We start from the raw sequence: 48,290 nt of genomic DNA, 5'->3' as shown, positions 1-48,290 counted from the left end.
GACATACAACGGGAAGAGTATCTCTATCTTATATTTAATTAAGTTGACCTACTTAGTAGATTCTTCAGGTTTCTGACCATAACTACTTAGAATCAGCACTGTAAATAACGTCAGTATCATGCTCCTTCTGACGATCGCAAAGCGATGGCTATGGTGGACTAAATAATCAGGTATTCAATCCACCATTGTTGAGTTTAGTTACAAATGAGAGCCGACGCAGTTAAACCTTGACTCGTCGTCGGAGTCAGCTTTACTCCTGCTCAACTTTTTCGATATCATCAGGTGTACCAGTGGCAGAAATTTTTGATGTGCCAGATTTACCTGCACCTGAGTTGCCGCCAGAAGCGCCAGCACCCCCTGAGTGTTTAGGATCGGTGTTGCCTTGTTCTTCTTGAAGCTGTTCAAGGCGGTTTTTTTCTTGAGCTTTATCTTTTTGGTCAGCCATATCTTATCTACACTTTTCACGTAGCGATCGCTCTTAACTCTATCATTTTCCTTATTCAAGCGACACCAGAGGCAAATGCTTTTTATTGAGGCTTCTGGACTGCGTTGCTGGCAATAGCTCACTCCCTTTAAGACTAGCTTGTTGATTTTTGGGTTATAATTACCCAAATGCCTTTGCACACATCGTAGTGCCTGAAAATTTACGTGCTGGCAGACGTGATTTTAACAAAATGAGTGGGGCGATGAGCAACAGCGAAAGCTGGCTTGAAATAAGGAAGTTTATTTAAGCCTAATCTAACTCCCGTCGTCCTTCCAATGCCCTTGCCAGGGTTACTTCGTCGGCGTACTCCAAATCACCACCTACAGGCAAACCAAAGGCAATCCGCGTCACCTTGGTAAATGGTTTCAGTAGCTGACCGATATATAGTGTTGTTGTCTCCCCTTCTACACTCGGACTAATTGCCAGAATAACTTCTTGAGGTTTTTGCTGATTCACCCGGCGCTGCAAAGCCACTATAGTCAACTGTTCTGGCCCAATTCCATCAATTGGCGAAATCACCCCACCCAAAACGTGATATTTACCTTTGTACTCGCGCGTTTTTTCCAGCGCAATCACATCGCGGGGATCTGCTACAACACAGATAGTGCTGTTGTCACGGTTGGAATTGCGACAGATTTCACAAACTGGTTCAGCAGATAAGTGAAAGCAAACAGAACACAAGCCGATCTGTTTTTTTGCCTCAATTAAAGCCTGTGCTAAAGCCTCTACTTCAGCTTCTGGGCGCTTCAAAATATGCAAAGCCAGTCGCTGGGCAGATTTAGGGCCAACTCCCGGCAAGCGTTGCAATTGTTCAATTAACCGTGCTAAGGGACGTGCGTAAACCGTTGTCTTGTCTCCAGTGCGTTCTTACCATAACTATGATGACATTCTTACAGTATTTTGGATTGGTCATTTCATTTAGCAAAGGTAAAACGGACTACGTATACCTGAAGCATAATGATTAAACCAATTCGCAATTCGCAATTACGTTTTGTGACGGGGATTTTAATTAGGCGTTCAATTCCTGCTGCCACAAGAGGCAGGGGAATTAAACTGAACATACTTTGTTAAGTCAAAGGTGATTTTTTTTAGTGATGAATTGCGTCTAGAGATACAATTCATCGGGTTTTATCAACCAGGGGGCCAGTTCAACTGCCGTCCTCCCAAAATATGCACATGTAAGTGATGGACTGTTTGACCACCGTCATCACCAGTGTTGATGACAACTCGATAACCATTTTTCAGTCCCGCTTCTTCTGCAAGACGTTTGGCGGTTAACAAAAGATGCCCCAATAGAGCGTGATCCTCAGATTCAGCATCAGCTAGTGTAGGAATGGTTTTTTTGGGAATGAGGAGGATATGAACGGGCGCTTGGGGGTGGATGTCTTTGAATGCCAAGACCAAATTATCCTCATAAATAATATCAGCCGGAATTTCCCGACGAATGATTTTGCTGAAAATCGTTTCTGTAGTTTCACTCATGCCAATATACCTACTCATCTGCTACGAGAATCGTAAATTGTTTTGAAAAAATATAAGCAGTCTTGTAGGGTGTGTTAGACGAGAGTACAGCATCATTCCAAGATTTTAGTACGTTTGCGATCGCTAACACAACGCCCTTCGGCTTCACCAGTCGCCTACAGAAGGAAACCTTCTTGCAGCGCTGGTTCACCAGTTGCTGCAACGTAGGGAACCAAAGCAACGTACTGGCTCCCCTACGTGGATTTCAAGAATCAAATCGGAGTCCTATAGAGATTTTAAAGGTTTATTGTAGTAACTTGATCATCCACGCAACAAAATACTCCTTCCTGTGATAAAGTTTTCCATAGATAAGATTCCTCCCACCTCAGCATAGAAATAATAATTACAATCTTTCACTCAACGAGAGGTGGAATTTTCATGCTGAGAAAGTTGTATATCTTGTGTACCAGTGCTTTGGAGATTTAGATGAAACAGTCAAAATACTATTTTGTTGTTTTTATTATTATCATAATTAGCATCTTTCTGCGTTTCTGTTTGTTGCAAAATCAAAGTCTTTGGTTTGATGAAGGCTGGAGTCTAGCCTTATCTGATGCTACAACCGTTCAAGAAAATCTCTTCAAAATTATAAATCGAGAAGCTGGTGACAAATACCAACCGCTTTATTATTTGGTGTTGTTCTATTGGCGTTCGGTTTTTGGAGATAGTGAATTTGCCATTAGATCGCTCTCAGCTTTGCTAGGAGTCGGCTCAGTAATTGCCATATTCTTTACTAGCCTAGGTGTTTATGGAAAAAAACATGCTTTATGGTCGTCCATGATCGTAGCAGTTAGTTCTTTTTGCGTGTTCTATAGCCAAGATGCCAGACCTTACTCATTATTAATATTTATAGCTTCATTTCAGATATACTTCTTTAGTCATTCAATGAATGAAAATAAGAGTAATAAGATTATTTCACAAGTGCTTTTTGGGATATTTACTGCGATCGGAAGTTTTGGCAGTATTTTGACAATAATGTTTAGTTCAGCCCTTTGTTTCTCTCATGCTATCGTTTATAGAAACTTCAAAGAATGGCTCAAATGGTGGATACCGCCGGTAATTTTTTCTTCTCCAATGATTTGGTTTTACTTGTCTTCACCTGCGGCATCTGATCCAACAGCTACTACAGTGACTCGTAGTGGATTACCCATAATTCAAAACATTATGTTTGTAATCTACGGTATATTAGTCGGGACATCCTATGGGCCACCACTGGAACAATTACGTGATGATAAAAAGATAAAAATCTTACTTAGTTACTGGCCCCATTTCCTAATACTTATTACTGTCATTACTGTAATTGTTATCGCTTTATTAAGAAGTTTATTGAAACAGCAAAAGAGAAAAAGATATCAACGGGCTGATTACTTATTTACATCTCTTTTGGTAACATCATTTTTACTAAACTTTCTGTTTGCCCTGGCGACAAAAATTAATTGGCTACCGCGCCACTCTTTTTATCTATGTATACCAGTTGCCATTCTGATTCCATCAGCGTTTTTACATAATTACCAGCGTCAGAATAAACTTGATATAGTGGCTCAAGTTGCCAAGTTAGCGACTGTTTTTTTGGTAATTATGAATGTTTATTCAAATTTTCAATACTATTCAAATCCAGCCTATGCAAAAGATGACTACCGCTCAGCTGTTCACTACATTTTACAACATCGAGATAAATCGGCAAAATCTGTATTGCTCTTTGGACAGCCTAGATTATTCCAATATTACGGAGATTCATCGACTATATATGCACCAGAATATGTTCTCGAAACAGTGAATGGTAAAAATAAGGCAGAAAAAGTTAGTACAATAACTAAAAATGCAGATACAGTTTTTGTGATAGTTAATCGCGAATTTCTTTGGAAACTCAAAGATGTTTTTAAAACAGAAATGAGTAATTTATATAACTTGGAAGATGAGACTAATTGGTCTTATATGAAAATATATCGATTTACCAGGAAGAAATAGAAGAAAACACGATGATTTTAAAAGGTATTTATGATCTAATACAAAAATAACAAATAGCGTTCCCAATTAGGAACGCTATATTTTGGTAAATTCTGTTAAGATAATATGAATTTAAATTGAAAATTGCTAGTTGCTAAAATCAGGCATGGAGATTTGCTTGTTCCTGCAACCAAGAATCTACAGGTTGTCCATCTTTGCGGCGTAATTCAATTTCCACCACCATTACTTCTTTTGAACCAGGAGGCGCGGGTTTTTTATGGAAAATAATGTCATAATCCTCTGGATTGTGTTTGCGTTCTTTCAACCATTCCTGTACCTTGGTTGTAGCAAAAAATGATTGCCCTTGCTCAAACATTCGGGTAATCTGCAATTGCAGTGTATAAGGATTTAAGCGACCCATTTTCTACCGCCTTTGTGAAGTTAATTTTAGGACAAGTAATCTACTTACCCTAGATAATCTAATGTTAGTGCGAAGTACCCACACCTGACACTTCGCGTATAGGTGCAAATTCCAGTTTCAACGCCCTGCTATTTGTAGGAACAAAGTCTGAACTTAGTTCGGCGGATGGTGTAAACGGATATTTGAAAAGTATTGTTGGTAACAGCAAAATCTCCCAAACCTAAGCACCCTACTTCTCATGAGGGAAGCAGGGTGGTTTCAAAGCCTCTCGGACTGTGGGGGAGCCAGTGCGTTGCGTATTTTCCCACGCCACTCCCCACAACGGAGGGAACCTCCGCAAGGGGGTGGCTAAGAGTTCTAGCAACTGGCGTGAGAGGAATGAAAGCGGGGTTTCGCATTCCACCACTGAAGTTTTACGCAGACTAAGGGACAATACAACCGATTAGTTAAGAATTCTTCGGCATTTCTGACTGCCTATACAACATTTGACTACTTAATTCTGTTATAGATTGGAGAGAGGCACGCCGCTTCAAAAACTGACCAACAGACTGAGATGGTTGTTATGAAGAGCAAAAATCAAGCTGTTTTCGCTTTAATTGTAAAAAGTGCTATTGTCTTTTTACCCTTACTGTTATCCGTTGGAATTGCCAGTGGACAATCTGCACCATCACCCTCCCCAGCACTAACTCCTGCTCCAGTCTTATCGAATCAGGAACGGGAAGAATTAGCACGACTACGAGCCGAAAAGCGAATTCAACAGCAAGTCCAATCTGATTTTAATAGCGCTTTTAGCCGTACAACTATCTTACTCAATGTCTGGCTAGTTATATTAAGTCTATTTCCAGTCGCGATCATTGCTTTATTTTGGCTCCTGCGACGGTTAGTAATTCGTGAAATTGTTGATAAAGCAATGCAACAACTACAGGGACTGGAAAAATTACAAAATCAGCTAACCACCGTTAGGCAAGAGGCTGAAAATGTTATTCAAGAGGCTAAAAAAATCAATTATGAATTAGAACAGGAAACGACTGCTTTACAACAAAAAATTAAAAATGAACAAGAAAATGTCTCTATCCTTACATCTGAGCTATATTTAGCTAAAACACAGGTATTAAGTAGATTAGAAACTGAACTCAAAAAATCTCAAGTAAACATAAAAACTTTAGAGTCAAAATTTGCTTCGGGGCTATCTAAGTTAGAGTTTGATGCTCAACAACAAAAAGATATAGCGCTAGAAAATCTAGAAAAATTAGCATCTGTGATGGCAGAGGAACTGTCTAATTTAAAGCTAGGTATCCAACAACAAGAAGAACTAGCCGTTGCTAATTTAGAAGTATCAAGGTCTGAGTTTATATCCCAACTTTCTGGATGGCAATCTGATGCCCAAAAGCAAAAAAATATAGCTGTTGAAAGTTTCACAAATTTGCAGTCAGAATTTGCTGATCAATTATCAGAATTACAGGTAGATGCTCAGGAGCAAAAAAATAAAATTGTTGAAAGTTTAACAGCATTGCAGTTAGAGTTTGGTGAAAAATTATCGGAATTCCAAGTAGATGCTAAAAACTCCAAAGAGTTAATCATTGAGAATTTAGAAAAATCGGGTTCTGAGTTTACTTCGCAGTTCTCAGAATTACAATGGAATGCTCAACAACAAAAGATGATCATTTTGCAGAACTTAGAAAGATTAGAAACGGAGTTTGTTTCTCAACTCTCTGAGTTACAATTGGATGCTCAAGAAAGAAAGGATCTCATCCTTCAAGAACTAACTGAAATTACACCTGAATCCATCCCAAAGGTGGTTAATTCTGATGTTGAGGAAGAAATACAGCAAGAGCTACAACAACCGGAATTCACTGCTGATGAGTATGTAAAACAGGGAGATGGGCTGTTTTCTGAAAGGCGTTATGAAGATGCGATCGCAGCTTACAACCAAGCGGTAAAAATTCAACCTGATGAACCTGTGGCTTGGTTAAAACGAGGTCTAACTCTCGGAAGGTTGAAACGCTACAAAGATGCGATCGCATCCTATGACAGAGCGATTGTGATTCAACCAGATTATCATCAAGCTTGGTGCGATCGCGGCGTTGCTTTTGGTAACTTACAACAGCATCAGCAAGCCTTTGCCTCATTTGACAAAGCTACACAAATCAAGCCTGATGATGCAGTTGCTTGGTTGAATTGCGGTCTTTCCCTAGTAGCATTGGAACAATACGAACAAGCAATGGCAGCCTTGGAAAAAGCGCGGGAATTCCAACCCAATTCTCCCAAAATCTGGGATAAACACGGTTATACTTTGGTAAGATTGGGACGCGATGATGAAGCGATCGCTAGTTTTAACAAAGCGTTAGAAATTAATTCAGATTATGCCAGTGCCTATTACAACAAAGCAGCCTGTTACGCACTGCAAAAACAAGTTGAACTATCTTTGCTAACTCTACAACAAGCAATCGAACTTAATCCCAGGTATAAAGAAGACGCAGCATCTGACCTAGATTTTGATGAGATTGCCGATGATCAACGTTTTAAGGAGTTAGTTGCAGAGTAAAAACCTAAAAACATTAATTTCTCCCCCATTCGCCACGGGAGCATCCTAAATTTTGAAATTTGCTATTATCCTGCCTGAAGATAGGAATAAGAGAATGAGGAAACGAACCGCATTCGCGCAGCGTCTGGCAGAGAAGAACGCAAAGAGCGCGAAGGTAAGAGAGTGGTAAAGGGTTTTTGCATCAGTCCCGTAAATTTTTGAAAAATTGGGATGTTTCCCTCCCTACTCCCCAGTACAGACGCGATTAATCGCGTCTGTCCCACTCCCCACTCCCCACACTTGGATTCTGTTCACCAGACATCGCCTTGAGTTTACATGTAAAAGACTCAGAGCGATCGCTTTTTTCTGGAGTAAATTGCCCGATTGGGGCATGAATAGCAGCAGGTGGAAGCAGTTTTGCCCGTTTATGATGCAATGGTGATGGAGAGGGGGGTAGACTTTCTTGTGAAGTTTGCCTTTGGCTGACAGCAGATGGCTGAAGGGTTGCCGAAGAGGCAAATTTCCCAGAAAGCGGAGACTTGAAGACCGTTTGATGATCTCTATCTTCCTGCTTCCCCTCTTCCTCACTCAAAGATGTCTTTGGTTCGGAACTTTTCAATTGTAGAGTTGCAGTATTGCTTTGTTGATAGCCGTTGTGAATCTTAGCTGGTGGTAATTGAGGACTCGTCACTTTCTCTACAGTTGGGTTTTTCTGGGCTGGCGGTAGGGCTGGTGCAGCCAATGAGGTTAACCTTTGGGGAAATTTACTACAAATCATCCGTTCAAATTCCATGTTGAAATGATATGCAGCCTGATCCCGGCGCTGCCAAAATACTAAGATTTGCTGCACGGAAATCGCTTTATAACGACCTTGATATAGTGCCTCAATCACTGCCAGGTGTAGCCAATTAAGAGGATATTGCGTTTGCCAACGCTCAACTAGCTCATTGGCACTATACCCACTGAGATCGAAACTATAGTTAATTAATAAGGCGATCGCTAAGTTGGCAGAGGTGTCTGGAAGTGTTGTTAACATGGGGCTATTAGCTCTAGGCAATAGGTCTAAAATTTGTCACCCATCGCATATTAGCCTAGCGTGCTTTTAACTACATGGTTTTTTTGCACGAGTTATCAAGCCGATAGGCAGTGTTCCCTATTTTACTTGTCAACTTCTAGAATGCAACCCTACATAGACTGATTTAATCGCACATGTTCGTCCAATGGCAACTAATACCTGATAAACCATCGCTGCAACTTCGACGCGTGTTGCCGAACGTGAAGGTGCAAGCACTTTCTTCTCTGGATAGTTTGACAACTATTTTAACTAATTTGCCTTATATCCCGCCGCTATAGTCACTACTGCGATTTAGCGACGGGAGATGTCACACATTCTCATCCAGGATTGTTCCTTCTATATTGGCTCCCTCCAAATTTGCTCCGCTCAAATTTGTCTGGTTCAAATCTGCTTGAGTGAGATTTGCCTGGGATAAGTCGGCTACAGTTAAGTCTGCACCACTCAAATCGGCTCCATCTAGATTCGCCGCTATCAAGCTTGCTTCCTGCAAATCCGCCTCACTCAAGTTAGTGTCAATCAGTTTAGCAACCGTCAAATCAGCCTGACTCAAATTAGCTCCTTCCATTGCTGCTCCATCCAAGATGGCTCCATCCAAAATAGCTCGGCTTAAGTTGCTACCACTGAGATTAGCATTGCTCAAATCTGCTCCATTTAAGTCTGCCTCAATCAAACTGGCGTGGGCTAAATTAGCATGACTTAGATTAGCTCCATCTAAAATTGCTCTATCTAAAATTGCGCCACTGAGATTGGCTTCTCTTAAGTTTGCCTCGCTCAAGTTGACACCAGTAAAGTCTCTGACACCTGCGGCATAGTTTTTCAGGAGTTGATCTGCTTTCATATCTGTCGCTGCGTTAAGGAACGTTTAATTTCAGGCTATCCAGACAGGCAGTAAATCCCCAGCACGCGCCACGGAGGATTGCTGTGGTGAATGAAAACTAGAGTGAATATCGAATTACGTTTATCTAGGTTAGCTGTTCTCAACTACTGGCGCTACTACCTAGAGTTGTGAATTACTTTCATCCTTGAGAGGGATGTTGAGGGAATTAAAAACTTCAGCATTAGTGCAAAGCGATCGCTATACTCAATTGTGGTGTTCGTCTGGTAGAGGTTATGGCAAAACCAATTCGTATTCTTTTGCAGACTACAATTCCTACGACTGAAAATGACTGGAGCATTTTTCGTTTCTCGATGTTACAAGATTACTTAGCATCGATTCAAGACGAAGCCGGAAACTCCTTATTTGAAGTTACGGGACGCGATTACGAATCAGATGCAGTCGGTAGTGACCCAGTTTTAAGTAGTCTCGACAAATCAGATTTTGATGAACTTTGGCTATTTGGCTTAGAAGTGGATAAGGGTTTAACCGAAAAAGACATTGCCGGAATTAATGCTTTTCGGCAACGCGGCGGCGGTATTTTGACAACACGCGATCATCAGGATATGGGCTGTTCGATGTCTGGTTTAATTGACATTGGTGATGTCCACTATTTCAATACCAAAAATCCCGATCCCGATGAATCTCGCTGGAGCCGAGATGACTCATACACAACTTATATCTCCTGGCCCAACTATCATTCTGGAGCTAACGGCGATTATCAAAAAATTACGATTGTTGAACCGATTCACGAGCTTTTAAAAAATCCCAATTCCCCTTCGGGAAGTATCGAATTTTTCCCAACGCATCCCCACGAAGGCGGTATTGGCGTGCCTTTGGGCAATACAAACGCGCGGGTAATTGCCCTTGGTAAAAGTTTAGTTACAGGTCGTAACTTCAATTTGCTTGTAGCGATCGAGCATCATCAAGATAAACAGGGGAATATACTAGGACGAGCAGTAGCTAACTCCAGCTTTCATCATTTAGTCGATTACAACTGGGATATTAACAAAGGCTGTCCCACTTTTGTAGATGAATCACCAGGAGATGGCATGAAAAAACAGCCACGCGCCTTAGAAGATATCAAAACCTATGTGCGTAACGTCGCTTTCTGGCTAGCAAATTGATTTTTTTTTACTAATTGCAACTCGCAGATCCCCGACTTCGTAAAAGTTGTCGGGGATCTTGTTTCTCAAGAATGATTCAGGATTGCTATAGCGGCGGGTAGTTTACATTTCCCCACCAACTACTACATCTCGAATTCGCAGACTAGGGCCACCACAACCCACTGACAAGCCGTTTTGCCCCCCCTTACCACAACCGCCCGATTCATCCCAGTAAAAATCATCACCAAGTGCCTCAATATCCGCTAAAGTTTGGAATACATTTCCCGAAAGCGTTACATCCCGCACAGGTTCAGCAATTTTGCCGTTCCTAATCATCCACGCTTCCCCAGCACTGAAGGTGAACATTTCCCCATTCGTCATCCCACCCAACCAATTACGGGCATAAACGCCTTCTTTGATATCGGTGAATAAGTCTTTGACTGGTGTTTTACCCCGTTCAATCCAAGTATTTGTCATCCGCACAATTGGAGTAAAGTGATAGTTGAGACAGCGTGCGTTCCCCGTAGGCGATTCCTCCAATTTGCCAGCAGTTTCACGAGAATGTAAACGTCCAACTAAAACTCCATCTTTAATTAGTTGAGTAGTAGTAGCAGGCGTCCCTTCGTCGTCGTAAAAATAGCTGCCGCGATGTCCCTCTGGGGCGGCACCATCAAAAATTTGGAGTTCTTCTGGGCCAAACCGCCGTCCAATGGTCATGACTTCCAGCAGATCGGGGTTTTCGTAAGCCATATCGGCCTCAGAAAGATGTCCGAAGGCTTCGTGAACAAATAAACCCGTGAGAATAGGATCAATGACTACGGTGTAGATATTGCCTTTCGCCGATGGGAGAGATAAAGCTGCGATCGCTCTTTGGGCTGCACTTTTGACCTGTTCATCCAAATCAGTTAAATCTTCGTAACCTTTGCGAGAGCCAGTAGTTTCCCGTCCGGTTTGTACAGTTTCGCCATTTCTGGCGGTGGCGGCAAAGCGCATTTCCATATCTACCCAAGATTGCTCGATCAAAGTGCCTTCTGAGGTAGCGATGATCACTTTTTGGGCGCTGTCACCATAACGCACCGAGGTAGTAGTAATCCGACGATCAACACTTTTGAGCAATTCAGTATAGCGATCGCACAATTGTTTTTTCTTCCAGAGGGGGATTTTTCGGGGGTCAGTGCCTTTTAGGGGGAGAATGCACACTGCTTGCACCGGGTCAATGGGTGCAAGTAAAGTTTCTTCATCACCAACCATCCGCGCAGCAGCAATCGCTTCTTCAATCCGATCCTTAATTGTCGCCAGCTGGTTAAAGCAGCTCAACCCCCATCCACCTTTATAACAAGCGCGAATATGTCCACCAATGGAGATGCCTTCACTGAGGGTTTCTACCTTGTCGCCACGCAACAAGATATCAGTCCCTTCTGCCTCTTCAAGGCGAATCATCAGATAATCTACACGCTTTGAATAGCGGGCGATCAGGTCAGAAAGTAAATTTTGGGCGTCAGCAAATGTAGTCGGCATTTCCAGGTAATAACAATGACGAACTGCATTTATTTTGCAATTATTTGGGGAATTTATGCTACTTAATGACGGAGTTGCCCATGAATCGCTGATTTAGAAGATGGGGAGTAAGAATTTTAGATTTTAGATTTTAGATTTTAGATTTTAGATTTTGGATTAAAGAATTAAATTTAATCCAAAAGACGCTTTCTACGAGACGCGCAAGGGAGGCGGACTCGCTCTTTGTGGCGCTATCGTCAATCCCTTCTCCCAACGCGAGACGCTACGCGAACGGCTTGGTGCAGTCGCTCATGGGGCAATACGCTTGGGTTAAGGCTAAAACTCTTTGTCAAAGTCAATTTTTTTAACGAACCGCAAAGGAGAGGCAGCGCGGTCTTGGGGGTCTCCCCCATGAGCGACTGCCGTCGCAAAGGAAGAGAAGGAAGAGAAGCAAGAAATGCTTAACTGAACTGTATTGGCTCATGGGGAGCCACTGCGTTGCGGGGTTCCGCCGACTTGAAGCACTGGCTCCCCTGTTCCCGCGCTGCTTCACCAAAATCTAAAATTGAATTGCCCAATGCCCAATGCCCAATGCCCAATGCCCAATGCCCAATGCCCAATGCCCAATACCCAATACCCAATATTGCGCGTAGCGCTCTGACTGTTAGTACTTGCTTTTTTACGGTGGGTAAGAACTGCAATGATGTGCTAAGGTAGTTAGGTGAGAATAAAATTCGGTTACAGTGTTTGTTTTTAGTATTGACAGGCTTTTTCCTTTTGGTCTTAACAAGCTTGTCTCCGAAATCTAAATCTCTACACACCTATGATTTTGGAGATAATGCATGTCAATTTATGTAGGTAATCTATCCTACGAGGTCACACAAGAAGACCTCACTTCTGTTTTTGCCGAACATGGTTCTGTAAAACGGGTTCAGTTACCTACTGACCGTGAAACAGGACGTCCACGCGGCTTTGCTTTTGTAGAGATGGGTACAGAAGCCGAAGAAACAGCTGCCATTGAAGCTCTTGATGGTGCTGAGTGGATGGGACGTGATCTCAAAGTCAATAAGGCTAAACCGAAGGAAGATAGAGGTGGTTCCTTTGGTGGAGGAGACCGTCGCGGCAACAGTGGTGGTGGTGGTGGATACTCTCGAGGACGCTACTAAGCTTTAAGATAAAAAATTCAGTTTTAACGTCTTAAGGGCAGAATCATTATCTGCCCTTTTTGCACTTCGGTATACTGGATGGCCTAAAATTGCCCAGTGCCAATTAAGTAGGAGATGAAAATGACCCAAGTATTTGTGGGCGAAAATGAAGGAATTGAGTCAGCCTTACGTCGGTTTAAGAGGGAAGTTTCCAAAGCAGGTATTTTTCCAGACATGAGAAAGCATCGTCACTTTGAAACGCCTTTGGAAAAACACAAGCGCAAAGAAGTAGCAAGGCACAAGCAACGCAAGAGGAATTTCCGTCGCAATTGAGAACAAGCGATACCTACGGTAAGCGACGCGATCGCACTCTCTCATTAGATTCTTAGCCGTAAAAGAGGCGATCGCTCTACTCCAAAAGAGAATCTAAAGGGTAGGTTTTGGCAAAGGCATTACTAATTATGGGATGGGCAATGTAAATAACGGTGTGTCCCCCCAACTAACAAAAAATTTGTTATCGTTACTTCCAGGGTGGCGATCGCTATACGCCCTCGAAAAAATTACGTGTGCAAAGTCGAAATAAATACTTTTGCTTTCACTAGGAAACTTGGTATTGAATTATCAAGGTTCTGTTATTAATCGGCGCAAGCATAACATATTACTGTTGACTTTTCAAGTTGGCACTAATTTACTAGGACGCAACTTCGACCACTTACCGGTTTCCCGCTTAAAGCTTAGACAGCCAACAACATCTCATTCCATTTCAATTACATCCTCTTTAGTCCGAATGTTGACATTGATCGAAGGTTCATTCGGATCAAAATTTGGAAATTTAGCTCACCAACTTCTTTAATAAGTCGGTGAGTTCGACATAGGATTGCCTGCCATACGTTGAGTTTACCAATTTGACAAGACTCTAATTTTGTTAACTTGACACCAATGGGAACATGCCCACCCCACAAGAGATACTACGATCATTCTCTTTCCCGGAACCCTGGATATTCATGCTGATCTTTAATCTTCTGGGGTACGAAGCCTGGGATATCAGTAGTGTCAATTGCGAAGACAAAGAACTTGTTTGGGTTGTCGATACCTGCTGGATGGTAAGCATCCGACGTTATGGCACCAACGAAGTCATTATCATTGGTAATGAAGAGCGTATGCTTAATCGTGTGGTTGATAAGCACATCTGGCCCAAAAGCCAAACCTTCAAGCTTGGCAGGTATGTCCTCTGCTTTGATCCCATTCTGAGTTAGCGTAGCTACTACATCGAGGAACAGGGTCTTGCTAACTGCCTTACCAACAAGGTTGTTTTCACCACTGATATTGCTTACTTCTTGAGCATTCTTCAGATTGATACGGTATATCTTCTTGAAGGCAGCCTGAGAGCCATCGCCCAACCCCTTGCCATCTCGTTCGTCTACTAGGAATTCGCGATCGTTGATGGACAAAATCTCACTTACTGTGGGGTATTTTGGTTTAGCTGCGGTGCCGATATTATCTAGCTGATAGGCGTATTCCTGGGTGGCACCTGTTGCAATGTCGATCTTAACAATTCTGGTGTAAGCGCCATTAGTACCGCCGTCCTGGAGCAACGGACTCTGCAAGATGCCGACTAGGGTCTTGCCATTAGGGGTAATCGCGAGACCTTCCATACCCTTGTTCGCAACACGTCCAGACGTGTTACTGCTAATTTCTGTATTACCAACAGGATTTAGGTTTTTGACTGCGAACTTGCTGTTGAGCGTAAAAACCTTGATGCGCTTACCTGTCTCGCGGTTGAATTGGTAGACATAGGGGCCATATTCATCAGAGATAAAGATGGACTCACCATCATTGGATACACGCACACCCTCAGGATCGAAGCGGGCATCATTGGGATAGGTCGATATCTGGGTGGGGTCGAAGTTGTCTGAGCGTCCAGTGAAATAGTAGGTATTCTTGGTATTCAGGGTAGGGACACCGCTAGGCACTCCCAGTCCCACCCCAGTACCGTAGTAGAGAGGCTTCTTGCTCGATAAGAGGGTTGTGTCAATTAGAGTAGGAGTAACAGTAAAGGGCAACGCCGAACCAAGCTGGCTTGGTACGAGTTTCAGACTGATGGTTTGGAAGCGGTTGATATAGGATGTTGTGTCATCCACAGCGCTATTGTATGCCTTGGCATTCGGGCCCCGATCTGGGATGGCGATGAAGGTGTTACGGCCAGCGTAGGCTAATCCTGACCCAAAACCACCGAGGAGGTTTCCTGGAACACCGCTTTCGAGCTGAGGGGAGGTTTTGCTGGAGAGATCGCTGATGTTACCACTCAGGCTGCCAATTGCGACCAGCTTAACCTCTGCGTTAGCGGCGGGGGCAGCAAAAAATGACGCTAACAAGAACAGAATCAGATTTCTCTTGAGCATATCAGTATTCCTACTAGAGATAATATTTACTGAGGGATATTGTATTTTTTTTACTTTGTCATTATCTATGCCTAATGATTAAGCTATCTTTAAGTAAAGATTAATTAAAATTAAATGCAGGAATGGCTAATGCTCACCAGTATTAGATGGGGCTGTGGACGGGGCAGAAGAAGGCAAACGAGAGTACCAAATGTCGGGGCAATTCATGAATTGCCCCTACGGTAAATCAAGGCTTTCACTGCCTTTTTGCATAAGTCCTGCTTTATAGTTACTTACAAAAATATTTACAACTAGTGCTGTTTGGTGCAGTAGTCACCTTTACAGGAGTTTTCATGTATTTGAACCACGTTTGTTGTAGGGAAGATTGCTCATAGGTGTCAACTTAAGCTAAACCTCCTTTCCAGCTAGAGGCTGGAAATGCAAATCAAAAGCGGCTCTGCCGCAAGTCAAGAGAGAGGCTCTGCCTCTCATTAGGCATTCCCAGTCACAGACTGGGAACGAGAAATGCCTGTTTCCATCCCCGTGAGGGGAAGTGATTGAAGAAACCAGACAACTCTAGGGCTGTCTATTGGGCTACTTTGACAGGGTTTCCATCCCCGTGAGGGGAAGTGATTGAAGAAACCCCACCCTTGTATAACCCTTGCTGTGACTGGTTTTGAAGGGTCATTTTCGAGGGGGTCTAATTTATTTGTCAATAAGCCTAAATTATTGACAAAAATGTAACTGCACATACCCTCAAACGCTTACACAGCAGCTTGTCGAGGGGGTCAAGGAAAGAATTAGGGTTTGAGCGATCGCTATACCCCCTCGAAAAAATTACGTGTGCAAAGTCAAAATAAATACTTTTGCTTTCACTAGGAAACTTGGAAATCAATTGTCAAGGTTCTGTTATTAATGGGCATGATGCTGACATACTACTGTTGACTTGTCAAGTCGGCACTAATTCACCAGGACGCAATTTCGACCACTTACCCGTTTCCCGCTTAAAGCTCAGACAACCAACAACATCCCATTCCATTTCAATTTCATCCTCTTTAGTCCGAATGTTGACATTGATCGAAGGTTCATTCGGATCAAAATTTGGTGTTTCGGTCAAGTGAGGCTGTTGGTGCTGCCCTTCTACGGCATGATAGGTAAAACAGCTGTCTACATAGTGGCAGTTCACACAAATACACATAATAGAACCAACTCCAGACGCCTTTATTGTTAATCTAGCTTAAGCCCAACTGTTATTCATGAGTTGCTGGGTTGATTTTTATTACAATGCACGAATCAGTTCTTTCTACCCTAGCTGCCGAAAATTGGCCTTTTAGCTTGGAATGGCTGCCACAACCGGCTTACATCGTGGGTGGTGCTGTACGAGATGCGATCCTTGGCAGAACTCGCGAATATCTGGATCTAGATTTTGTTATACCATCTAAGGCGGTAAAGGTCGCCAGAGCGATCGCTCATCATTACAAAGCTGGTTTTGTGTTACTCGATGCCAAACGACAAATTGCTCGTGTGGTTTTTCCCCACGCCACAGCTGATTTTGCCCAACAGGAAGGAAATAGTTTAGAAGTTGACTTGCATAGACGGGATTTTACAGTAAATGCGATCGCCTATAATCCCCATACACAAGAAATTATCGATCCTCTGCAAGGTTGTATAGACTTACAACAGGGCATTTTGCGAATGGTATCACCCGCGAACCTAGAAGATGACCCTTTGCGGTTAATGCGAGGTTATCGCCAAGCTGCCCAACTAGGTTTTACTATTGAGCCAGTTACCCAAGCCGCAATTCGTTCTTTGGCATCAAATATCAGCAAAGTTGCAGCTGAACGAGTTAGGGTAGAAATTGGCTATTTACTAGCAAATTCTCAGGGTACTCCTTGGATCACAAGTGCTTGGGAAGATGGTTTAATTGCCCCTTTCTTCAAAAACGCCACCCGTGAAAGCTTGATCAAACTCGCAGCAGTTGACAATGCAGCTGCCTTACTCACCCAAAATTGGCAACAATTAGGCGCACAACTGCAAAAATATGTCCGCGATACTATCAAAACCACTTGGTTAGGTATTGCCAAACTTGCTTGTCTTGTCAACCCAGATCCCGAATTAGCAGAAATAGAGCTACACGAACTAACTTATAGTCGTGCCGAAATCCGGGGTGTAACCACTGCTCTGAAACTATTACCGCAGCTTCAAGTAGTCGATATGTCCTTGCGAGAACAATACTTTTTGTTCCATGACGCAGATATGGTGTTTCCCGCTACGGTAGTGTTAGCTGTGGCACTTAATAATTTGGTAGAGGCGATGTCTGGTGACAAGCCACTACACACAGCAGTTGCTATAACAGAGGAAACCAAAGCAAGGGGCTGCCTAGTCTGGGCATCTTTGATCAACCGCTACCTGAACCCTGATGATCTGGTCGCTCATCCCACTGCACTAGTGAGCGGGAAAGAGTTGATTATAGCATTAGATATTCCAGCTTCGCCAATTATCGGCCAACTGTTGACAGAAATTGCTGTAGCACAAGTTGAGGGCAAAGTCTCAACACCAATAGAGGCGATCGCATTTGCACGTCAGCTACTTAAGACCTGATGCCATGCCTGCGGGGGGCTACGCCTACGCAATTTTTATTGTATATGAAGTTAGTGTATAAATGTGATCTATTTCCTCTGAATTTGTCTATTAAAAATTCCCAAATTTGAGGAGTAAAGTTGTTAATCAACTATTCGTGCAGTATTGGGTTAATTACTGTATTGATTATCATTTACTCATGGGTCAATACTGCTCGGTTAAGGTGCATAGTTATGAGATATCCTCCTTTTAAAGGGGGAAAATAAGCCATTCTTAGTCCCCCTTTCTCAACTAGGGCTGTTTCATTCGATCTCTTAGAGATTTTGTCAAAAGCATAGGCGAGAAATTTAGAGAGGTTAGTAATCGCAAAATTACCATCTCAACGAGTCAATTTCAGCGCGATCGCGATCAGAATTATCCAGTGAGATTTTTTAATCACCTGATTTTTTGGGCTTAGACGTTTGTAAGTCAGTGCCTTTGAGGGGATGAAACAGCCCTCCTTTCTAAAGGGCGTTGGGGGATCAAGTCTTAAACGACCAGTATTGGCTCATAGGTAATCAGCTTATTTTATAATGTTTTTATGACCTATTAGTCACTAGGGATCTGTCAAATACCGATAGTCAGTTTTTATTTTAAAGTTTGGCATCCTCATGGCCAAACATTTATGACTCTAGATGTCGAGGGTGATATTAGTAGTATTACTGAATACAAGAAATCACACAGTAAATTCATCATAATTAGCAATTAATCACCGCAAATTTAAAGATGACTTTAAAAATGATTTAATCGATATATTTTGTGAGAAAGTTAATACAAAGGTATATTCACTGATCTCAAATTCATGGATTCTTTATCTATTAATTCCTTACTGGAAGAGTTGAAAAACCCGGATGCCACAATCCGCGACAAGGCAACTAGAAAAATCTGGCGGATCTGGTTTCAGCAAAAGGGAATCTATGGGCTGGAAATAATTGATCGCAGTCAAAAGTTATTGGATGCAGGTGAAATTACCCAAGCAGAAACAGCGCTGACGGCACTAATCAATGACCAGCCAGATTTTGCCGAAGCCTGGAATCGCCGTGCTTTCCTCTATTACAGTGTTGGTGATTATCAAAAATCTTTGACAGATTGTCAGATGGTTGTGCAGATAAATCCAATACATTTTGGGGCGCTTCATGGTATGGGCTTGTGTTATGCGGCACTAGGAGAATATGGTGAAGCAATCCGAGCTTTTCAAGGAGCTCTAGAAATTCAGCCTTATTCGCTAGTTAATCAAAAGTTGATTCTAGAATGTACATTTAGATTCAGCTACAACACCAGATAAGCAATTCAAAATTCAGGCATTCAAAATTTAAAATGTTCGCGTAGCGTCTGGTAGAGAAGAAATGCTATCGGGTAAGTATCCTGATAGTTGGCTAGATGCGAATTCAAGCAAAGACAGTTAACACAAAGCATTATACTGTTTTATGAATCGGTCATCACTCTGATCAACAGCAATTTATCGCCTTAGTTGCCGCAATTTTATTCTATACAGTTCTATCTGGATTGGTAGTAGCATCATTGCTGCTTGTACTAACAGCAACCAACCGTCAAATAGCAGTTTTCGGTTGGATAAGGTTAGGTTTGGTACAAACTGGATAGCACAAACAGAACACGGCCGATTTTACCAGGCGATATCTACGACGGTCACTGAGCTTTGTCGTACCCCTACGGAGAAGCAAGCTACACGCAGCGTTTCGTAGAGAAGTGCGGGCTGCACCTACGCCACGGGCATCTACAAAGACTACGGTTTAGATGTCACTATCAAAATGGGTGGCCTCTAGGTTCTCAGTGGTACTTAATTGTTGATGGGGGTACGGTAGATTTCTTCATATGTTATGACATTAACTTTATCAAAAAAGTTATTTAAACCTGCAATTATTACTATTATTTGGAAATTAGCCACCGAAACAGAATTGGAAGCTATCTCTATCCGTCGCGATGGTCGCTATCGAGTTAGTTTCCGGTCTGGCGATAAAACCTTTGATCGTAGTTATGAAAGAATTTTATTGACATTGCCTTTTAGCACTTTGTGATTAGTGAAATTTAAAGTTAATTTACCAGCAATCAAACAGAAAGCGATACCTTCGGTGAGCTTCTCTACCAGACGCTCCGCGAACGCTAAAGCATAGCTAGGATATGGTACAAATGCGAAATTAATTACAGCCTATCGACAAAAATTGTGGCGCACTCAGTATAATTCAACAACAGTAACATTTACTGATACAGGATTTCAAAACACCTGGGAAGCGAATCGCTATCTCTGCTCAATAGCAACAGCCAATTAATACCTATCAACAACATCGCGATCGCAAAATTCCCAGGGCGCGATGTTTTTCTGACGACTTCACCAAAGATAAAATTTTTGACGGAATCAGTAAAATTTTACCATCAACAGGCGATCGCACTTCCTCTAATTAAAAAGAACAAACTTCTATATGGGTCGCCCGGGATTCGAACCCGGAACTAATCGGTTAAAAGCCGAGTACTCTACCGTTGAGTTAGCGACCCTTTCGCTGCATTTCGCAACTTTGCCATCATAGCATAGAAATCTGTAGATTTGTAAAGATATTTAGAAAAAATTAGCAGTCAACTTTACAGATGCTGTGCGGCTAGCTCCTGGTGCTAACACAGTCAGGTTATCACCAGTATTAAGAGAGTTACGGGTGGCACTCCACGGTTCTAGACAGTAGAATTCTTTGCCTTTGACTGTCCAAAATACTAGCCAGGTAGAGAAATCATCATAATCTAAAGTGAGTTTTAACTTACGGCTGTGATCTATCGCAGTGGCCGATTGACTCCTTAGCTGTCCAAAGGCAAAATCAATTTCATCACGGCTAAAGTCAAAATTGCCATCAAAAGAGTGAATTTGCTTAGTTTGATTGTCTTGATACTGCTTAGAGGGAATTTCAAGCTCTAGCTGAGTTTTATCACCACACAGAAAGTAGGGATGGAAACCAGCTGAAAAGGGCATTGGTGTGGATGACAAGTTTTTATACTGCTGGTGGACTTCTAGGGTATTTCCTTGAAGTTTGTATGTAAAAGCCAGCTGAAAATCAAAAGGATAAACAGCCTTGGTTTGCTCATTGCTATTAAGAACGACAGTGAGACTAGCTTTATCTTCAGTTTTTTGTTCTGTTGCTGACCACGGCAATTCACGGGCAAAACCGTGTTGTTTGAGAGTATATTGTTGCCCGTTGTGAGTGTAAGTATTATCTGGTAGATTGCCACAAATAGGAAACAAGATTGGATTCCCACCTCTGACACTCAAATCAGGATGAGTAAAGCGTTCAGTGTCTAGGTAGAAAATTTCTTGCCCTTGAATGCGCCAACGGGTGATGATACCACCGCGTTCGGGTACGACTTCCAACTGAGAACCCGCGGCTTCGTCAGAAAGAATGTAGGTCTTGTACTGTTGCTGTTGAACTGCAATGGTAAACACAAATTTTAGTCCTGGGTATAGGGATAGTTAGGAGTTAGCAGTTGTGAGTTAGGAGTTAACAATTCATAACTCCTAACTCCTAACTCTGTTACTCGTCTTCTGCAAACACGAAACGATATAACTCGCTGGGGTCTGGTTCGGGGCTGCTTTCGGCGAATTTAACAGCTTCGTCGATTACATCCTGAATTTTACGATCAATTGCTTTAATCTCTTGCTCATCCGCCAGGTTTTCCTCCAACAAATAAGCTGCCAACTTCTTAATTGGGTCACGAGCGAACCAAAATTCTTTCTCAGCTTTGCTTCGCATTTCATCTGGGTCAGCCAAAGAGTGACCCCGGAAGCGGTAGGTAAGTGCCTCAATTAATGTTGGGCCTTCACCTGCACGGGCACGGGCTACAGCTTCTTGGGCCACGGCTCGTACTGCTAGTACATCCATGCCATCTACTTCCACGCCCACCATATTAAATACACTGGCTTTTTTATAAATCTCTGGCTGGGAAGTCGCTCGCTCGTGAGACATACCAATAGCCCACTTATTATTTTCGACCACAAACAGAATTGGCAGTTTCCATAGGGCTGCCATATTTAGTGTCTCGAAAAACTGACCGTTGTTAGCTGCACCGTCGCCAAAAAAGCAAGCTGTTACTTGGTCTGCACTTTCATCTCCCAGCACTTCGCGGCGGTATTTGCTTTGAAAAGCCGCTCCAGCTGCCACAGGAATTCCCTCAGCCACAAAAGCATAGCCACCCAGCAACCGATGTTCGGCAGAAAACATGTGCATCGAACCACCGCGCCCTTTGCTGCAACCTGTGGCCTTGCCAAATAATTCTGCCATTACCTCTTTTGCTGGTACACCCGCACTCAGAGCATGAACGTGGTCGCGGTAAGTACTACAAACGTAATCTTCACCCGGTCGCATTGACTGCACAACACCACTGCAAACGGCTTCTTGACCGTTGTACAAATGGACAAAACCAAACATTTTGCCCCTATAGTACATTTCAGCGCACTTGTCTTCAAACAAGCGCCCTAACACCATGTCCTCATACAACCGTAACCCTTCTTCCTTAGTAATGTGCGTAGTAGCAGGATTAAATGTGGGTAAAGTACGCTCTTGAACCATTATTTTTGAGTATCCCTGTTGTACAACTTAAAGTTATGGTCTTAAATAAATTGCTCTGATAACACCTCAGCTTTTAACAGGCTAGCGTTTGTAAGACTCAACAATCAAACTTTATTTATGCACCAAAAAAGGGTCTTAGGGAATAGCTAAATTTTTCATTTTTGATTTTTAACTTTTCAGCCCATACCCCGTGAGGATTTGACTCTAACGGCAACATCTGCCGTTTTGGGTTTTTCTCTCTCACCGAAACAGTTCTGTTAGCGGATAGCTGTTGTTTAGTACATGCTGAGTAAAAACTAAAATTAACTAGGCTTAGGCATCAAATCAGTTCCGAGTAGTGGTGCTGAGTGGAAAAATTCATAAGTATTACTTCTTACTCAGGACTCAGAGACTCAGCATTCCTAAATATTCCCCTTCATAGATTAGCAATCAACATGGACTACTTTCTGCATATCCATTAACAATTTAAAAAAAAGATGAAAAAGTCTTTATACCCAAATCGGTTATTGTAATTAAAGGTTAAGTATGATAGAATTTGCTTCTCCTGTTATCAGGGTCAATCCCCCAATAGTGGTATTTTTGTTACCGTCTACTGGGAAAGTCCTGAAAAAATCAATCACCAATAGATTCTTGCAACCACAAAATTATTTTTGCCGTTACTAAAAGCGGTGATTGTGGTTTATGGTATCGAAAGCTGATAATAGTCGTGTTAAACAAAAATACTAAGAATTAAGACAAAAAAGTAAGACTTTCTAGGCGAAAGCAAAAAATTAGTACTAAAATGTGACTCAAAATTTCGGAAAGGTACAAAACAAGTTGTTGCGATATACACTTGTAGAGTAAATTCTACGCGACATTATTATGGCACGGTTTTACAGGCCTGGAAAGCTCTAGGTGAATTATGTTGATCATGGTGCAGGGGAAGTAGGCTGTGCGAATTCCGCTAGATTACTACCGAATTTTAGGACTACCGTTAGCGGCAAGTGATGAACAATTGCGCCAGGCATATAGCGATCGCATTGTACAATTGCCACGACGTGAGTATTCTCAGGCTGCAATTTCTTCTCGTAAACAACTCATAGAAGAAGCTTACGTGGTTTTATCAGATCCAAAACAACGCAGTACCTACGATCAGCTTTATCTTGCCCACGCCTATGATCCTGATAACCTTGCTGCTGCCGCAGTAGCACTGGAAAATCGCACAGAAAGCACCAAAAGGGGTACTGACACGCAGAGTCTGGGCATCGAAATTACCCAAGACGAATTAGTTGGCGCTTTATTAATTTTGCAAGAGTTGGGGGAATACGAACTTGTACTAAAACTAGGTCGTCCGTATTTAGTAAATAAAAATACTACTACAAGTGCAAGAAAAGGCAATAATTTAGTAGACGAAGAAATCCACGAAAGTGCTGAACATCCAAATGTTGTTCTCACTGTAGCCCTTGCTTGTCTAGAATTAGGTCGCGAACAGTGGCAGCAAGGTAACTATGAAAATGCCGCCATATCCCTAGAAACTGGTCAAGAACTGCTAGCCCGCGAAGGGTTGTTCTCCAGTGTTCAGGCAGAAATTCAGGCGGATCTTTACAAATTACGACCATATCGAATTTTGGAGTTGCTGGCACTACCTCAAGAAAAGACTGCCGAACGACACCAAGGCTTGGAATTATTACAAAACCTCTTAGAAGATCGTGGTGGGATTGATGGCACGAGTAATGATGACTCTGGTTTAAATATAGATGACTTTCTGCGATTTATCCAGCAGTTACGCAACCACTTAACAGTCGCAGAGCAGCACAAGTTATTTGAAGCCCAAAGCAAACGTCCTTCTGCTGTTGCCACTTACTTAGCTGTTTATGCCTTGATAGCACGAGGATTTGCTCAACGGCAACCGGCTTTAATTCGTCAAGCAAGGCAAATGCTGATCCGTCTGGGCAAGCGCCAAGATGTACATTTAGAGCAGTCGTTATGTGCGTTACTCTTGGGACAAACTCAAGAAGCAACTCGTGTTTTAGAACTTAGTCAGGAGTACGAAGCTTTAGCTTTTATTCGAGAAAAATCTCAAGACTCTCCAGATTTGTTACCGGGGCTGTGTCTATATGCAGAACAGTGGTTACAACACGAAGTATTTCCACATTTTCGAGATTTAGCAAACCAGCAAGCTTTCCTAAAAGATTATTTTGCTAACCAACAGGTGCAAGCTTATTTAGAAGCACTGCCAACGGATGCAGAAACAACTAATGAATGGGCTGTAATTAACCCCCAGCATTTTCCCCAGCCGCAGACAAATAATCCCCGTTTCCAGAATAATTCAACTAAGACTTCCGGGCAATTTAATTACAGCAGAACACCTGATCTAGATTTGCCTGAAACACCAACAAAAGAAACACCCGAATATTCAAACTTATTATCACCCATGTGGAATTCATCGGGGAGTGTAAAATCAGAAGTTCCTAGTGCTGAACGGATGAGCAGAGGCACCAATCACCATTTGAACGGTTCAGCTAAGACTGCTGCACCCGGTCATAACCAAAAGCGTAGGCAAAGAAAACCTACTCCATCTGCTAGCCGAGAGCGTGTACCAGATAATCGTCCTCATTCTCGTCGTCCCCGGCGGCGGCGAACTTTTGCTAACACCATAGAAGGGAAAACACGGCTGGTATGGAGAGTGTTTATTTCTTTGGTGAGTATATTAGTTTTCTGGGTGTTAGTTACAACGACTTTTGGATGGTTAAAAAATTTGTTTTTCCCTACACCATCTGGGCGTGGTTTAGAGTTGTTTCTACAGATAAATCAACCACCAATATCTATTCCTGATCGAAACAGTAAATCACAATCATCAGATGGGCCTTTAACAGATATAACGGCAGAGGAAGTCATTCGGACTTGGCTATCTACCAAAGCCGCAGCTTTCGGGCCGAATCATGAGATTAATAATTTAGAGCAGATTTTAACTGGTTCAGCTTTGGCTCAATTGAGGCAGACTGTTGAAGAGGATAGGTCATACAACCGCTACCGCAAGTACGACCATAGCCTGAAGGTAGAATCTGTAGAGAAAATTGATTTATTTGCAGATCGTGCCGCAGTGGAAGCTACGGTTAAGGAAACGACGTACTTATATCAGAATGGTGAGTTTAAAAACTCTTCTAAGGATAATTTGCGAGTTCGGTATGATTTAATTCGACAACGAGGTAAATGGCGCATCCAAACTATATCTGTTGTCAATTAAATCAGATAAGTTTGAATTTTTAGGCGATGTTTACGATCAGCTCGCCTAGTACGAAGTGGGTGGTTCCAATCCCCCAAAAAGAGTGATTCTCATTAGGTTATTGCTGAGGGTGAAGATGGCGATGAGCAGCCAGTAAAGCAAGCCATCGCCCATCTGTTCTTGACCAAATAGCGATCGCCAGGGTTCGGGACTAGTGAGAGTTGAAATCAACCCAATTCCCAAAAATATTTCTCAGAGCAACCTGTTAATTTTCCAACTTTGGGGCAGCTTCAGGTCTTCCCTGTCTGACCAAAGCATTAAAAAGTTGAGTATGCAGATAAGGCTAATGGCAAATACTTTTGGTTGAGTCCAAATTTCACCTCGCATTGCACCGATTGGGTTGATGAGAATGATGCTGAGGGAAAATAGGATTGTGTAGAGGTAGTTCACAGTTATTTGTCAAAACGGATTTTCAGCGCTTTCACTATACCCCATGCGCTGAGTGCGAAGAGTCCGATTGCTGATGTGGATTCGGGGATGGATGTGGAGGGTTCAGAATCGCCATTATTATAGAAAGATTTCCAGGTTTTCATACGCTTTCAAATTTGTTGGCGCATGGCTTAATCCCATTGTCCTGAAAAAGAATGATGATTTGTTGTCAAATACAGATTTTTCAGAAATCTTTTTGCCCTTTGCTTCATCTCCCCAAGGCAAGAATATTAATATTCTCTTAAATATTACCCTATACAAAAATCGACAAAAGGTATAGTCACCTCTCCAGCCCAAGCTCTTGCTGAAGCTCTTTCTTCTGGTAGTAATATTGGTAGTAGACCAGTTTTTTTATACGAGATCTGAAGTTGGTGTTTACCATGATTTAGGTTGCGAAAATAAAAAAAACCGCCTGCCTCGTTATAAATTTTTAGTTGTAACTTGAAAAATCTTCGGGAAAGGAAGGTCTCAAAACTAAAAAATTTGCTTTCTCTAGATGCAACTGAATAATAAGGCTTTCCTTTAACTCTCAGTCGCAACATATCACAGTCAATTTCTATTAGATTTCCGTTAGAATAAATCAGAGTTGGAAGTGTGCAAACCTGTTACCATGACTTGACTATCTGGTGGTATCATTTCTGGAAACATCGAATAAACATAGGATGAAAAGTAAAAAAAACTTTGCGTATTATTAGTAATACGAATACCAAGCTGTACAGGAGTATAAACACCGCACTTCGCTTCTGGGATGGTCAATACCCTCTCTGATACCACAGTTTCAAACGTGACGTTATCTACTTCAATCGCATTAATTTCATTCGATTCAAAAGATGTCATGTTAGTTACCCTCTCTTTTTCAATGAGGCAAAACTATTCAGTGCTGTACTTCGGTGCTACACCTAATCAGAAAGCATTAAGATAAATTTATGATCTTTGTGAGGATGTGAACACCCAATATTTACTGAATTATTAAAACAGCCTCTACTGACTTAGAAGACGAAACTTTATGAAGTTAATCTAAAGTAACTGAGAATGAAAGAGTTTAATTAAAAAAATTTCAAGAGAAAGCGGAGCATTAACGATACATTTAGTTTGTTGCAGAAATATTGAAATGTATAAGGTTGTCTGGTTATCTTGGACGGTCTTCATAAAGATAGCCGCGACTACGCAAGATAAATAACTCAAACTAGCTTGTGGAAACGTTTATAGTGAGCCATTTATCCCTTTAATACAGCCAGCGTTATTCCCCAGAACTTTCTAACACCGCTAACAAACTCTTCAACATCAAATAAGCAGAAGTTCCTCCCGGATCTTGATGTCCAACACTCCTCTCGCCCAGATAACTAGCCCGTCCTTTTTTCGCCTGCATCGGTATAGTTTCTTGCAATCCCCTTTCGGCTGCTGCTACAGCCTGTTGCATAGCTTCCAGCGTTCCCTTACTTTCTCCTACAGCCTGCCCAAAAGCTGCTACGGACGGAGATAGCACATCCACCATTGTTTTGTCTCCTAGTTGCGCTTTGCCACGTTGCAGCACGCCGTCTAAGCCTGCTTGGAGTAGCTCTAACATATCTTGTGCTGTTAATTCTTGCTTATCTACTACTGCTGTACTGGCTCGTAAAAACCAGGTGCCATAAAGAGGGCCACTAGCACCGCCAATAGAAGAAATCAAGCTCATACTCACGGCTTTGAAAATGTTGCCGATGTCCTTGTCTGCAAAAGTTGGTAACTGAGTGCTTACCTTTTTGAAGCCACGATCCATATTGATCCCGTGGTCAGCATCTCCGATCGCAGCATCTAATTCTGTCAAATATGCTTTGTTCTGCTCTATCTCGATTGCATAAGCCTGCAACCATTGCAATATCTGCGCCTGAGTTACCATATTAATTCGTAATTAGTTAAATTCCCCAGCGCCAACTTGGCGTTTTTACTGGTGCATCCCATAGCCGGATCATCTCATCATCTAACTTCAGCAGGGTAATGGAGCAACCTTGCATTTCTAGAGATGTGATGTAAGGGCCTATCAAGTTTCGCACAATTTGCAATCCTTGCTGTTCGCAGATTTGGGCGAGTTTGCGGTAAACAATATACAGTTCCGAAACCGGAGTTCCACCCATACTATTGACAAATGCTAACAGGCGATCGCCTTTTGCAAATGGGAGATTTATGAGTTCTACGTCTACCCATTCTCCTTTGTCTTCATCCCACTCGCGCAGTGTGCGGCTGTATTCTGTATCCTCAATGAGCGATCGCGTCAAAATTTCGGTGATTTCGTCTACTGATTTGATCGCTGTGCGTTCTATTCCTGGCTCACCGTGGATACCGATACCTAATTCGATTTCGCGATCGCTCAATTCAAATGTTGGCGTTCCATTCGCGGGCACTGTACAGGATGTTAGAGCAATTCCCATACTCCGCCCATTCAGATTTACTCGGCGACATAAATTTGCTATTTGTGGCAAATCATACCCCACCTCTGCGGCTGCACCACAAATTTTTTCCGCCAGTATTGTTGTTCCTACACCCCGGCGTCCTTGGGTATAGAGACTATCTTTCACAGCCACATCGTCATCAATCAAAATATTTAGCACGCGAATGCCCTCACCACGAGCTAACTCCGTTGCCATCTCAAAGTTCATGACATCGCCACTGTAATTTTTGACGATATAAAGGATACCAGAACCGCCATCTACTTGCTTGGCTGCTTCTAGCATTTGGTCAGGAGTAGGTGAAGTGAAAACCTCCCCAGGACAAGCTGCATCAAGCATTCCTTTGCCCACGAAGCCAGCGTGCATTGGTTCATGTCCACTGCCACCACCAGAAATAATTGCTACTTTACCCTGTATAGGTGCATCGGCTCGATAGACAAAAGCGGGATCATAATTCAATTTAATTAAATCGGAATGAGCTACCGCCATACCTTCTAGACTTTCTCGCACAAAATCTTCCGGCTTGTTGATCAGCTTTTTCATAATCCGTGTCTAGTTAAAAGGGTGCTAAAATCCAGGTTATAGCGATGTCTACGACGGTGACTGAGCTTTGTTGTACCCCTACGGGGAAGCAAGCTACGCGCAGCGTCTCGTAGAGAAGTGCGGGCTACGCCTACGCTCGTTTGTATACAATACAGTCTGACCTCTCTCTAAATCTCTCTCCTTTTAGGAGACACTTTAAATTTTACCCTTTAGAGCGTCGGCAAGGGGATTAGGGAGTTAGGTTTTCGTGGGCTTTTCATATCATATGAAAAGTCAGTTATTTAATGTCAATTCAAAGATTCCATCAACTCAATACACTTGTGCATCTGCTGGCGCATGGTTTCCCGATCAGCATGAAACCTTCGCCCATGACCTGGTAGCACCCACTCAAAAGAGTAATTAGCCAAGTTCCGCATTGATTTAGTCTGTTCTGACCAAGAATACCAGCAGGCACTGTGGAATGCAACCAGTTGGTGTAAGTTTTCTGACCAAGCGAGATGGTCGCCAGAGAACAGGAACTTATTTTGATAAAGTAGAACAGTTTGTCCTTTGGTGTGACCAGGAACTGGGATAATTAATAAATCTGGAGTCAAGGCAAATGATTCTGAACCAGTTAGCTGTATTTCCACATTGCGAGTATCCGCAGTAATATCATCACTATGAAGGATGCGATCGCACTGAAAATGCTCGGCAAATTTTTGATGATCTGCTACATCATCCTTATGAGTTAGGTACATATAACGAATTGGCCCCAGTTCTTCTAAACGCTTGACTAAAGGCGGCGTAAACCGGGGAGAATCGACCAAAATGTTACCTTCTGGAAGTTGAATTAAATAGCTAGCAGCACCGTAAGATTTTTCAGAATGATAGCCGCAGTGATAAACATTTTCCGCTACTAATATGGGAAACTTTTGTTGGGCAACTTTGATATCTTTTGGTTTCTCAACTGTGCCAATAGAACTAGTAGGACAAGCTAAAAGTGCTTCAAGCGCTGCTAATCTTTCTACCTCATTCGTTGGTTGATGATAAACTACCGACTGTTCATCAACACGAGAAAACACTTCAGGAGTCATCCAGCGACAGGTATCACAATCAATACAGGTACTATCTACATAAAAATCGCCGTTGACATTTTGGGAGCGACGCTGATTTAAATGAGCCATATATAATCCTTTTGCTTCCAGCCGCTTACTGGGGAGCGATAACCTCTATATCACTACGCTAGCAAAAGTAACTTGAGACTGTAGCCGCCACTAGAAGTAAATCTGCTCAAAAATATAAAGACTCGTGAAACCCAGTCAGCAGAAAATGGGAAAACTTAATAGACACCATCTGCTTATTCCCAAATATGCTTTACTGTTGCAATACCAGTTGTTCAAACCCCTTTAATCCTGATGACAATAAGTTTTGTATTAAGTGTGGACAAACACTCACACCATTACTCAGAAACCGTTTTATCGAAAGCCTCCAGGAACAGTATGATTTATTAAGTCAGAAGTTGAGCCGCCTACGGTTAGATTTAGTGATAGAATCCGGTGCTGTCGTAAAGTTTCAGTTAGAAAAGCAGATTGAAAATGCTGAAGCTGAAAGAACACAACTTACTCAACAGACTTATCCGGAAATGAGAACTTTATTTGGCTGAAACCTAGCTCTGGAGAGGGTTTTAGAGGTTCCTGTTTTATATAAGCTAAAAAGCCAGCTATGTAAGGGTTTCAGCTATTTTGAGGTTTATTTGTGGATAAGTCTAACGGATCGAGCAACTAGAAAACAGCCTCTAATAAAAATAGTAATATCTCAATAGTTGGGTATAAAAACTCACAGATGTTCTCAGTTCGGCATTTACAACAACAACGGGAAGAACTTCAACAACACTACGATACGTTTAGCGAGAAGATAAGGTTGTTGAGGAATCAACACGCCATAGAAGCGGGGGCTTCAGTAGCTTTTCAGCTAGACAAGGAGATTAAGCGGGTTGAGGTAGAGCGCGATCGCCTCCTGAAACAGATTCTGATTATTGAGAGGTCTTGCGAGAGTGAGCGAATACACAGTGAACTGTTTCGCCTCAACTACATAGCACAGGTACAGTTGTTCCGAGAATTTATTACAGAAAAACGTATAGGAGCTTTCTTAGTTCATGGTTCGCCAGAATATGGTCAAATCTGGTTACTGAAGCGTTTGTTACAGAAAATTCCTGAAAGTACAGTGACTCCCCCAATCCCATTTCATCTCTCACGCCGGGCACTTAGAACTGATATTGCAGCCTTATGGAGAGAGTTGGGTCGTCGGATTGGAGTACAAGATTTTTCATCCCATGAGGAGATTGCCAGGAATGTAGTTGCTCAATTGAAAAATCAACATATCATCTTAGTCTTTCACGATCTCGAATGTATCGATGAAACCTATCTGCACGAATTAATCTGTGATTTTTGGTTGCCCTTGGTAAACTCAACCCCACAGACAATTTGCTCAAGCAACGAATTTTTTCTACTGATGTTTTTGCTTGACCAAGATGGTTGTGTCAACACTTGGAATCTTGGGTTTGCAGATCAACTCGATCTGGTATGGAAACCTCATATTCCCATTAGGCTACCGATGATTGACCCTTTATCTGAGGAAGTCTTGGTTAACTGGATGGAAAATGCAATTGATGTTCTACCAATCCAGATGACTAAAAAAATTAACTATACAGTTCAGGTGATTCTAGAGAAGAGTGAAGGCATTCCAGAGCGTGTGTTTGCTGAAATTTTTGGTTTGTGTGGCTGTAACTGGCAGGAGGAAGAAACTCGGTGGTTAGAACTTTAGACGGAAAGCGGCTGAAATATATAGGTAAGGTTCAACCCCAGCCGGGAGAGCAAGACCCGGAGACGGGGCAAATCTTGTATCCCTACCTGCCTAGTGAGAAATTAGTAGAGGCTGTAAATTTAGCGATCGCTCTCGAACGTCCCTTACTCTTGAAGGGAGAACCAGGATGCGGCAAGACAAAATTAGCTCGTGCAGTGGCTTATGAGTTGGGTTTACCTTATGAACCTTGGTACATCAAATCTACCAGTCGAGCGCGGGATGGTCTTTACACCTATGATGCCGTTGGCAGGTTGCGAGATGCCCAACTTGCTGCCTCTAAAATAGATGAAGAAGCCGCAGTGCAAGCTAAAAATGCGGATGCTTACGTAGAGTGGGGCCCGTTAGGACGTGCCTTTCGCAATGAACAGCAGACTGTGGTTTTAATTGATGAAATAGATAAAGCTGATATTGACTTTCCTAACGACCTGCTGTTAGAGCTTGATGAGCAAAGGTTTGAAGTCACAGAAGTAAAACAAAACAGTCCGCTTAAGAAAATTCAGGCGAAAGTAACACCAATTGTTTTTATCACTAGTAATGATGAGAAAGACTTGCCTGATGCTTTCTTACGTCGTTGTTTATTTCACTATGTCAAATTCCCTGAACGTCAGCAATTAATCGATATTGTTAAGACTCGGTTTACAGTTTCGCCTTTGGAATTAGTGGACACAATTATTGATCGCTTTTTGGAACTGCGCGAAGAGATGCGGCGAGACAAGGGCGAAGCAGGCAAAAAGGTCACTACCAGCGAACTGATGGATTGGGTGCGGATTCTTAGTTATCATCAAGATGATCAAATTCTCAGCAAGTTAAAAACAGAACTTCTGTATCCTGGGGTGTTGCTGAAGAGTTGGGATGATTACCGCCGCTATGGTGAACAGATGCGATCGCAGCCAGAAGCATGAAGATAGAAGCTCTCCATGAAGAACTACCACTGCTTGAGCTTTTTACACAACTGCGCGAGGCAGGTTTGCCATTGGGTATCAATGAATACCGCCTTGTTCTGACAGCTTTACAGGAAGGCTTTGGCACGACTGACCAAGAGGCGTTAGCAGAACTGTGCCGTACCTTGTGGGTAAAATCCCAGGATGAAGAACATGTGTTTAACTATCACTTTCAGCAGGTAATAACAGAATCTCATCCTGTAAAGCCTTTCGTTAGGAAAGAAGAAGAGAAGACGTCTTCCAGAATGCAAGAAGCGGTAGAAAGTCAGGGTAATTATTCACCTGATTTGCTCAACACAACACCCACCACTGTACCCGTTTCATCGGAATTGATGGAAGTACAGGATGAGATGCAAGTGGCTGAAGCAGTACAGATTACTACTCAAAACAATGAGGAAATTACTGTTAATCGCTTTACTGAAACCGATGAGTATTTTCCAGTGACGCGGCGGCAGATGAAACAAAGCTGGCGGCATTTACGCCGAATGGTACGCCAAGGTTTGCCCACAGAGTTAGACATAGAGGCAACTATTGAGCAAGTGGTACAGCAGGGAGTTTTGCTAGAGCCTGTACTGATGCCCAGTCGGGTGAATAGAACTGAACTGCTGTTGCTGATTGACCACAAGGGGTCGATGGTTCCCTTTCACGCACTATCCCAGCGATTAGCCCAGACAGCATTACGAGGCGGACGCTTAGGAAAAGCTAGTATTTACTACTTTCACAATTGCCCAACTAAGTATCTTTACCATGACCAGACGCGCCAAAAAGTCGAACCTGTTACAGATTTTCTAGCTCAGTTGCGCCCAGAGCGTTCTGCTGTATTAATTTTTAGTGATGGGGGAGCAGCACGGGGCGGTTTTAGTTTGGAACGGCTAGAATTAACCCAAAAATTTTTAGACGAATTGAAACAGCGATCGCGTTATATCGCATGGCTGAATCCAATGGCAACAGAGCGCTGGTTTGGCACAACCGCAGGAGAAATTGCGCGTTTAGTGCCGATGTTTGAAGTTAGCCGACAGGGTTTTGATGGTGCGATCGATGTGCTGCGGGGTCGGGGGATCAATGCACAATCAAGATACTGGCTGTAATAAATCTAACTGGGAGTATTTCAAGGGTAGAGAGTATGAAGCCAAAAGTTGCTAGTCGTCGAATTGAGTCTTTTGGTCAACGCTTTGGAGAAGCGCACCTCTATCTAGCTTACCATGCTGCTTTTCCGTTAGCCCTTACCCCAGATTTACTTTATCGGCTGTGGGCAAATTTTCAAGGAGATATTCAGAAGCAAGAGTTGAAAATACCCTGGTTGGCTGTGGCTGATTTACTACTTTCTAGCCTTTGTGATGAGGTAGGTCATGAACTCTATGAAATGGATACAGCAGTACGAAATGTCCTGTTGAGAGAATTAAAAGAAAATCCCCGTTTTGGCGAAAAGCGGATTAATGAATTATCTGATTTTTTACTCACCTATGTGCGGCAGCAAATAGAGAGCCACGATCCTGATATTCGTGATTTTGCTCAGGCACAGATGTGGACGGCATTAGCGTATACACGACCGAGTGAGGCAGCGCGTGAATTAGCATTAATTCTTTCAAAGTTGAAATTGGAGGAAAAAGCAGAGTGGGTTCGCATGGCATCAATTATAGATACCTTTGCAGAGCCACTAGTAGAATTCCAACCTCTACTAATTTATGCTCGTGGTATGACAAACTTTGTCCGTGGTAATCAAGATGTTGCAACAATTGAATTTAGTAAATTATCTAAACAAGGATACCAAGTAAAAGTTGCTGATGTGACCTTGAGTGTTCCCCTAAAAAATCCTGCCTTATATATTTCATCTGAATTGCCTGCGGCTACCGCATCTGGTACTAAGAACTGGGCGATCGTGATCGGAATTAACCAGTATGATTATATGCTACCGCTAAATTATGCCAAGCGGGATGCACAGTTAATGCAGGAGTTTCTGGGCAATGAAGCAGGATTTGAACGGATTTTCTTATTCTCTGATGACTCCCCTGATATTAATGGAAAATCGACTCGTACAACTCGCACTAACTTGCTGCGAGTCTTGCGGCAGTTATTTGAGAATCCCTTTATGGGAGCAGGGGATAATTTCTGGTTTTTCTTCAGTGGTCATGGGACAAGATATGCTGACCGTGATTATCTCATGCCCTGTGATGGCGATCCAGAGGATATTGAAAACACGGCAATTGCTATTAACTTTGTCGCTGAACGCCTGCGTCGCTGTGGTGCTGATAACATTGTCTTGATTGTGGATGCTTCTCGCAATGAAGACAAAAAAACAGGTGAAAGAATTGGGCGACAAACCGCCCAAGAAGCACGTCAACAAGAAATTATTAGCATTTTTTCTTCTACTCCCCAGGAGTATTCTTATGAAATTGATGCTTTACAACAAGGTGCTTTTACCAGGGCATTACTAGAAGGGTTAGGAATTCAAGGTAAATGCGCTACTGTTGAACGATTGGATCAATATCTCAAGTTTCGCGTGCCTGAACTGGTTCGCCAGTATAAAAATACAAGGCAAACGCCTTATGTTATTGCTGAACCTGTGAATAAATACCACCTAATACTTATGCCACGATATGCAACTCTAGCGGATATTGCCACGTTGAAAAATGATGCTTACCAAGCAGAAGTAAACAGGAATTTAGATTTAGCAGAGCAATTATGGATTCGGGTATTAGCTGCGGCTTCAGGGCAAGATATGGAAGCGGTGAAAGGTTTACAAAGAATTGAACGGTTGCGGTAGACATTAACTTAGCTGCTCAAGACTCCATCTCCCCATTAGTAGCACCTCTACTCTAAATTAGTATATTAAACAAATATTTCAACACTTAACTCAATTTGTACTTCTGGTCAGAAAATGTCGGATTATAATAACTGTCATTAATAAAAATTTTAATTTTTTAAATCTCTGAAAATACGATCGCGCCTTTTTCTGAACGCGATCGCATTTTCATCCATACCTTAAGCAATTAGCTTGATCGCTGCACTAATCAAATGATGGGTAACGGGAAGGCTATCCACTACCATCCCCAGACACAACAGCATCATGTAGGAAATGGAATAAAGAAACAACTCTCTAGCGACAGCGCGATCCTCTGGATTTTGCAACAAACGCCAAGATTTGTAGATAAATAATCCTCCCAGACTTAGGGCGATCGCAGCATAAAGAATTCCACTTGCTCCCAAGGGATAAACCAATAACACCGTTGCAACTACGGTAAGCAGGGTATAGTACCAAATCTGCTTCACGGTTGCCGTAGTACCTTCAATCACAGGTAACATTGGTATCCCAACTTTTGCGTAGTCATCTTTAATCATCAGAGCTAACGCCCAGAAATGGGGCGGTGTCCATAAAAAGACGATCGCAAAAATCAGCCATGCTGACCAGCTTAATGTGCCTGTGACCGCAGCCCAACCCACTAAAGCCGGAATTGCCCCAGCCGCCCCACCAACAACGATATTCTGGGTGGTGTGGCGTTTCAGCCAGTGGGTATAAACCAAAATATAAAAGACGATACCAGAGAAAGCTAGCAGGGCGGCTAACAGGTTGGCAAATACTGCTAGGAGTGTAAAGGAAATCGTCGCCAGTGCGATCGCAAAAATTAGAGCATCGCGCGGCTGCACCTTACCGGAAGGCATCGGACGATGGCGCGTCCGCTCCATGTCATAATCAATATCCCGGTCATAGACACAGTTAATCGTCTGGGCGCTTGCAGCTGCCAAAGTGCCACCAGTGAGAGTTACTAGCAACAGTAATGGGTCTACTTCTCCCTTAGCAGCAATCCACATACTCCCAGCCGTAGTAATCAAAAGCAACGGAATAATCCGAGGCTTCGTTAGCTGGTAATAACTTTGAATTACCTGTAAAAATGTTTCGTGGTGGCGAGAGACATTAGTCTCAATCATTTTGGCTCTGGTTCCTTATTTTTCAACAACTTATATACAGCCCCCGCTCAAGCTGGCTCTTTCAGGCAAACGAAAACACAGATTTTCTGCACCTGCGTGGGTCGCAATACTCGCCGTTGGGGAGTGGGGAGTTAGGAATTAGGAATTCTCCCCCTGCTCCCTCCGCTCCCCTGCTCCCCCTGCTCCCCCTGCTCTCTCATCTCCCCTACTCCCCACTCCCTACTCAGTACTCACTGAGTCACGCAGTGCGAGAACTGTGAAAGCCACCAAAGTACCCAGCAAAGTAGCTCCTATAGCTTGGTGAGAGACGGTGAGAGGCTCGACTTGGAGATGTAATTTGAAAGTTGCGACTCCCAACAAGATTTGTAAGATCAACAACCCACCAGCCAAATTTGCCAGTCGCCGCAAAGCTGGATGTAGTGCTGGTGTCCGCCAACAGATAAATACCATTGCCAAAGTTGCCACTGTTGGCGGCACCAAACCAGCAATATGGCTGTACATGACAGTACAAAGTTGAGAACCGGCGAGGCATTGGTGTAGCGCCCAGCGAGAGCCTACCAAAGCACCTAGCAGACTTTGCAGGTAAACCAGAACAGCCGCAGTTAAACCTACCCAAGGCAACTTACCAACGGTTCCAGTCCCCTGATAGGGTGTGAGTGCCGTGCCGATAATCAAAAGGGTGGTAAAAAACAACAGCGCCGTTCCTAAGTGGGCGGTAACGATATCAAACCGCAACAGTTCGGTGACGGTGAGTCCCCCCAAAATGCCTTGGAAGACGATTAAAAACAGAGCGAATGTGGATGCCCAAGGTAGCCAAGAGGGTAAGAAACGACGATGCCACCAGGATAAACCGAAGAGTGCGATCGCGCTTACACCAATTAAAGCTGCATCCAATCTGTGAAACCACTCCAAGAACACCTGGAGATTCATTTGCTTGGCTGGCACAAGTTCGCCATAGCATAAGGGCCAGTCTGGGCAAGCAAGTCCAGCATTCATTACGCGGGTGGCACTGCCTATTGCCATCAAAATTAAGGTGGCTATGCAGATTTTCCACACCAAGCGCCGAATCATTTCCTTGGGCTTTTGCTGCTCAACTGCTGATGCATTTTGTTGTTGTAGGACAAATTCGCTCATGAATGATACCTTCTGCCCGCTCTTGGTGGATCTGTTAAAATTTTCAATTTTCTTTTAGCGTCCTATCTCCACCCTAGCGTATAGGCTAAAGGTTTATAGATTAGCACTCACTTATACTTTGAATCATTCCAGCAAGGTTTTGCCTGAAGCTTTAGGTATTTTTCAAGATGTGAAAAATTGATTAATGACAATTAATTTAAGCATCCTAAATTTTTCCTTAAATTTTTCTACTGATTTCCATCTACTTTTGGCAGTATGTGATAGTCACCTTGTAGTCAAAATTAGTAAAATATTCAAAAAAATTAATAAAATTTTTAGACCTTTGTCTCCCATGCCTTACAGCCTAGACTACCTTAGTAAGTGAGCAGCTTTAAGATAACGTAGTAAATTCAATTAAGTAAGCCGTGAAGATTCCAAGTTCAATCTGGACATTACTCATTGGCATCGTGCTAACGCTAGTCAGCTTTTGGTACGGTCAAAATCACGGTCTGTTGCCAACAGCAGCCACTGATGAAGCCGTCTTGGTTGATGGTCTGTTCAACGCGATGATGATCGTTTCTACAGGTATATTCCTGCTCGTAGAAGGTATTTTAATTTACTCTGCATTTAAATATCGCCGTCGTGCAGGTGATAATGAAGACGGCCCACCAGTTGAGGGCAATGTACCTCTAGAAATTCTCTGGACAGCGATCCCAGCAATTATCGTTCTTGGTATTTCTGTTTACAGCTTTGATGTGTACAACGAAATCGGTGGCTTTGATCCCCATGCTATCCATGAAGCACCGATGAATCAGGAGTCGATGAAAATGCCAGGGCATGGAACCGCACTCGCAGCAACTTTAAGCGATACTCCTCCCAGCAGCGAACCCAACCTCAATCAAGAAAAATCTGATGAGGCAATGCAAGACCCAGGTACAGCAAAAGTCCGCAATGCTGACCAAATTCCCCAACTGCGGAATGCCCCTGGTGTAGGTATTGTTGCTCCAACAATTGGGGGCAGTCCTGAAAAAGCAGGCAAACCACCAGAATTGCGAGTCAACGTCACAGGTCTACAATATGCCTGGATTTTCACCTATCCTGAAACTGGTATAACTACAGGTGAAATGCACGTCCCCATCGGGCGAGAAGTGCAAATCAATATGACAGCAAACGATGTCATTCACGCCTTCTGGGTGCCAGAGTTCCGCCTGAAACAAGATGCGATCCCTGGTAGACAAAGCGAGATTCGCTTCACACCCAAAAAAGCAGGCGATTATACTTTGATCTGTGCTGAACTTTGTGGCCCATATCACGGAGCAATGAGAGCACCAGTAGTTGTTGAGACAGAAGAAGCCTTTGACAAATGGGTGCAAGAACAGCTAGTTGCCAGCAAACAAACCCTAAATCAAGCCGTTGCTGTTAACCCTGCCGAACTATCCCCAAATGAATTTCTCGCTCCTTACACCAAGGACATGGGAATTCAGCCAGAAATCCTCCATCAAGTTCACCATTAGTCAATTGTTATTTAGTCAAATCCAATGACAAATAACTAATGACTAATGACTAATGACTAATGACTATGACCCAAGCTCAGTTGCAAGAAACTGCCAATATCCCCGCCCTTCTTGAGGAACCGGGGATCAGAAAATGGCAAGACTACTTTGGCTTCAACACCGACCATAAGGTGATTGGGATTCAATACCTAGTCACTACGTTCATTTTCTACTGCATTGGTGGCGTGATGGCTGACTTGGTTCGTACAGAACTGCGAACCCCAGAAGTCGATTTTGTCACCCCTGAAGTCTACAACAGCTTATTTACCCTGCACGCCACGATCATGATTTTCTTGTGGATCGTGCCAGCTGGTGCGGGTTTTGCTAACTTCTTGATCCCCTTGATGATTGGGGCAAAGGATATGGCATTTCCGCGCTTGAATGCTGTCGCCTTTTGGATGATTCCCCCTGCGGGTTTATTGTTGATCACTAGTTTAGTGGTAGGCGATGCACCGGATGCAGGTTGGACTTCCTACCCTCCCCTGAGCTTGGTAACAGGTCAAGTAGGTGAGGGAATTTGGATTATGAGCGTCCTCCTACTAGGTACGTCATCGATTCTAGGGGCAATCAATTTCCTCGTCACATTGCTCAAGATGCGTATCCCTGGTATGGGGGTTCACCAAATGCCGTTGTTCTGCTGGGCAATGTTTGCTACCTCGGCACTGACTTTGGTATCTACGCCAGTATTAGCAGCAGGTCTAATTCTGCTTTCCTTTGACTTAATTGCCGGGACAACATTTTTTAACCCGACTGGCGGTGGCGACCCAGTAGTATACCAGCATATGTTCTGGTTTTACTCCCACCCAGCCGTATATATCATGATTTTGCCCTTTTTTGGGGCAATTTCGGAAATTATCCCCGTGCATTCCCGCAAGCCGATTTTTGGCTATAAAGCGATCGCTTATTCCTCTCTCGCCATTAGCTTTCTGGGGCTAATTGTTTGGGCACACCACATGTTTACCAGTGGCATCCCCGGTTGGTTGCGGATGTTCTTTATGATCACCACCATGATCATTGCCGTGCCCACGGGAATTAAAATCTTCAGCTGGTTAGCAACCATGTGGGGTGGAAAAATCCAGCTTAACAGCGCCATGTTATTCGCCATCGGCTTTGTTGGCACCTTTGTGATTGGCGGGATCAGTGGCGTAATGTTGGCAGCAGTGCCTTTTGATATTCACGTTCACGACACCTATTTTGTAGTTGCACACTTGCACTATGTCCTGTTTGGTGGTAGTGTTCTCGGCATTTATGCAGCGATTTACCACTGGTTCCCGAAAATGACGGGACGAATGGTGAACGAATTTTGGGGTAAAGTTCACTTTGCCTTAACAATAGTTGGTCTCAACATGACCTTCTTACCCATGCACAAGCTGGGATTAATGGGTATGAACCGTCGTATCGCCCAATATGACCCCAAATTTACCTTTCTCAACGAAATCTGCACTTATGGCGCTTACATACTAGCAGTTTCGACATTCCCCTTCATCATCAATGCGATTTGGAGTTGGTTATACGGCCAGAAAGCTGGTAATAATCCCTGGAGGGCACTGACCTTAGAGTGGATGACAACCTCACCGCCAGCGATCGAGAATTTTGATCAAACTCCAGTACTGGCTACCGGCCCCTACGACTACGGTTTGGAAAACGCTAACGAAGGTGTACCTTTGTCTGATCCCAATCCAATCTTATCTGGTGGCCCAAACTCAGTGTTAAGAGCAGAACCCGACCCAGCAGTTGCTGCCAATCGCGAAGACCGCAAATAGAGTTATGAATTAGGAGTGAAGAGTTATGAGTTATGAATGGTTATGACTTGAATAAAGTTGTTAGTTCAAAATTTCTAACTTCTAACTCCTGTACAGACGCGATTAATCGCGTCTCTACTCCCCACTCCCCACTCCCCACTTATCAAAATTCATGCAAAGTCAAACTATTGACCCAGCTAAAACCGAACTGAATCATCACCACGCGGCGGAAGCGTCCGTCGGTCATCACGAAGAACATCCTGACCATCGTCTGTTTGGGCTAATTGTTTTCCTGATTGCTGAAGGGATGATTTTTATGGGGTTGTTCGGAGCCTACTTGGCTTTCCGTGCTACCTTACCTGCATGGCCCCCAGCAGGTACCCCAGAGTTAGAACTATTGTTACCCGGAGTCAACACCATCAATCTAATTTCTAGTAGTTTTGTCATGCACAATGCTGACACTGCGATCAAAAAGAACGATGCGCGGGGTGCGCGAATCTGGTTAGCAATTACTGCTGCGATGGGTGCTATTTTCTTGGTGGGTCAAGTATATGAATATACCCATTTAGAATTTGGTTTAACTACCAATTTATTTGCCAGTGCATTTTACGTTTTGACTGGTTTCCACGGATTGCACGTTACTATCGGCGTTTTGGCAATTGTTGCGGTGTTATGGCGATCGCGCGTTCCGGGTCACTATAGTAATGAAAAGCACTTTGGCATTGAAGCAGCCGAAATCTACTGGCACTTCGTTGACGTGATTTGGATTATTTTGTTCGGATTACTATATCTACTGTAAGTATTAATTATTAGTTGTTCATTCCACGCGAACAACTTAATCTGCCCCCAGTAGGGGGCTTTTTTAATTGACAGAATGCTGCCCTGAAGTCAGATTATTTTAATGTGACTTCGACGAACCTCTAAGAGCCTTGAACTAAAGTTCAAGGCTGTCTCTCTCGCCCGTCAGAGAGGGACAGTTTTTCGTAGTAAAACCCCTTAGTAGTCTTTTGATTCAGCTAATTCGACGGCTCATTCATATAGATAGTATCCATCTAATTCAGATTATTTTATCTATCGGCTGGCAGCAAAACTTAAATTAGGACAGTTTCTAGGAAATTAAATATTTGGGGAGTAATCTAAAGAGTTTTTTATTTCCTATAAAACATTTTTATCCTTTACCTAGCAAGAGTTATAGAAAATATATTAAAACAAGCGTAGACTATTCCCACTATTACTTTTGCTAAATGCAATTGAGTTATTGTAAGTGATATAGACGCGAATAAAAGGTGGGAAAAGTCGGAAAGGTGGGATGTTTTATAGAAGCTATTGAATAACTAGTTAATCTGCTGTAAATTGATATATTAGGGGCAGAGTAAATTAATAAATAAAGTTCGCAAATTTACGCGGATTTAATTGAAAAGCCATTAGAAGTTTGCCAGAATTTTAAGTAGATCAAGATAATCAAAGGTTACTGATTGATAACTAACACCTATTTGCCTCAAAAACCATCACTCGATATTTACCTCAAGCACTTACCTGTTATTTTTTAGTTTTGTCGAACTTACGTTGATATTACAACGCGATCGCGGTTAGTTAATGACTAAAATCTAGTAACAAAATTGTCGTGGACACTGTAAGAATATTTGTGCCTTTAAATTCCCCTCTTCAAGGTTTTGTCAGTAATCAGACCCAACAGTTAAAATAAATAAATATCGTGACTCCTAAATCTAAATGTTATTTTCTATCCACAATTATAAATACTGTGGACTAGTGTTAAATTTACTTAGGTGATATTATTGAACTATTACAGAAAGAAATTTTAGATTAAGATATCTATAAAGGTATTAAATGAACTAATCAAGCCGCTAACCATAAAACTGCTCCAAAGCAGAAGTCGCCTGAAAAGCCGAATGCCTCAAATATCAACAAATCTAGCGGCAGGTATTCATAACCTCACTTCAGCTCTGAATGGTCAGCAAATTAACAAGTAGTATACGCCATATGAGCCAGAACCGTCTAGTCAGAAAAACACTCCGAAGTCGCTTTGAGACTGTCAAACTGTTGCGAAGCGGAAGCTATGGTAATACTTACTTGTTAGCAGGTGTTACACGTAACATACATCAATCCTCTCTCGCCAGAAAAACACTTCGGAATCGCTTTGAAATTGTCAAACACTTAGGAAGTGGAGGATCTGGTGATACCTACTTAGCCATAGACCTGGATTTACCAGGACAACCCCATTGTGTCGTCAAACATTTCCACCCAAAAGATTCCAATCCTGCTGTTTTACCGATCGCTAAAAAGCTATTTGATCGGGAAGCGGAAGTTTTATACCAGCTAGGCAATGACCACGATCAAATTCCTAGACTGTTTGCCCATTTTAATGAAAATGGGGATTTTTATTTAGTTCAGGAATTTATTGACGGTCATGCCTTGACTCAAGAAATTCTACCAGGTCAACGTCTTAGTGAGAATGAAGTCTTAAATTTATTAAAAGAGATCCTGGAAGTACTAGCTTTCGTCCACCAACACAATATTATTCACCGGGATATTAAGCCTCAAAATTTAATGCGGCGGCACTCCGATCAGAAGATTGTGGTAATTGACTTTGGGAGTATTAAGAAAATTGGTGCTTTGGGAGCAGGCTTAACAATTGCTGTTGGGACTCCTGGCTATATGCCAAGTGAACAGGCTAAGGGAAAACCAAAACTTTGCAGCGATATCTATGCAGTAGGTATGATTGGCATTCAAGCTTTGACAGGTTTAATACCTGAGCAACTACAAGAAGATCCCAATACTGGAGAAGTTATCTGGCGCGATCAGGCACAGGTAAGTGACGCTGTTGCAAATGTTTTAAATACAATGGTTTGCGATCGCTTTAATCAGCGTTACCCATCTGCTACAGAAGCTTTGCAAGCGCTTAATTCTGTTCTAACGTTGTCACAGTCCTCAGAATCTGCTGGCATAAACCAAAACACTGATGATACCTATTTGCTAACTTATAGAAAATTTATTTTACTGCTGGGAATAGGGCTTGGTACTCTCACTAGTTTCATAGTAATAGTTTTAATCTATACATTTATTAATACAAGTACATCGCCTTCAAAGCAACCTACTCAATTAAATAATTTTAGAGAAAAATTGGTTGACCCACGGTTCACTAATGTTAATCTGAATAGCTTAGTAGCTAAATCAGCAGCTAACAGAGGAGTCTATAAAAGCAATTCTAGCATGGCCAAGACTATCAAAGAGCAAATTGAATATCACTAGATTAGAAAGAATTAATCATGCATTAGCAATCATAAAACTGTGTATTAACTGCTTCATTAAAAATTTACTTATAACTTAAATATATAAACATTATTAGAGGATAAATACCTAGAAATTCCTGTAATATAAACACAATAAACCACATTTAAAAATATGGACAATACCAATCAAAAAAAAGCTTTAATTAACGGTGAAATCGCCCTCTTTCTTAGAGGTTTGATTATTGGTAAAGTGCTGACACTTATGGTTATTGGCGGATTGCTTTGGTGGTTACTGAAGCCGAATTTATTGTCCGGTAACAACGTTAACTCTTCCTCTAATCAAAATTTGAACGCAGGCTCTAAAAATGCATCAACCAATGCATCAACATTTCAGACAGTTGCTGATGTCCCCACTGCGTCATTTAACTACGGAGGTAGTACAGCTTGGGCATCTATCCGGCAATTAGTAGATTCTCAGATCCAGAGCGATCGCCCTGAACTACAATTACGTTACATAGACCCTGTTAATGGTAGCCCTGGTTCTAGCTCAGGCATTCGGATGTTGCTTGATGGGAAACTAGACTTTGCTCAGTCCTCCCGTCCCCTTACAGATGAAGAACAAGCTATTGCAAAAGAGCGAGGCTTCACCCTTGAGCAACGTCAGGTGGGTATGGATGGGATAGCAGTGGTAGTCAACCCATCACTGAATGTGCCTGGTTTAACAGTTGAGCAATTGCAGCAGATTTATTTGGGGAAAATTACTAACTGGGATCAAATTGGTGGGCCAAATCTACCCATCACACCTTTATCTCAACGCCCAGAGGATGCAGATACACTAATATTTCCTAGCAATAGCGACTTGAAGGGGCAAGCACTTAGCTCTAATGTGCAGTATGTCTACTCTACTACAGAGGCAGTGCGCCAACTCAGTAAAACCCCTGGTGGTGTCTATTACGCTTCTGCCCGTTCAGTACTACCTCAATGTAGTGTGAAGGCTTTGCCATTGGGCCGGACTTCTAATCAGCTAATTCCTCCCTATCGGGAACCTCTGGTGTCACCTGAGCAATGTCTACGTCAGCGCAACCAGCTAAATACTCAGGCGATCAAAAATGGCAGCTATCCCATTATTGCTAACTTGTTTGTGATTATTAAGCAGAATAAAGGTCGGGAACAACAGATTGGGGATGCCTATGCCAAACTTTTATTAACTGATCAGGGGCAAAAAGCAATTGTGCAAGCTGGTTTTGTCGGGGTTCGCTAGTAGATTTCGAGGACAATTAAGCCCCCTTTCCACAGATGCCCGACTTGTTTAAGAAGTCGGGTATCTGTGGGAAGCAATGAGCCATTAAATCGCAACATTTGTGCGCGATCGCGGCTATAGTTGGGAACTACCAGCTTGAAGAATCTGTTGAGCAATCAGGTTTAGTTGGGGGAAAATAGGTGATACGATGCGGTCATCACCTCTAAATTGAGTAACTTGGTATTCACCGTCAACTAATTGGTAGATAGAGATAGTGGGTTGTTTAGGATTACCGATAAACTTTTTACCACCGATAGCTAAATAATCAACAATCCAATATTCTTTTATCCCTATTTGTTCATATTCACCTAGTTTTTTATAATAATCATCGCGCCAGTTACTAACAACTTCAATCACTAAAGGAATAGAATCGGCAAACTCAACCGTAAAATATTTCTGCCAAAGTGGCTATAATTTTAAAGCAGGACGGTTGAGTAATAGTAAGTCTGGAGAATAGCAAGACTGACTAATTGCAGATTTAACTAATGCTGTTTTTGGGATGAAATAAGATAGACCATTACGAACGTACTCAACAGCAATTTTTTCAACCAAAAACCCGACAATATATTCATGGTCTCCTGCTGATTGTGCCATTTCAACAATCACGCCATCATGTAATTCGTACCTTCCACCTTCAGACCGCCAAGCTGCAAAATCTTCAAAGGTTACTAGTTTGGGTATGGCTTGAGTCATAAATTGCCTACCTTAGCTTGTATGTTGCGAACATTTTTAGTTATTGTTATTAGCTTTTTCATCAGAGGTCATTCAAATCGCTACTTCCTCTGTTTTTATTAAAAACAATAAGGGCTAATTTCTCAAGTCAGGAAGAAAATCTAAGCCTTGTGAGCCTTATAAAACAATGGTTTCAACATCGTTAAGAAAGATGTGACTAATGGATAGCCTTGTAGGAAAGGGCTTGGGGTTAGCTTCTATCGAATTCACGTTACTTTAGCAATTTTCTACAATCTTTTTATGTCTCGCCCTCGTCGTAACTTTCAACCAGGTTTCTGCTACCACATCACCACCCGTTGCAATAATCGAGAATTTCGTCTCACGCGGTTGGAATGTCGTGAAGTTTTCCTTTATGCCATCAAAAAAGCACAGCAAAAGTATGGATTTAAACTCTATGCACTATGCATTATGAGCAATCATGTACATTACTTGCTGGAACCCAAGCAGCCAGAGGAATTACCCAAAATCATGCACTGGCTAAACTGGTACACTGCTATGTGCTTTAACCGGATGTTGAACCGCACAGGGCATTTTTGGGAGAAGCGATACCACAGTACAGGTTTTGCCAATACCGATAAGCAAAGGGCTTTAAATACTTTGCGATATATCCACGCTAACCCCAAAGCTGCCCAAATGCAGCAGGGTTTTTTCTACGACTTCAGCAATTATGGCACTTATGACCGCTTGAGTAATGATGGCATCACTCAATGGCATCCGGCGTTTTTCCAATTGGGGAGAACTTTGGATGAATGCGCGGCAAAATATCGCAGGTTTTGTCAGAAATATCGATCGCAAGCAAAACCTGAGAAGAGAAATTATTGGGGTAGTCGCTGACCAGTGAACAGTTATCAGTTATCAGTTATCAGTTATAATAAGCTATGAACAGTTTGGTATATGAGAAGGCGTATAAGTTTGCTATCAGGATTGTAAATGCTTATAAATATTTGACTCAAGAGAAAAAAGAATTTATTTTATCAAAACAATTAATTAGAAGTGGAACATCAATTGGAGCTAATATTGCGGAAGCAAATGGAGCTATATCACCAGCAGAATTTTCTGCGAAAATTTCTATTGCTTACAAAGAATGTCTTGAAACTAAATATTGGTTGTCTCTTTTAAAAGACACAGGTTATATTGATGACAAAGCATTTAACAGTATCTATGAAAATGCCGAAGAGATATCAAAAATCCTTTTCTCAATCCTCAAGAAAACTAGAATTTCTGATAACTGATAACTGGTAACTGGTAACTGGTAACTGGTAACTGGTAACTGGTAACTGGTAACTGATAACGGAGGTACATGAGGTAGCAGAAAAATTTATTCAGGCGAACTGCTTTCAGCCCACCGTGCCAGGTATCGGATCTTTGAAATGTTGATTATTGCGTGGGAAAGTGGGCTATGAGAAATGTTTACAAACTTGCAAAAGCCTTATATGTTACAGTTTACAAGTCTCGATGCGAGAGAAGAAAATAGATAAGCTTACGTTTCGCTCCGCCTTTAGCATAACCATTTTTACACGTACCCTATTTAAATTAAAAACGAACCAAAAAGGGAGGTGTCCCTCTGGTGCAGAGGTGTCAAAATTTACTTCTGTATAACTGATAAAGTTTTTCCCTACTCTCCATCCCACGCGATCGCAAAACTGATAAAAGGCTTCTTCATCATACTTTCCGTCAAGCTTGCCGCCGACTTCTAAATAAATGTTCTTCTGAACGCTCAAACCAAAACGCCCATTGCTATATTTTACCCACAAGCGGTCAATTGTGTGGAGGTCAGTGCAGGGAAAGTTTAAAAGTTCATCTGGACGTAACCAGTCGTTTTCCTCTTTTCTGACAGCTTGCAACATCACCAAATAAGTTTCATAATCAGCTTCTTTCCAATTTCTTGCTGCTAGTAAATCGCGCAGTTTAGTATAATCTACGCCTCTTTCAGAACTCAGATCATCTTGTGTTCCTGGCGACACCTGTAAGAGTTTATCTACGTCCACTTTTTCCAGGCTATATTTCTCTTCTATATCTATTAGACTTATCCGGAAATGAGAACTTTATTTGGCTGAAACCTAGCTCTGGA

At 42.4% G+C, this 48,290-nt stretch carries 41 protein-coding genes, 1 tRNA gene and 3 pseudogenes; 23 read left to right on the top strand and 22 right to left on the bottom strand.

The annotated features are described in order from the left end of the window. Positions 1–250 precede the first annotated feature (250 nt). The 3 genes from PUQ00_RS15915 to PUQ00_RS15905 form a co-directional block, all read right to left on the bottom strand. Positions 251–445, bottom strand: a complete 195-nt coding sequence (locus tag PUQ00_RS15915) for a hypothetical protein (protein WP_300418333.1) — start codon at positions 443–445, stop codon at positions 251–253. Positions 446–733: 288 nt separating this feature from the next. After that, positions 734–1,291 carry a recombination mediator RecR gene (recR, locus tag PUQ00_RS15910; protein WP_292789635.1) on the bottom strand — a complete coding sequence of 186 codons (558 nt, stop codon included), beginning with the start codon at positions 1,289–1,291 and terminating at the stop codon, positions 734–736. 324 nt (positions 1,292–1,615) lie between these two features. Beyond that, positions 1,616–1,966 (bottom strand): histidine triad nucleotide-binding protein, encoded by a 351-nt coding sequence (locus PUQ00_RS15905; RefSeq protein WP_300418328.1) that lies wholly within the window; start codon positions 1,964–1,966, stop codon positions 1,616–1,618. Positions 1,967–2,037: 71 nt separating this feature from the next. Between PUQ00_RS15905 and PUQ00_RS15900 the strand changes: the two genes are divergently transcribed. Together PUQ00_RS15900 and PUQ00_RS15895 are read left to right on the top strand one after the other, a co-directional pair. Beyond that, positions 2,038–2,298, top strand: a complete 261-nt coding sequence (locus tag PUQ00_RS15900) for a hypothetical protein (RefSeq protein WP_300418325.1) — start codon at positions 2,038–2,040, stop codon at positions 2,296–2,298. Positions 2,299–2,431: 133 nt separating this feature from the next. After that, a complete protein-coding gene (locus tag PUQ00_RS15895) occupies positions 2,432–3,970 on the top strand; it encodes a glycosyltransferase family 39 protein (protein ID WP_300418322.1) in 1,539 nt (512 codons plus the stop codon). A 139-nt stretch (positions 3,971–4,109) separates the two neighbouring features. On the opposite strand, the gene PUQ00_RS15890 is transcribed toward PUQ00_RS15895, so the two are convergent. Continuing rightward, positions 4,110–4,370: a hypothetical protein gene (locus PUQ00_RS15890; RefSeq protein WP_300418319.1), complete on the bottom strand. Its 261-nt coding sequence runs from the start codon at positions 4,368–4,370 to the stop codon at positions 4,110–4,112. Positions 4,371–4,932: 562 nt separating this feature from the next. Here PUQ00_RS15890 and PUQ00_RS15885 point away from each other — a divergent pair. Continuing rightward, positions 4,933–6,915, top strand: coding sequence for a tetratricopeptide repeat protein (locus tag PUQ00_RS15885; RefSeq protein ID WP_300418317.1), 1,983 nt, complete (start codon positions 4,933–4,935; stop codon positions 6,913–6,915). Positions 6,916–7,159: 244 nt separating this feature from the next. Here the strand turns inward: PUQ00_RS15885 and PUQ00_RS15880 are convergent, their stop codons facing one another. Both PUQ00_RS15880 and PUQ00_RS15875 read right to left on the bottom strand, forming a co-directional pair. Continuing rightward, entirely contained in the window at positions 7,160–7,930 is a 771-nt protein-coding gene (locus PUQ00_RS15880; protein WP_300418314.1) for a hypothetical protein, read from the bottom strand. A 346-nt stretch (positions 7,931–8,276) separates the two neighbouring features. Then, entirely contained in the window at positions 8,277–8,807 is a 531-nt protein-coding gene (locus PUQ00_RS15875; RefSeq protein ID WP_300418311.1) for a pentapeptide repeat-containing protein, read from the bottom strand. A 272-nt stretch (positions 8,808–9,079) separates the two neighbouring features. On the opposite strand from PUQ00_RS15875, the gene PUQ00_RS15870 reads away from it, so the two are divergent. After that, positions 9,080–9,970: a hypothetical protein gene (locus PUQ00_RS15870; RefSeq protein WP_300418308.1), complete on the top strand. Its 891-nt coding sequence runs from the start codon at positions 9,080–9,082 to the stop codon at positions 9,968–9,970. A 102-nt stretch (positions 9,971–10,072) separates the two neighbouring features. Here PUQ00_RS15870 and PUQ00_RS15865 read toward each other — a convergent pair whose 3' ends face one another. Next, positions 10,073–11,467, bottom strand: a complete 1,395-nt coding sequence (locus PUQ00_RS15865) for a TldD/PmbA family protein (protein ID WP_300418305.1) — start codon at positions 11,465–11,467, stop codon at positions 10,073–10,075. Positions 11,468–11,962: 495 nt separating this feature from the next. Between PUQ00_RS15865 and PUQ00_RS15860 the strand changes: the two genes are divergently transcribed. From PUQ00_RS15860 to rpsU, 3 genes are all read left to right on the top strand, one after another. Continuing rightward, positions 11,963–12,163, top strand: a complete 201-nt coding sequence (locus PUQ00_RS15860) for a hypothetical protein (protein WP_300418302.1) — start codon at positions 11,963–11,965, stop codon at positions 12,161–12,163. Positions 12,164–12,288: 125 nt separating this feature from the next. Next, on the top strand, positions 12,289–12,612 hold the full coding sequence (locus PUQ00_RS15855) for an RNA-binding protein (RefSeq protein WP_300418299.1): 324 nt from the start codon (positions 12,289–12,291) through the stop codon (positions 12,610–12,612). 120 nt (positions 12,613–12,732) lie between these two features. Beyond that, entirely contained in the window at positions 12,733–12,924 is a 192-nt protein-coding gene (gene rpsU, locus PUQ00_RS15850) for a 30S ribosomal protein S21 (RefSeq protein WP_094333031.1), read from the top strand. A gap of 339 nt (positions 12,925–13,263) precedes the next feature. Here rpsU and PUQ00_RS15845 read toward each other — a convergent pair. The 3 genes and pseudogenes from PUQ00_RS15845 to PUQ00_RS15835 all read right to left on the bottom strand — a co-directional run bounded on the left by PUQ00_RS15845 (position 13,264) and on the right by PUQ00_RS15835 (position 16,170). Beyond that, positions 13,264–13,392 (bottom strand): annotated as a pseudogene (locus tag PUQ00_RS15845) (Ycf34 family protein). A 173-nt stretch (positions 13,393–13,565) separates the two neighbouring features. Next, positions 13,566–14,993 carry an esterase-like activity of phytase family protein gene (locus tag PUQ00_RS15840; protein WP_300418296.1) on the bottom strand — a complete coding sequence of 476 codons (1,428 nt, stop codon included), beginning with the start codon at positions 14,991–14,993 and terminating at the stop codon, positions 13,566–13,568. A gap of 928 nt (positions 14,994–15,921) precedes the next feature. Further along, the gene (locus tag PUQ00_RS15835) at positions 15,922–16,170 is read right to left on the bottom strand and encodes a Ycf34 family protein (protein WP_300418293.1); all 249 of its coding nucleotides are present in this window, start codon (positions 16,168–16,170) and stop codon (positions 15,922–15,924) included. 86 nt (positions 16,171–16,256) lie between these two features. Here PUQ00_RS15835 and PUQ00_RS15830 point away from each other — a divergent pair, with 86 nt between their 5' ends. The 3 genes from PUQ00_RS15830 to PUQ00_RS15820 all read left to right on the top strand — a co-directional run bounded on the left by PUQ00_RS15830 (position 16,257) and on the right by PUQ00_RS15820 (position 19,627). Continuing rightward, positions 16,257–17,573 carry a CCA tRNA nucleotidyltransferase gene (locus PUQ00_RS15830; RefSeq protein WP_300418290.1) on the top strand — a complete coding sequence of 439 codons (1,317 nt, stop codon included), beginning with the start codon at positions 16,257–16,259 and terminating at the stop codon, positions 17,571–17,573. 820 nt (positions 17,574–18,393) lie between these two features. Then, positions 18,394–18,876 carry a tetratricopeptide repeat protein gene (locus PUQ00_RS15825; protein ID WP_300418288.1) on the top strand — a complete coding sequence of 161 codons (483 nt, stop codon included), beginning with the start codon at positions 18,394–18,396 and terminating at the stop codon, positions 18,874–18,876. Between the two features lie 553 nt (positions 18,877–19,429). After that, a complete protein-coding gene (locus tag PUQ00_RS15820; RefSeq protein ID WP_300418285.1) occupies positions 19,430–19,627 on the top strand; it encodes a hypothetical protein in 198 nt (65 codons plus the stop codon). 403 nt (positions 19,628–20,030) lie between these two features. On the opposite strand, the gene PUQ00_RS15815 is transcribed toward PUQ00_RS15820, so the two are convergent. The 3 genes from PUQ00_RS15815 to pdhA form a co-directional block, all read right to left on the bottom strand. Next, a tRNA-Lys gene (locus tag PUQ00_RS15815) sits at positions 20,031–20,102 on the bottom strand. A gap of 61 nt (positions 20,103–20,163) precedes the next feature. Further along, positions 20,164–21,033 carry an aldose epimerase gene (locus tag PUQ00_RS15810; protein WP_300418282.1) on the bottom strand — a complete coding sequence of 290 codons (870 nt, stop codon included), beginning with the start codon at positions 21,031–21,033 and terminating at the stop codon, positions 20,164–20,166. 88 nt (positions 21,034–21,121) lie between these two features. Beyond that, complete coding sequence (pdhA, locus tag PUQ00_RS15805; RefSeq protein WP_300418279.1) at positions 21,122–22,156, bottom strand: pyruvate dehydrogenase (acetyl-transferring) E1 component subunit alpha; 1,035 nt, start codon at positions 22,154–22,156, stop codon at positions 21,122–21,124. A gap of 931 nt (positions 22,157–23,087) precedes the next feature. Between pdhA and PUQ00_RS15800 the strand changes: the two are divergent. Beyond that, positions 23,088–25,405, top strand: a pseudogene (locus PUQ00_RS15800) (IMS domain-containing protein). A 22-nt stretch (positions 25,406–25,427) separates the two neighbouring features. On the opposite strand, the gene PUQ00_RS15795 reads toward PUQ00_RS15800, so the two are convergent. The 5 genes from PUQ00_RS15795 to PUQ00_RS15775 form a co-directional block, all read right to left on the bottom strand. Beyond that, positions 25,428–25,604: a hypothetical protein gene (locus PUQ00_RS15795; RefSeq protein WP_300418276.1), complete on the bottom strand. Its 177-nt coding sequence runs from the start codon at positions 25,602–25,604 to the stop codon at positions 25,428–25,430. An 816-nt stretch (positions 25,605–26,420) separates the two neighbouring features. Further along, complete coding sequence (locus PUQ00_RS15790; protein ID WP_300418273.1) at positions 26,421–26,687, bottom strand: hypothetical protein; 267 nt, start codon at positions 26,685–26,687, stop codon at positions 26,421–26,423. Positions 26,688–27,090: 403 nt separating this feature from the next. Further along, entirely contained in the window at positions 27,091–27,729 is a 639-nt protein-coding gene (dhaL, locus tag PUQ00_RS15785; RefSeq protein WP_300418270.1) for a dihydroxyacetone kinase subunit DhaL, read from the bottom strand. Positions 27,730–27,745: 16 nt separating this feature from the next. Further along, a complete protein-coding gene (dhaK, locus tag PUQ00_RS15780; RefSeq protein WP_300418267.1) occupies positions 27,746–28,819 on the bottom strand; it encodes a dihydroxyacetone kinase subunit DhaK in 1,074 nt (357 codons plus the stop codon). Positions 28,820–29,106: 287 nt separating this feature from the next. Then, complete coding sequence (locus PUQ00_RS15775; RefSeq protein ID WP_300418264.1) at positions 29,107–29,982, bottom strand: MBL fold metallo-hydrolase; 876 nt, start codon at positions 29,980–29,982, stop codon at positions 29,107–29,109. A 185-nt stretch (positions 29,983–30,167) separates the two neighbouring features. Here PUQ00_RS15775 and PUQ00_RS15770 point away from each other — a divergent pair, with 185 nt between their 5' ends. The 5 genes from PUQ00_RS15770 to PUQ00_RS15750 all read left to right on the top strand — a co-directional run bounded on the left by PUQ00_RS15770 (position 30,168) and on the right by PUQ00_RS15750 (position 35,365). Further along, the gene (locus tag PUQ00_RS15770) at positions 30,168–30,461 is read left to right on the top strand and encodes a 4-Cys prefix domain-containing protein (RefSeq protein ID WP_300418261.1); all 294 of its coding nucleotides are present in this window, start codon (positions 30,168–30,170) and stop codon (positions 30,459–30,461) included. A 179-nt stretch (positions 30,462–30,640) separates the two neighbouring features. Then, a complete protein-coding gene (locus PUQ00_RS15765; protein WP_300418259.1) occupies positions 30,641–31,621 on the top strand; it encodes a hypothetical protein in 981 nt (326 codons plus the stop codon). Then, positions 31,606–32,562, top strand: a complete 957-nt coding sequence (locus tag PUQ00_RS15760; protein ID WP_300418257.1) for a MoxR family ATPase — start codon at positions 31,606–31,608, stop codon at positions 32,560–32,562. The genes PUQ00_RS15765 and PUQ00_RS15760 overlap by 16 nt, the downstream gene beginning before the upstream one ends. Further along, positions 32,559–33,689, top strand: coding sequence for a hypothetical protein (locus PUQ00_RS15755; protein ID WP_300418254.1), 1,131 nt, complete (start codon positions 32,559–32,561; stop codon positions 33,687–33,689). The genes PUQ00_RS15760 and PUQ00_RS15755 overlap by 4 nt, the downstream gene beginning before the upstream one ends. Positions 33,690–33,724: 35 nt before the next feature. After that, positions 33,725–35,365 (top strand): caspase family protein, encoded by a 1,641-nt coding sequence (locus tag PUQ00_RS15750; RefSeq protein WP_300418251.1) that lies wholly within the window; start codon positions 33,725–33,727, stop codon positions 35,363–35,365. 218 nt (positions 35,366–35,583) lie between these two features. Here the strand turns inward: PUQ00_RS15750 and PUQ00_RS15745 are convergent, their stop codons facing one another. Beyond that, positions 35,584–36,528, bottom strand: coding sequence for a heme o synthase (locus PUQ00_RS15745; protein ID WP_300418248.1), 945 nt, complete (start codon positions 36,526–36,528; stop codon positions 35,584–35,586). A 219-nt stretch (positions 36,529–36,747) separates the two neighbouring features. Next, complete coding sequence (locus tag PUQ00_RS15740; RefSeq protein WP_300418245.1) at positions 36,748–37,662, bottom strand: heme A synthase; 915 nt, start codon at positions 37,660–37,662, stop codon at positions 36,748–36,750. Between the two features lie 404 nt (positions 37,663–38,066). Here PUQ00_RS15740 and PUQ00_RS15735 point away from each other — a divergent pair, with 404 nt between their 5' ends. The 5 genes from PUQ00_RS15735 to PUQ00_RS15715 all read left to right on the top strand — a co-directional run bounded on the left by PUQ00_RS15735 (position 38,067) and on the right by PUQ00_RS15715 (position 45,448). After that, positions 38,067–39,155, top strand: a complete 1,089-nt coding sequence (locus PUQ00_RS15735) for a cytochrome c oxidase subunit II (protein WP_300418242.1) — start codon at positions 38,067–38,069, stop codon at positions 39,153–39,155. Between the two features lie 65 nt (positions 39,156–39,220). Next, positions 39,221–40,957, top strand: coding sequence for a cytochrome c oxidase subunit I (gene ctaD, locus PUQ00_RS15730; RefSeq protein WP_300418336.1), 1,737 nt, complete (start codon positions 39,221–39,223; stop codon positions 40,955–40,957). Between the two features lie 151 nt (positions 40,958–41,108). Continuing rightward, on the top strand, positions 41,109–41,735 hold the full coding sequence (locus tag PUQ00_RS15725; RefSeq protein ID WP_300418240.1) for a heme-copper oxidase subunit III: 627 nt from the start codon (positions 41,109–41,111) through the stop codon (positions 41,733–41,735). 1,202 nt (positions 41,736–42,937) lie between these two features. Further along, a complete protein-coding gene (locus PUQ00_RS15720) occupies positions 42,938–44,206 on the top strand; it encodes a serine/threonine-protein kinase (protein WP_300418238.1) in 1,269 nt (422 codons plus the stop codon). A 153-nt stretch (positions 44,207–44,359) separates the two neighbouring features. After that, positions 44,360–45,448, top strand: a complete 1,089-nt coding sequence (locus PUQ00_RS15715; RefSeq protein WP_300418236.1) for a substrate-binding domain-containing protein — start codon at positions 44,360–44,362, stop codon at positions 45,446–45,448. A 114-nt stretch (positions 45,449–45,562) separates the two neighbouring features. Here the strand turns inward: PUQ00_RS15715 and PUQ00_RS15710 are convergent. Next, a pseudogene (locus PUQ00_RS15710) lies at positions 45,563–46,180 on the bottom strand (Uma2 family endonuclease). 279 nt (positions 46,181–46,459) lie between these two features. Here PUQ00_RS15710 and PUQ00_RS15705 point away from each other — a divergent pair. Both PUQ00_RS15705 and PUQ00_RS15700 read left to right on the top strand, forming a co-directional pair. Then, on the top strand, positions 46,460–47,053 hold the full coding sequence (locus tag PUQ00_RS15705; protein ID WP_300418233.1) for a transposase: 594 nt from the start codon (positions 46,460–46,462) through the stop codon (positions 47,051–47,053). Positions 47,054–47,097: 44 nt separating this feature from the next. After that, positions 47,098–47,451 (top strand): four helix bundle protein, encoded by a 354-nt coding sequence (locus PUQ00_RS15700; RefSeq protein ID WP_300418229.1) that lies wholly within the window; start codon positions 47,098–47,100, stop codon positions 47,449–47,451. 204 nt (positions 47,452–47,655) lie between these two features. On the opposite strand, the gene PUQ00_RS15695 is transcribed toward PUQ00_RS15700, so the two are convergent. Beyond that, positions 47,656–48,207 carry a GUN4 domain-containing protein gene (locus PUQ00_RS15695; RefSeq protein WP_335029808.1) on the bottom strand — a complete coding sequence of 184 codons (552 nt, stop codon included), beginning with the start codon at positions 48,205–48,207 and terminating at the stop codon, positions 47,656–47,658. Positions 48,208–48,290: the final 83 nt, after the last annotated feature.

The sequence above is a fragment of the Nostoc sp. S13 genome (assembly GCF_029379315.1).
Classification (GTDB): Bacteria; Cyanobacteriota; Cyanobacteriia; order Cyanobacteriales; family Nostocaceae; genus Nostoc.
This window is presented reverse-complemented; position numbering and strand designations above follow the sequence as displayed.

Bases quoted from the DNA above. Each gene is read 5' to 3' on its own strand.
- PUQ00_RS15830 (WP_300418290.1), top strand. From the start codon at position 16,257: ATGCACGAATCAGTTCTTTCTACCCTAGCTGCCGAAAATTGGCCTTTT.
- pdhA (WP_300418279.1), bottom strand. From the start codon at position 22,156: ATGGTTCAAGAGCGTACTTTACCCACATTTAATCCTGCTACTACGCAC.
- dhaK (WP_300418267.1), bottom strand. From the start codon at position 28,819: ATGAAAAAGCTGATCAACAAGCCGGAAGATTTTGTGCGAGAAAGTCTA.
- PUQ00_RS15765 (WP_300418259.1), top strand. From the start codon at position 30,641: ATGTTCTCAGTTCGGCATTTACAACAACAACGGGAAGAACTTCAACAA.
- PUQ00_RS15880 (WP_300418314.1), bottom strand. From the start codon at position 7,930: ATGTTAACAACACTTCCAGACACCTCTGCCAACTTAGCGATCGCCTTA.
- PUQ00_RS15820 (WP_300418285.1), top strand. From the start codon at position 19,430: ATGACATTAACTTTATCAAAAAAGTTATTTAAACCTGCAATTATTACT.
- PUQ00_RS15720 (WP_300418238.1), top strand. From the start codon at position 42,938: ATGAGCCAGAACCGTCTAGTCAGAAAAACACTCCGAAGTCGCTTTGAG.
- PUQ00_RS15890 (WP_300418319.1), bottom strand. From the start codon at position 4,370: ATGGGTCGCTTAAATCCTTATACACTGCAATTGCAGATTACCCGAATG.
- PUQ00_RS15725 (WP_300418240.1), top strand. From the start codon at position 41,109: ATGCAAAGTCAAACTATTGACCCAGCTAAAACCGAACTGAATCATCAC.
- PUQ00_RS15700 (WP_300418229.1), top strand. From the start codon at position 47,098: ATGAACAGTTTGGTATATGAGAAGGCGTATAAGTTTGCTATCAGGATT.
- rpsU (WP_094333031.1), top strand. From the start codon at position 12,733: ATGACCCAAGTATTTGTGGGCGAAAATGAAGGAATTGAGTCAGCCTTA.
- dhaL (WP_300418270.1), bottom strand. From the start codon at position 27,729: ATGGTAACTCAGGCGCAGATATTGCAATGGTTGCAGGCTTATGCAATC.
- PUQ00_RS15895 (WP_300418322.1), top strand. From the start codon at position 2,432: ATGAAACAGTCAAAATACTATTTTGTTGTTTTTATTATTATCATAATT.
- PUQ00_RS15855 (WP_300418299.1), top strand. From the start codon at position 12,289: ATGTCAATTTATGTAGGTAATCTATCCTACGAGGTCACACAAGAAGAC.
- PUQ00_RS15790 (WP_300418273.1), bottom strand. From the start codon at position 26,687: ATGACATCTTTTGAATCGAATGAAATTAATGCGATTGAAGTAGATAAC.
- PUQ00_RS15870 (WP_300418308.1), top strand. From the start codon at position 9,080: ATGGCAAAACCAATTCGTATTCTTTTGCAGACTACAATTCCTACGACT.
- PUQ00_RS15705 (WP_300418233.1), top strand. From the start codon at position 46,460: ATGTCTCGCCCTCGTCGTAACTTTCAACCAGGTTTCTGCTACCACATC.
- PUQ00_RS15750 (WP_300418251.1), top strand. From the start codon at position 33,725: ATGAAGCCAAAAGTTGCTAGTCGTCGAATTGAGTCTTTTGGTCAACGC.
- PUQ00_RS15755 (WP_300418254.1), top strand. From the start codon at position 32,559: ATGAAGATAGAAGCTCTCCATGAAGAACTACCACTGCTTGAGCTTTTT.
- PUQ00_RS15840 (WP_300418296.1), bottom strand. From the start codon at position 14,993: ATGCTCAAGAGAAATCTGATTCTGTTCTTGTTAGCGTCATTTTTTGCT.
- PUQ00_RS15835 (WP_300418293.1), bottom strand. From the start codon at position 16,170: ATGTGTATTTGTGTGAACTGCCACTATGTAGACAGCTGTTTTACCTAT.
- PUQ00_RS15775 (WP_300418264.1), bottom strand. From the start codon at position 29,982: ATGGCTCATTTAAATCAGCGTCGCTCCCAAAATGTCAACGGCGATTTT.
- PUQ00_RS15905 (WP_300418328.1), bottom strand. From the start codon at position 1,966: ATGAGTGAAACTACAGAAACGATTTTCAGCAAAATCATTCGTCGGGAA.
- PUQ00_RS15825 (WP_300418288.1), top strand. From the start codon at position 18,394: ATGGATTCTTTATCTATTAATTCCTTACTGGAAGAGTTGAAAAACCCG.
- PUQ00_RS15885 (WP_300418317.1), top strand. From the start codon at position 4,933: ATGAAGAGCAAAAATCAAGCTGTTTTCGCTTTAATTGTAAAAAGTGCT.
- PUQ00_RS15865 (WP_300418305.1), bottom strand. From the start codon at position 11,467: ATGCCGACTACATTTGCTGACGCCCAAAATTTACTTTCTGACCTGATC.
- PUQ00_RS15715 (WP_300418236.1), top strand. From the start codon at position 44,360: ATGGACAATACCAATCAAAAAAAAGCTTTAATTAACGGTGAAATCGCC.
- PUQ00_RS15740 (WP_300418245.1), bottom strand. From the start codon at position 37,662: ATGAGCGAATTTGTCCTACAACAACAAAATGCATCAGCAGTTGAGCAG.
- PUQ00_RS15770 (WP_300418261.1), top strand. From the start codon at position 30,168: ATGCTTTACTGTTGCAATACCAGTTGTTCAAACCCCTTTAATCCTGAT.
- PUQ00_RS15875 (WP_300418311.1), bottom strand. From the start codon at position 8,807: ATGAAAGCAGATCAACTCCTGAAAAACTATGCCGCAGGTGTCAGAGAC.
- ctaD (WP_300418336.1), top strand. From the start codon at position 39,221: ATGACCCAAGCTCAGTTGCAAGAAACTGCCAATATCCCCGCCCTTCTT.
- PUQ00_RS15745 (WP_300418248.1), bottom strand. From the start codon at position 36,528: ATGATTGAGACTAATGTCTCTCGCCACCACGAAACATTTTTACAGGTA.
- PUQ00_RS15915 (WP_300418333.1), bottom strand. From the start codon at position 445: ATGGCTGACCAAAAAGATAAAGCTCAAGAAAAAAACCGCCTTGAACAG.